Raw genomic sequence first — 55,888 nt, 5'->3', positions numbered from 1 at the left:
GTTCGTCACGCTGGAGCCCGCCGCGGGCCCTGGCACGCTGAAGATGCAGGCGGTCCCCGATGGCGGCCGGGTACACCTCGACCTGGACGTCGCCGACGTGCCCGGTGCGCGGGAGACCGCCACCAGGCTCGGCGCCGAGCTGGTGCTCGACCACCCGGACTACGCCGTCTTCCGCTCCCCCGCCGGGCTCACCTTCTGCCTGACCCCCGACGGCCGCGCCGAACCCGGCGAACGGCCGCCGGTGCACGGCCCCGACGGCGTCACCACCCGGCTGGACCAGGTCTGCCTCGACATCGGGGCGAGCGATATCGAGCGCGAGACCGAGTTCTGGCGCCGCCTCACCGGGCTGCCCTACCGGGTCGGCCGCCGCCCGGAGTTCGCGCTGCTGCGCGGCAGGCCCGGCCTCGGCTACGACCTGCTGCTGCAGCGGCTGGACGAGGACAGGCAGGCGAGCGCGCACCTCGACTTCGCCGCCTCCGACCCGGCGGCCGCCGCCGCACACCACGCCGAGCTCGGCGCCACGATCGTCGAGCGCTTCGAGCACTGGATCGTGATGGCCGACCCGGACGGCCACCCCTACTGCCTCACCGCCCGCGACCCGCACGGAGTCTGAGCGGCGGCGGTGGCAGAGTAGCGGCGTGCCCGACGACCTCGCCCTCCGCACCGACACCCCCGGCTCGGCGCTGACCGCGCTCTGCCCCGGCCTGCGCACCGCGCTGCAGCGGGCGCGGTACGACGCCGACACGCTGCTCGCGGTGCTCGGCCCCGCGGCGCACGCCGCGCTCGGCCGCTCCGAGCCGGTCCCGGTGCGCCGCGCCGCCCGCGGCGCGGGCGACCTCGGCACGCTGATCGCGCTCTTCCTGCTGCACGACGACGTGCGGGCCGAGGCCGCCGCCGCCGCGCTCGCGCCGGTCGAGCTCGCGGACGCCGTCGCCGCCGGGCTGCTGCAGCGCGACGGCGACGCGGTGCGCGCCGCGCTCGACCTGCGCCCGCTGGACGCGGGCGCCGGAACCCGCTGGATCATCTCCGACCTGGACGACTCCATGCGCCGCCGCACCCTGACCGAGGAGCACGTGCTCGGCGTCGGGCACGCCTCGCTCTCGCTGCTGCGCGCCACCCCGACCGACCCGACCGGCACCGTGCTCGACCTCGGCACCGGCTGCGGCGTGCAGGCTGTGCACGCCGCGTCGTCCGCGCGCACCGTCACCGCCACCGACGTGAACCCGCGCGCGCTCGCGCTGGCCGCGGCCACCTGCGCGCTGAACGGCCTCGAGGTCGAGCTGCTCGAGGGCTCCTGGTTCGAGCCGGTGGCCGGGCGGCGGTTCGACCGGATCGTGGCCAACCCGCCGTTCGTGGTCGGGCCCGCCCGGGTCGAGCACACCTACCGGGACTCCGGGCTGGCCCTGGACGGCGCCAGCGAGCTGGTGATCTCCACCGCGCCGGAGCTGCTCGCCCCCGGCGGCACCGCCGCGCTGCTGGCCGCCTGGGTGCACCGCGACGGCGAGGACTGGCGGGCCAGGGTCGCCTCCTGGCTGCCCGCGCACGGCATCGACGCCTGGGTGGTGCAGCGCGACGTCGCCGACCCGGCGCTCTACGTCGGCACCTGGCTGCGCGATGCCGGGCTCGACCCGCGCGAGCCGGAGGCGCAGCGCCGCGCGGAGACCTGGCTCGACGCCTTCGAGGCCGATGGCGTCACCGGGGTCGGCTTCGGCTTCGTCTACCTGCGCGCCGTCGACGGGCCGACCGAGCTGCTGGCCGAGGACCTGACGCACGGCTTCGACGACCCGCTCGGCCCGGAGGCCACCGCCTGGTTCGAGCGCTCGGCCTGGCTGCGCGCGGTCGCCGCGGACCCGGAGGTCGCCTGGAACGCGCGCTTCCTCGTCCCCGACGCCACCGCACTGGAGCGGGTCGCGCTGGCCGGGCCGGAGGGGTGGGAACCGCTGGTCGCGCGGGTGCACCGGGGGGACGGTCCGCGCTGGCAGCACGAGGTGGACGAAGCCGGGATCGCGCTGCTCGCGGGAATGCGCCCGGACGGTCTGGCGTTGTCCGATCTGACGGAACTGCTCGCCCTCGCGCACGGCCCCGGTGAGACGACCCCCGAGTTCGCGAACGCGGTACTGACCCTGGTGACGGGGCTGGTCCGGCACGGTCTGGTGGTGCCGGTGTAGCCACGCACACGCGTTCTCGACGGGGCGCCCTTCTCAGGAACTTCTCAGCCGATGGTGATCGAAAGCGCAGGCCAGAGCCTGTTTACCCGGGCGGTCTCCGGGAACTTTCTCACTGTCGGTTCCGTTGACCGGAGTGAGACACCACCGACAGGAGGCAAGTCATGACAAGCCCCGCCACGACTCGTGTGCGCCCCAGCGATGCCGATATCGATGCCCAGAGCCCGGCCGCCGACCTGGTCCGTGTGTACCTGAACGGAATCGGCCGGACGGCGCTGCTCACCGCGGCCGACGAGGTGGAGCTGGCGAAGCGCATCGAGGCGGGTCTGTACGCGCAGCACCTGCTGGAGACCGGCAAGCGGCTCTCCGCCACGCGCAAGCGTGATCTGGCGGTCGTCGTCCGGGAGGGCCAGGCGGCCCGCTCGCACCTGTTGGAAGCCAACCTGCGCCTCGTGGTCTCGCTCGCCAAGCGCTACACCGGCCGCGGCATGCCGCTGCTAGACCTCATCCAGGAGGGCAACCTCGGGCTGATCCGCGCGATGGAGAAGTTCGACTACGCCAAGGGCTTCAAATTCTCCACCTACGCCACCTGGTGGATCCGGCAGGCGATCACCCGCGGCATGGCCGACCAGAGCCGCACCATCCGGCTCCCCGTGCACCTCGTGGAGCAGGTGAACAAGCTGGCCAGGATCAAGCGCGAGCTGCACCAGCAGCTGGGCCGCGAGGCCACCGACGCCGAGCTGGCCACCGAGTCCGGCATCCCGGTGGAGAAGATCGCCGACCTGCTCGACCACAGCCGGGACCCGGTGAGCCTGGACATGCCGGTCGGCAACGACGAGGAGGCCCCGCTCGGCGACTTCATCGAGGACTCCGAGGCCACCTCGGCCGAGTCCGCGGTGATCGCCGGGCTGCTGCACCGCGACGTGCGCAGCGTGCTCGCCACCCTGGACGAGCGCGAGCAGCAGGTCATCCGGCTGCGCTTCGGCCTCGACGACGGCCAGCCGCGCACCCTGGACCAGATCGGCAAGCTCTTCGGGCTCTCCCGCGAGCGGGTGCGCCAGATCGAGCGCGAGGTCATGACCAAGCTGCGCAAGGGCGAGCGGGCCGACCGGCTCCGCGCTTACGCCAGCTGATCCCGCTCCGAACAATCGAAGAAGCCTGGGCCGATCCCTCCGATCGGCCCAGTGTGCCCTCCGGGTGGTGCCGCTACTGCTGGTCGACCTGCACGTCGTAGTTCACCGTGTCGCCCTCGACGCTGGTGACGGTGACGGTGAGGCCGAGGGTGTCGCCGCCCGCGGTGAGCGTGCAGCGCATGGTGGTGCCGACGCTGCCGTTCAGGTCGCCGGGGCAGTCGATGGCATCGGGGGTCTGCCCGACCTCCTCGGCGAGCGTCTGCTGCACCGAGTTCTCCAGGTCGGCCTCGGCGATCTTCGGATCGCCGCCGATCGAGACCGAACAGGCCGAGAGCGCGCAGCCCAGCGCGAACAGGCCCGCGGTGCGGGCGAGCCGGGCCGCTCGGCCGCGGAGGCGCGCGGCGGTACGAACAGACGGGTCGGTCTTGATGCTGTGCATTGAGGTTCCCTCTCCGGTCAGACGCAGTGATCGCGACAAGATCGCCGCACCCGGGCTCGGTGTTATCCCCCCGACCCGTGCGCACCAGATTGTCCGACAAGATCGCCCGGCGCGGAGCGTTTTCCGATGTCGATCGCCCGATCGACACCCCGATGCCGGATGTTCGCTCCGGCCGCCGTCCGGTCAGGCCAACCGGCGCGGGCCGATGTCGAACCGGCTCGGCTCCGGCCCGAAGCGCGCCCTGGCGTACAGGATCGACGCCTCCCCCGGCGCGGCCAGCACCGGGTCGAAGGAGAGCTCGCGCAGCTCGGGCAGGTCGTCGAAGAGCGCCGAGATGCGCTGCGCCAGCTCGACCAGCGCCGCCTTGTCCACCCGCGGACTGGCTGGCGTGCCGGAGAGCAGCGGCGCCGCGCGCGGGGCATCGATCAGCGCGGCCGCCTCGTCCTCGGTGAGCGGAAGCGCGCGGTAGGCCCGGTCACCGAGCATCTCGATGATCAGCCCGGAGAGCCCGAACTCCAGCACCGAGCCGAACGACGGGTCGTCGGTGACCCGCAGCACGCAGCCGACCCCCTTGGTCGCCATCTTCTGCACGTGCAGCACCGGGTCGCCGCAGAGCGCGACCAGGTCCGCGTAGGCCTGCCGCACCGCCTCCGGACGCCACAGATCCAGCCGGACCCCGCTGAGATCGGCCCGCCGCCGCCACAGCTCGCCGGTCGCCTTGGCCGCCACCGGGTAGCCGAGCTCCGCCGCCGCCGCGACCGCCTCGTCCGCGCTGTGCACCTCGCGGAACTCCACCACCTCGATGCCGTAGCAGCCGAGCAGCCGCACCGCCTCCATATCGGTGAGCCAGCGCCCCTCCGGGTCGGCCGCCTGCCAGCCGCGCACCAGCTCCGCGGCGCGTTCGGCGGCGATGCCGGGCGGGCGCACCACCGCCGAGGCCGGGCGGGTGCGCCAGTCCGCGTAGCGGCGCACCCTGGCCAGCGCCAGCGCCGCGCGCTCCGGGTCGGGGTAGGACGGGATGGAGCCGCGCGCCGGGATGGCGTGCTCGCCGCGCGCGGCCAGCAGGTTCGGCAGCCCCTCCTCGGCCATGAAGGTGGTGAGCAGCGGCTTGCTCACCTCCGGCACCGCCGCGGCGGCGGCCCGGATGGCATCGGCGAACCCGGCCATGGGCAGCGGCACCGGCGGCGCGAAGACCACGATCACGGCATCCACCTCCGCGCTGCGCAGCGCCGCCACCACCGCGTCGAAGTACTCGCCGGGGGTGGCCTGCGGGCCGAGGTCCACCGGTTCCTGCTGGTCGTCGTGGTCCACCCAGCGCTCGGTGGGGCGCGGCAGCCGCGGCCGGGTGCGCTCGCGCTCGGCGGGCCGCTGCACCAGCAGCCCCTCGCCCCTGGCCGCGTCCACCGCCAGCCAGTTCAGCGCCGCGCTGTTGCCGACCACGGCGACCCGCGGCCCGGCGGGCAGCGGCTGGTAGGCCAGCAGCGCGGCGCAGTCGAACAGCTCCGAGATGGAGTCCACCTGCACGATTCCGGCCTGCCCGAAGAGATCGCGGACAATGGAGCGGTCCATGTCGCCCTCGGGGGTGGCGCGCGCCGCGAGCCTGCCGCTGCTGACCGCGACGATCGGCTTGTGCCTGGCCACCCGGCGCGCGATCCGGTTGAACTTGCGCGGGTTGCCGAAGCTCTCCAGGTACAGCAGCACCACGTCGGTGCCCGGGTCGGTGTCCCAGTACTGCAGCAGGTCGTTGCCGGAGAGGTCGGCGCGGTTGCCCGCGGAGACGAAGGTGGAGAGCCCGAGGTTGCGGGCCGCGGCCTGGCCGAGGATGGCGACGCCGAGCGGCCCGGACTGGCAGAAGAACCCGATCCGGCCGCGGTGCGGCAGCAGCGGCGCCAGCGTGGCGTTCAACGCCACCGCCGGGTCGGTGTTGGCGATGCCGAGCGCGCTCGGCCCGACCACCCGCATGCCGTGGCCGCGGGCCGCGGCCACCAGCTGCCGCTCCGCGGCGACGCCGTCCTCCCCGGTCTCGCCGAAGCCCGCCGTCAGCACCAGCAACCCCTTCACCCGCTTGGCCAGGCAGTCGTCGAGCACCGAGTCGATGGCGGCGGCGGGCACCGCGACCACCGCGAGGTCGACCTCGTCCGGGATGTCGCGCACCGTCGGGTAGGCGTGCACGCCGCGCACCGAGCGCCGGTTCGGGTTCACCGGGTACACCGGCCCCTGGAAGACCCCGGCCAGCAGGTTGGCCAGGACCACGCCGCCGACCCGGCCGGTGCCCGGCGTCGCGCCGATGACCGCGACGGAGCGCGGGGCGAGCAGGTTGCCGACGCTGCGCGCCTCGGAGGCGCGCTCGCGCGCGTCGCGCACCGAGAGCAGCGCCTCGGTGGGGTCGATGGCGAACTCCAGGTGCAGCACGGAGCCGTCGCGCGAGCGCTCCACCTGGTAGCCGGCCTCCCGGAAGACCGTCACCATCACCGTGTTCTCGGCCAGCACCTCGGCGACGAAGGTGGCGATGTCGTTCTCCGCGGCCGCACCGGCGAGGTGCTCGAGCAGCACCGAGCCGAGGCCGCGGCCCTGGTGCTCGTCGGCGACGACGAAGGCCACCTCCGCGGCCCGCGCGCCCGCGCGGTCGAGCAGCTCGTACCGGCCGACCGCGATGATCGCCTCGCCGAGCTCGCAGACCAGCCCCACCCGGTCGCGGTGATCGACGTGCGTCGAGCGGTACAGGTCCTTCGGCGAGATCCGCGGGTAGGGGCCGAAGTAGCGCAGGTAGCGGCTGCGCTCGGAGAGCCTGCCGTGGAACTCCTGCAGCCGGTCCGCGTCGTCCGGGGTGATCGGCCGCACCCGGACCACGCCGCCGTCCGAGGCGAGCACGTCGGCGAACCAGTGCTGCGGCGGCGGGGGCGGCACCGCGGGGGTGCCTGGTTCCTCGGCGAACGGCTCAGTCACGGGGATCCTCCGGGTCGAGGCCGAGCAGCCCGAAGGTGGCGCGGCGGGTGGCGAGCACGGCGGTGTCGACGGCGCGGCGGGCCCGATCGACCTGCGCGTCGCCGGTGTCGACGGCGCCCCCTGGGCCGTCCCACGGCTGGTAGCGGGTGTCGCCGCCCTCCCCCATGACCGTCGGCGGCTCCACCCGGGGCGCGATTACCCGTGCCCGCTCCCGCCACGCCTCCGGCACCGGCGTCTCCGGCGGCAGCGGCCGATCCAGCGCGGTGGCGAGCAGCTGGGTCCAGGCCCGCGGCACCACCCGGATCAGCCCGTACCCGCCGCCGCCGACCGCGAGCCAGCGGCCATCGGCGTACCGGTCGGCGAGCTCGCGCATGGCGCGAAAGGCCGCGACCTGCCCGTCCACGGTCAGCTCCAGGTCGGCCAGCGGGTCCTCGCGGTGGGTGTCCACTCCGCACTGGCTGATCAGGATCTGCGGCCGGAAGGCGGCCAGCGCGCCGGGCACCACCGCGTGGAAGCCGCGCAGCCAGGCGGCGTCCCTGGTCCCGGGCAGCAGCGCCAGGTTCAGCGCGGTGCCCTCGGCGGGCCCGGCCCCGACCTCGTCCGGCCAGCCGGTGCTCGGCCAGAGCGTCGCCGGGTGCTGGTGCACGGAGACGGTCAGCACCCGCGGGTCGCCGTAGAAGGCGCGCTGCACCCCGTCCCCGTGGTGCACGTCGACGTCGACGTAGGCGATCCGGTCGAAGCCGTGGTCGAGCAGCCAGGAGATGGCGACCGCGGCGTCGTTGTAAATGCAGAAGCCCGCGGCCGAATTCGCCATCGCGTGGTGCATGCCGCCGCCGATGCTCACCGCCCGCCGGGTGCGCCCCTCGGCGATCTCCCGCGCCGCCGCGAGCGTGCCGCCGACGATCACCGACGCGGCGTCGTGCATTCCGGGGAACACCGGATTGTCGTCCGAGCCGAGCCCGAACAGCGGCGCCGTCGGGCGATTCGGCCGCGGGGCGGATTCCGGTACGGCGTGGCGCACCGCGTCGATGTATTCGGGGGTGTGCACGCGCAGCAGGTCCGGCATTCCGGCGGGCTCCGCGCGCACCGTCTCGACACCGGAGAGCACCCCGAGTTCCCGGGCCAGCGCCATGGTGAGATCGAGCCGCGCCGGTTTCATCGGATGCTCCGGCGTCCAGGTGTAATCCAGGAAACGATCACTCCAGACGACCGTCGCGGAGGGCTCCGCCGATTCAGTGGCCATGCTCGCAACGCTAGCGGGAAGCACGGAACCCCGCGAAGCGTTGACATGCAGTAGAAATACACGGGAGTGCGTTTCCAGTGGCGTGGCCGTTCCCGGGTAGAATTCGTGTTGACGAAGGGGTGACTGGTGAAGGATCTGGTCGATACGACGGAGATGTATCTCCGTACGATTTACGACCTGGAAGAAGAGGGCGTCGTACCCCTGCGCGCGCGGATCGCGGAGCGGCTGGAGCAGAGCGGTCCCACCGTCAGCCAGACGGTCGCCCGGATGGAGCGCGACGGCCTGCTGCTGGTCGCCGGTGACCGCCACCTCGAGCTGACCGAGAAGGGCCGCGGCATGGCGGTCGCGGTGATGCGCAAGCACCGCCTCGCCGAGCGGCTGCTGGTCGACATCATCGGGCTGGACTGGCAGAACGTGCACGCCGAGGCCTGCCGCTGGGAGCACGTCATGAGCGAGGACGTGGAGCGCAGGTTGGTCGAGGTGCTCAACAACCCCACCACCTCGCCCTACGGCAACCCCATCCCCGGCCTGGACGAGCTCGGCGTGATCGGCGTGCACTCCGGCGAGGAGCAGCTGGTCCGGCTCTCCGAGCTGGCGCCGGGGCAGGTGCACGCCGTCGTGGTGCGCAGGCTCGCCGAGCACATCCAGACCGACCCGGACGTCATCGGCAACCTGCGTGAGGCGGGCGTGGTGCCGGATGCGAGGGTGTCCGTGGAGAACCGCCCCGGCTCGGTGCTGATCACGGTGCCCGGCCACCAGGGCTTCGAACTGTCCGACGAGATGGCGCACGCCATCCAGGTGAAACTGGTCTGATACGTGAAACTTCTGGTCACGGGTGGCGCGGGCTACGTCGGCGGCGTCTGCGCGCAGGTGCTGCTGGAGCGCGGGCACGAGGTCGTCGTGGTGGACGACCTGTCCACCGGCAATGCCGAGGGCGTGCCCGCGGGCGCCCGCTTCGTGGAGGGCGACATCGCCACCGCGGGCGTGGAGCTGATCGGCTCGGAGAGCTTCGACGGCGTGCTGCACTTCGCGGCGCAGTCGCTGGTGGGCGAGTCGGTGCAGCAGCCGGAGAAGTACTGGCACGGCAATGTGGTGAAGACGCTGACGCTGCTGGAGGCGCTGCGCCGCAGCGGAACCGGGCGGCTGGTCTTCTCCTCCACGGCCGCGGTGTACGGCGAGCCGGAGCAGGTGCCGATCACCGAGGAGGCACCGACCCGGCCGACCAACCCGTACGGCGCCTCGAAGCTCGCCATCGACCACGCCATCACCTCCTACGCGGTGGCGCACGGCCTCGCCGCCACCAGCCTGCGGTACTTCAACGTCGCGGGCGCCTACGGCGGGCTCGGCGAGAACCGCGTGGTGGAAACCCATCTCATCCCCCTCGTGCTCCAGGTCGCGGCCGGGCACCGGGAGTCGATCGCGGTGTACGGCACCGACTGGCCGACCCCGGACGGCACCGCCGTCCGCGACTACATCCACATCCGTGATCTCGCCGACGCGCACCTGCTGGCGCTCACCAGCTCCGAGCCGGGCACGCACCGGATCTACAACCTCGGCAGCGGCACCGGTTTCTCGGTGCGCGAGGTGATCGCGGCGGTGCGGCGGGTCACCGGGCTGGAGATCGCCGCGGTGGACGCGCCCCGGCGGGCGGGCGATCCGGCCACCCTGGTGGCGGCGAGCGAGCGCGCCATCCGGGAACTGGGCTGGCGGCCCGAGCACAACGACCTCGACGAGATCGTCTCCGACGCCTGGGAATTCCTGCGCGGCCTCGGGGCGCGGGCGCACTCGGCACCGGCCTCCGCCACCTCCTGACGCACGCCGCCGGTCACGGCCGCGGCCCCAGGTTCAGCCCGAGATCGGTGGCGGACTCGTACCCGCACGCCACCAGCCTGCGCAGCCGCGCGGGCCGGATCCCTGCGCGCAGCGACGCCTCCAGCAGCACCGCCATGGAGTGCTCGGGCAGCGCGTCCAGCGCGATGTCGAAGGCGATGCCCGCGAAGGGGCCGTCGCCGCGCAGGTAGGCGCTGTAGCCGAGCAGCGCGGCCGCTTCGGCGCGGTCGGCGCCGGTGAGGGCGCGGGTGAGCAACAGCCAGAGCCGCTCGGCCGCGGCGGCGTGCGGCCCCGCGGCGAGCGCGAACATGACGTCGCGCACCGCGCGGTCGCGCAGCGCGACCGCGATCCCGGCCAGCTCGCGGGGCAGTGGCTCCGCGCCGGATTCCAGCGCGGAGATCTGCCACAGCACGAATTCCGCGGTGCGCCTGCTGTGGTCGAGCGGGACCCCGCGGCGCACCGCCGCGGCGTAGTCGGCGCGGCCCGCCGCGGCGACGGCGGGGAGTTCGCGCTCGACCGCGGCGGCCAGCTCCGGCGCCGCGGCGACCAGGTCGGTGAGTTCGGTGCGGGAGCCGCGCAGCGGCTGCCCGGCCAGCACGTGGCCGAAAGCCACCGGGGAGTCGGCCGGGTCGGGGAGCAGCCCCGCGGCCGCGGGATCGAGCAGGTCCCGCCAGGGGGCGCCCGCGGTGAAGCCGGGGAGCGTGTAGGCGGCGCCGAGCCCGAGACCGGCGGCGGCGAGGTGCCCGGCCAGCCCGGATATCAGCGCGTGGTCGCGGTCTCCGCGGCCGGGCTCGTCGACGACGACGGCGATGATCTGCTGCACCCGCCCCGGGCCGTCGATGCCCGCGACGCACTCGGCGACGGCGTCGGCGGGCGAGCGCGGCGCCGCGCTCGCCCTCCAGGTCGAAGCGGACCACCGCGTCCACCCGCGCCGCGCCCTGCGGCACCGGCTGCCCGGGCGGCACCCGCAGCACCAGGATCACCAGCGAGCGCTCCGGCGTGAATCCGACCATGGCGGGCACGGAGGCCAGCAGCGCGCCGGGCTCACCCAGGTGGACGGTCGGCGGCTCGGAGCGGGGCGGCGGCGGATCGTCGGCGCAGCGCAGCGGCGGGCGGGCGAGCCGGGTGCGGCGCCGCCCCGGTTGCGGCGGTGCCCCGCCGCCGGGATCGGGCGGGCCGGGGAGCGAGTGCGCTGGAGTGGACATGGCGCCACTCTGCCCGCGGCCCCGCCGCCGAGCCCGGCCCCGAGCTGGGGCGGAAGAAACCCTGGGGACAACCGCGCCGCTGGGGACAACTCAGCCTGCGCGCACCCGCTCGACCGCGGTGGCGAAGAGCTCGTCCACCGGGCCCGGCTCCGGCTCGGAGCCGCCGAAGACCATCCCGGTCACGGTGATGCGCACATCCCCCACCTGCCCGATCACGGTGCGCATGGTCTGGGTGAGCGCGGCGCCGCCGCGGTCCGGCGACACCGTGCGGAGCAGCGCGAGCGCGTCGTCCGGGGCGGGCGCGGCGTCGGGGGCCTCATCGAGCAGGTCGGTCACCACGGTCGCGGCGGCGCCCGCCCGGAGCACCCGGACGTTCGCGCACTCGGCGAGCCGGGTGCGCAGCCGGGCCAGCGGCTGGTCGGTGCGGCTCAGCTCCACCGTGAGGCTGGACCTGGACTCCTCGTCGGTGCCGACCGCGACCGCAGGGCCCGCGAGCTCGGGGGGCGGGGCGCAGCGTGCCGGTTCGACGGTCGCGCCCGGGCCGACGCCGTCCAGGTCGGCCGCGGCCTGCGCGGCGGCCTCCGCGGGCAGCACCACCGCCGGGTACCCGGCGGGGAAGGCGTCCGGCGCGGGCACCAGCGCGGCGAGCTCCGCGCCGACCGGGGCGCCGATCGTGGTCTGCTCGGCCGAGCCGGGCGCGCCCGGCAGCACCGCGCCGCAGCCCGCCAGCGCCAGCACCGCGGCCGATAGCCAGCAGGCGGGCAGGAGGCGGCGCGGTGGCGGCGAGACGGGGGTCACGCCCCCACTCTGCAACACCGGGACGGCGTGTCGGGTCAGGCCACGCCGCAAATCGCAGGTGAGGAAGCGGTGTCCCCGGGTACCCCGGCAGCAGCGCGGGAATGTCCCGGCACCATTCGGGCGTTGCCGAGAGCGGGTGCGCGACGACCGGGAAAGGCCCGGTACGCGGCACGAGTTCCATGAGCGACAATGGAACAGGGTTCGCAGCACGGCAGGCGGGCGTGTGAGCCGGAGAGTTCCCCCGCCCCGGATGCGGCGGATCGCGCAGGAAGGAGTACGCGATGGACAACGAGTCGCGGATGTACGAACTGGAGTTCCCCGCTCCGCAGTTGTCGGCGCCCGACGGCTCGGGGCCGGTACTGGTGCACGGGCTGGAGGGCTTCACCGACGCGGGCCACGCGGTGCGGCTGGCCACCACGCACCTGCGGGAGAGCCTGGAGAGCGAGCTGGTCGCCTCCTTCGACGTGGACGAGCTGCTGGACTACCGGTCCCGCCGCCCGCTGATGACCTTCAAGACCGACCACTTCGCCGACTACGCCGAGCCGGAGTTGAACCTGTGGGCGCTGCGCGACACCGCGGGCACCCCGTTCCTGCTGCTGGCCGGGATGGAGCCGGACCTGCGCTGGGAGAAGTTCACCACCGCGGTGCGGCTGCTGGCCGAGCAGCTCGGCGTGCGCCGCACCGTCGGGCTGAGCGCCATCCCGATGGCGATCCCGCACACCCGCCCGCTCGGCGTCACCGCGCACTCCTCGGACCGCTCGCTGATCGGCGACCACCAGCGCTGGCCCGGTGAACTCCAGGTTCCTGGCAGCGCCTCCTCGCTGCTGGAGTACCGGATGGGGCAGCACGGCTACGAGTCGGTCGGGTTCAGCGTGCACGTGCCGCACTACCTGGCGCAGACCGCCTACCCCGAGGCCGCGCAGACGCTGCTGGAGAACGTCGCCGACAATGCCGGGCTCGACTTCCCGCTCGCCGCGCTCGGCGAGGCGGGCGCGCGGGTCCGCGAGCAGGTGAACGAGCACATCGCGGGCAACCCCGAGGTGGAGACGGTGGTGCAGGCACTGGAGCGGCAGTACGACAGCTTCGTGACCGCGCAGGAGCGGCAGTCCAGTCTGCTGGTCGGCGACGGCGAGCTGCCGAGCGGTGACGAGCTGGGCGCCGAGTTCGAGCGCTTCCTCGCCGAACAGACCGGCACCGACGACCAGGACGAGCCGGGCACCCGCTGAGCCGAGCGGCCGGGCCCGACGGCCCGGTGCGTAGGGTGGTCGGAGTGGATCTGACCGAGCTGCTCGACATTCCGGGCACCGACGCCGACGCGCTCTACGAGTCGTTCGGCGCCTGGGCCGCCGAGCGCGGCACGGCGCTCTATCCGGCGCAGGACGAGGCGCTGCTGGAGCTGGCCTCCGGCTCGAACGTCATCCTGGCCACCCCCACCGGCTCGGGCAAGTCGCTGGTCGCGGTCGGCGCGCACCTCTTCGCGCTGACCCGCGGGGTGCGCAGCTACTACACCGCACCGATCAAGGCGCTGGTGAGCGAGAAGTTCTTCGCGCTCTGCGAGCTGTTCGGCGCGGACCGGGTCGGGATGGTGACCGGCGACGCCGCGGTGAACGCCGACGCCCCGATCATCTGCGCCACCGCCGAGATCCTGGCCAACCTGGCACTGCGCGAAGGCGCGGCGGCCGAGGTCGGGCAGGTGGTGATGGACGAGTTCCACTTCTACGCCGACCCCGATCGCGGCTGGGCCTGGCAGGTGCCGCTGCTGGAGCTGCCCGGCGCGCAGTTCCTGCTGATGTCGGCGACGCTCGGCGAGGTCGACTTCTTCGCCGACGACCTGCGCCGCCGCACCGGCAATGCCACCGCCGTGGTCAGCGGGACCGAACGCCCGGTGCCGCTGACCTTCTCCTACGCCCGCACGCCGATCACCGAGACGCTGGAGGAGCTGGTCACCACGCACCAGGCCCCGGTCTACGTCGTGCACTTCACCCAGGCCGCCGCGCTGGAGCGGGCGCAGGCGCTGACCAGCGTCAACTTCGCCACCCGCGCGGAGAAGGACGCCATCGCCGCCGCCATCGGCAACTTCCGCTTCGCCGCGGGCTTCGGCCGCACCCTGTCCCGGCTGATCCGGCACGGCATCGGCGTGCACCACGCGGGCATGCTGCCCAAGTACCGCAGGCTCGTGGAGCGGCTGGCCCAGGACGGGTTGCTCAAGGTGGTCTGCGGCACCGACACGCTGGGCGTCGGGATCAACGTGCCGATCCGCACGGTGCTGCTCACCGGACTCACCAAATACGACGGCACCCGCACCCGGCGGCTCAAGGCCAGGGAGTTCCACCAGATCGCGGGGCGGGCCGGGCGGGCGGGCTTCGACACCATGGGCACCGTCGTGGTGCAGGCCCCCGAGCACGAGGTGGAGAACACCCGGCTGCTGGCCAAGGCGGGCGACGACCCCAAGAAGCAGCGCAAGGTGCAGCGGCGCAAGCCGCCGGAGGGCTTCGTCTCCTGGAGCGAGGAGACCTTCCTGCGCCTGGTCGACGCGCAACCCGAGCCCATGGTCTCGCGCTTCCGGGTGACGAACTCGCTGCTGCTCAACGTGATCGCGCGGCCGGGCAACTGCTTCGCCGCCATGCGGCACCTGCTGGAGGACAACCACGAGCCGCGCCCCGCGCAGCGCAGGCACATCCTGCGCGCCATCCGGCTCTACCGCGCGCTGCGCGACGCCGGGGTGGTGCAGCAGTTGGACGAGCCGGACCGGTACGGCCGGATGGCCAGGCTCACCGTCGACCTGCAGCGCGATTTCGCGCTGGACCAGCCGCTCTCGCCGTTCGCGCTGGCCGCCCTCGAGCTGCTGGACCGCGCGGCGCCGAGCTATACCCTCGACGTGGTCTCGCTGATCGAGTCGACGCTGGAGGACCCCAGGCAGCTGCTGATGGCGCAGCAGCACAAGGCCAGGGGCGCGGCGGTGGCCGAGATGAAGGCCGACGGCATCGAGTACGAGGAGCGGATGGAGCTGCTGGAGGAGGTCACCTGGCCCAAGCCGCTGGCCGAGCTGATCGAGCCCGCCTTCGAGACCTACCGCGCCGGGCACCCGTGGGTCTCCGAGTTCGCGCCCGCGCCGAAGTCGGTGGTGCGGGACATGATCGAGCGCGCCATGACCTTCGCCGAGCTGATCTCGCACTACGAGCTGGCCCGCTCCGAGGGCGTCGTGCTGCGCTACCTGGCCGACGCCTACCGGGCGCTGCGCCGCACGGTGCCGGAGGCAGCCCGCACCGAGGAGCTGGACGACCTCACCGAGTGGCTGGGCGAGTTGGTGCGGCAGGTGGATTCGAGCCTGCTGGACGAGTGGGAGCAGCTCACCGCGCCCGGCGCCGAGGCCGACCAGCAGCAGCTGGCCTACGGCGCGGAGGCGGTGCGGCCGATCACCGCGAACGAGCGCGCCTTCCGAGTGCTGGTGCGCAACGCGCTGTTCCGCCGGGTCGAGCTGGCCGCGCTGCGGCGCTGGGCCGCGCTCGCCGAACTCGACGCGGAGCCGGACTGGGAGGCCGAGCTGGAGCCGTACTTCGCGGAGTACGGCGAGATCGGCACCGGCCCCGACGCCCGCGGCCCGCAGCTCTTCCGGGTCGAGCAGCGCCCCGAGTTCTGGCACGTGCGACAGACCCTGGCCGACCCGAACGGCGACCACGGCTGGGCGATCGAGGCGGTCGTCGACCTCGCCGAGTCGGACGCCGCGGGCGAGGTGGTCTTCGACGAGGTCACGGTGGCCGCGGGGTGATCGACGGCTCGACCTCGCCGTACCTGGTCATCCACCCGGACCGGGCCGCGGCGGCCTACCGCGCGCTCGGCGCGGCGCTGCCGGGAGCGCGAATCCGCTACGCGGTCAAGGCGACCCCGATTCCCGCTGTGCTGCTGGCGCTCGCCGCCGCGGGCGCGGAGTTCGACGTGGCGAGCCCGGGCGAGATCGAGCTCTGCCTCGGGCTCGGGATCGCCCCGGAGCTGCTCTGCTACGGCAACACGGTGAAGAAGGCGGCGCAGATCGCGGGCGCGCACGCGCGCGGGGTGCGCCGGTACGCCTTCGACACCGCCGACGACCTGCACCGGATCGCGGAGCAGGCACCCGGCGCCGAGGTGGAGTGTCGGTTCCTGCCCGCGACGCCGCCCTCGCGCACCCCGTTCGGCAGCAAGTTCGGCTGTGCCCCCGGCGATGTCGTGCCGCTGCTGACCGCGGCCCGCGACCTGGGGTTGGTGCCCGCCGGGCCGTACTTCCACGTCGGGTCGCAGCAGACCGACCCCGCCGCCTGGCGGATCGGGCTGGAGCAGGCGGGCCGGATGGCCGCCGAGCTCGCGGCCGCGGGCATCGCCGTGGCTTGCGTGAACATCGGTGGCGGGCTGCCGATCCCGTACGCCGACCCGGCGCCGGACCTCACCGAGCTGGGCGCGGTGATCACCGCGGCGGCGCGCGAACACCTGCCGCCCGGCACCGAACTGGTGGTCGAGCCGGGCCGGGCGCTGACCGGCGCGGCGGGCGAGCTGCACTGCGAGGTGGTCGCGGTGCGGACCGCGCCGGACGGGCGGCGCTGGATCTACCTGGACGTCGGCCGCTACAGCGGGCTGGCCGAGACGGAGAACGAGTACATCGTGTACCGGATCGCCACCGAGCGGGACGGCGACCCGGTCGCCGAGGCGGTGCTGGCCGGGCCGACCTGTGACGGCGACGATGTATTGTATCAATGCACGCGCGTCCTGCTCCCGGTCACACTGCGAGCGGGCGATCGCGTCCGAATCCTCGACACCGGCGCCTACACGGCGAGTTATTCGTCGGTGTCCTTCAACGGTTTTCCGCCCCTGACGGTGTATGTCGCGGGCGCTGAGCGAGAGTGGGTGCAAGCATGACGGCGGAGTTCACCGGATGGCATGTGCTGGCCGAATTCGGTGGCGTGGACGCGGCGCTCTGCGACGATCCGGAGCGCCTCGAGGTCGCGCTGCGCGAGGCGCTGACCGAGGCGGGCGCGACCGTCTGCGACATGGTGCGGCGCAAGTTCGAGCCGCAGGGCGCGACGGTGCTCGCGCTGCTCGCGGAGTCGCACGCCTCGCTGCACACCTACCCGGAGTCGGGCGACATCTTCGTCGACGTCTTCACCTGCGGCAGCCTCGGCACCGGCGCCGAGCACGCGGTGGAGCTGCTGCGCAAGGCGCTCGACCCGGCCGAGGTGCGGATGTCGACGGTGCCGCGCGGGCGCGCCGGGCAGCGGGTCGCGGAGCCGCTCGCGCCCGGGCTGACCCGGATCTGGGACGTCTCCGAGGTCATCGTCGACACGCACACCCCCTACCAGCACATGGTGATCGCGCGGACCGAGCAGGGCATCACGCTGTTCTCCGACAACGACCGGCAGTCCACCGAGACCGCCCAGCTCACCTACCACGAGGCCATGATGGTCCCGGCCTTCGTGCTGGCCGAGAAGCTGGACTCGGCGCTGATCATCGGCTCCGGCGAGGGCGTCGCGAGCCAGATGGCGGTGGCGGCGGGGGTCACGAGGGTGGACCACGTCGACATCGACCGGCTGGAGGTCGAGCTGTGCGCGCGGCACCTCCCCTACGGCTACACGCAGGACGAGCTGGCGGCGGCGGTGCGCGGCGACGGCCCGGTGACCGTGCACTACGCGGACGGCTGGGACTTCCTGGCGCAGGCCGCGGCCTCCGGCACCCGCTACGACGTCATCGTGATCGACCTGCCGGACGAGCGGCCGGAGGAGGCGCAGCACAACCGGCTCTACGAGGCCGAGTTCCTGACCCGCTGCCGGGAGCGGCTGGCGCCGGGCGGGGTGCTCGCCGCGCAGGCGGGCTGCGCGACGCTGTGGCGCAACGAGGTCCTGAAGCGGTCGTGGCAGCGCTTCCACGAGCACTTCGGCACCGTGGTGCACTACGGCAGCGACGAGCACGAGTGGTCGTTCCTGTTCGGCCTGGTCGACGCGATCGACGACCCGGTGCCCGGCATGATCGACCGGCTCGCCACGCTGCCCTACCGGGCGAGCACGGTCGACGCGCGGGCGCTGTGGCGGGGCACCATCGAGCCGCGGTCGCTGCGCGCCTGAGGGGCTCAGCGCGGCCGGTACTCCCGGATCAGCGCGGCGAGCTGCTCGTAGTCGTCGCGCCGCCCGGTGGAGGAGCGGAAGACCAGCCCGATGGTCCGGCCCGGCGCGGGTGCGGCGAAGCGCGCGGTGTCCAGCGTGCCGCGCGCGGTCTCCGCCGCCACCGCGGACTCCGGGATGAGCGTCACGCCGAGGCCGCCCGCGACGCACTGCACCACCGTCGCCAGCGACGCCGCCCTGGTGTCGCCGACCGACCCGGGGTGCGCGTCCGCGGTGCGGCACAACTCCAGGGTCTGGTCGCGCAGGCAGTGCCCCTCGTCGAGGAGCAGCAGCGGCAGCGCGTCGAGCGCGGCGGGCGGCAGGTCGGCGCGGCCGCCCAGCTCGTGCCCGGGCGGGGTGACCAGGACGAACTCCTCGAAGTAGAGCTCGATCTCGCGGACGCCCGGCGCCTCGGTGGGCAGCGCGAGCAGCGCGACGTCGAGCACGCCGGTGCGCAGCCCCTCCAGCAGCCGGGCGGTCTGGTCCTCGACCACCTGCGGCAGCAGCGCGGGCATGTGCTCGCGCAGCCGGGGCAGCAGCGCGGGCAGCAGGTACGGGGCGACGGTGGGGATGATGCCGAGCCGGAGCGTGCCGCCGAGCCCGTCGCCGGTGGCCGAGGCCAGGAACCGGTCGGCCGCCTCCAGCGTCGCGCGGGCCTGCGGCAGCAGCCGCAGCCCGGCCGAGGTCACCAGCACCCGGCGGGTGCTGCGCTCGATCAGCTGTAACCCGAGGCCGTGTTCCAGCGCGGCCAGTGCCTGCGACAACGTGGGTTGGCTCACACCGAGGCGAGCGGCCGCGGTGCCGAAGTGCCGGTACTCCGCGACCGCGACGAACGCACGCAGCTGTGACAGGGTGGGCTGATAAGTCTGATCAGACACACCTATCAGTGTAGTGCGACCCATCACCTTTACCTTTAACTGACAGCCCGGCAAGATCGCCGGTGAGCTTTTTCCGTGCACCGAAAACCCATGAGGAGACCAAGAATGGCCCTGCTGACCATCGGCGACCAGTTCCCGGCGTACAACCTCACCGCCGTCATCGGCGGTGACCTGTCGAAGGTCGACGCTCAGCAGCCCGACGACTACTTCACCCAGGTGACCAGCGACGACCACGCGGGCAAGTGGCGGATCGTCTTCTTCTGGCCCAAGGACTTCACCTTCGTGTGCCCCACCGAGATCGCGGCCTTCGGCAGGCTGAACGAGGAGTTCGCCGACCGCGACGCGCAGGTGCTCGGCGCCTCGGTGGACAACGAGTTCGTGCACTTCCAGTGGCGGGCCCAGCACGAGGATCTCAAGACCCTCCCCTTCCCGATCCTCTCCGACCTCAAGCGCGAGCTGGCCACCGCGACCGGCGTGCTGAACGCCGACGGCGTCGCCGACCGGGCGACCTTCATCGTCGACCCGAACAACGAGGTCCAGTTCGTCTCGGTGACCGCGGGTTCGGTCGGCCGGAACGTGGACGAGGTACTGCGCGTGCTGGACGCGCTGCAGTCCGACGAGCTGTGCGCCTGCAACTGGAAGAAGGGCGACCCGACGATCGACGCGGGCGAGCTGCTCACCGCGAGCGTCTGAGGCGCCCCCCACCCCCGAACCACGAAAGAGGAACTCACGCATGAGCATTGAGAACCTGAAGAGCGCCCTGCCCGAGTACGCCAAGGACCTCAAGCTCAATCTGTCGTCCATCAGCCGCAGCACCGTGCTCTCCGAGCAGCAGCTGTGGGGCACGCTGCTGGCGGCGGCCGCCGCGACCAGGTCCGCCACCACCCTGCGCGAGATCGCGGAGGAGGCCGCCGACACGCTGTCGGCCGAGGCGTACAACGCCGCGCTCGGCGCCGCCTCGATCATGGGGATGAACAACGTCTTCTACCGCGGGAGGGCGTTCCTCGGCGGCAAGTACGACGACCTGCGGGCGGGGCTGCGCATGCAGATCATCGGCAACCCCGGGGTCGCGAAGGCCGACTTCGAGCTGTGGTCGTTCGCGGTCTCCTCCATCAACGGCTGCCAGCACTGCCTGGAGGCGCACGAGCACACCCTGCGCGAGGAGGGCGTCTCCCGCGAGGTGATCTTCGAGTCGCTGCGCGCGGCCGCCATCGTGGCCGGTGTCGGCCAAGCCGTGCAGTCGACCGAGGCGCTCGCCACCGCCGCGGTCTGACCGCTCTCGGAAGGGCCCCGTCCACGGCGTGGACGGGGCCCTTCTCGGGTCTCCGGCCGCGGGTAGGCTGCGGCCATGGGCATCCGAGTGGAAGTGGTCCGCGTGTTCACCGACGCGAGCGGCCGGTTCGGCAACCCGCTCGGGATCGCCCGCGCGGCGGAGGTCGCCGAGCCGGAGCGGCAGGAGCTGGCCCGGCGCGCCGGGTACAGCGAGACGGTGGTGGTGGACGAGCCGGTCGACGGCATCGCCCCGCTGCGGATCTACACCCCCGCCGTCGAGCTGCCCTTCGCCGGGCACCCCTCGGTCGGCACCGCCTGGTGGTTCCTGCGCCGCGGCACCCCGGTGACGGCGCTGCGGGTGCCCGCGGGCACCGTCGCGGTGCAGAGCGCCGACGGCCTCACCTGGATCACCGCCAGGGCCGACTGGACGCCGGACTTCGTCTTCCACCGCTACGCGACCATCGAGGAGCTCGCCGCGCTCGACCCGGCGGACTTCCCCGGCGGGCCGCACTACGCGTGGGCGTGGGGCGACGAGCAGCGCGGCAGCATCCGCAGCCGGATGTTCGGCCCGACCATGGGCATCGTCGAGGACGAGGCCACCGGGGCGGCGGCGGTGGCGATCACCGCGCAGCTGCGCCGCGGGCTGCACATCACCCAGGGCGCGGGATCGCACCTGTTCACCGAGTGGGACTCGGACGGTTGGGTCCGGCTCGGCGGCCGGGTCACCGAGGACACCGTCGTCGAGCTCTGATCACGGCCGCGGGCGCGGGTGTCTGAGCTCGCCGATCCCGGCGACGGCGGCCGCGAGCAGCACGAACACCACCGCCAGCAGCACCAGCCCGAGCGTCAGCGAGACGTAACCCTGCTGCCGCGGGTCCAGGAACGGGTACGGGTACCAGTCCACCGCGGGCCCGCGCAGCAACGTGTAGGCGGCGTACCCCGCCGGGTAGACCAGCCAGGCGCCGATCAGCCCCGGGGTGATCCCGAGCCTGCGCGGCACCAGGACCCAGTCGGCCAGCAGCACCAGCGGCAGGATGCGGTGCAGCACGTCGTTGATCCAGCGGTCGGTGAGCATGACGTCGATGCTCGCCAGCAGCACCGCGTACACCACCCCGGTGATCACCAGGTAGAGCGTGGCGGCGCCGCGCAGCAGCTGCCAGCGCCTGCCCTCCGGGTCGAGCACCCCGCCCACCAGCAGCACCAGCACGCCGAGCACGTTGGACTGGATGGTGAAGTAGCTGAAGTAGTTCCCGATCGAGAACTCCGGCACATCCAGGTTGCGCAGCGGGATCCAGAGCAGCGCCAGCACCCCGAGCGCACCGAAGACACACCGCGCCGCGCGGATCCAGCCCGCCGTGCCCGCCGCTGTCATCCGCCGATGATCGCACGCCCCCGGGCCGCGCGGCGAGGTTCGGCGAATCCCCGGCTATCGGGCGTCGGGCTGTGCCGCTGATCACCGCCGGGAAAACGCGGGCGCGGGAACAGCGCCGTCTTCGCTAGGCTGGTGGACGCAATGAGCAGTTCCACCGCCACCGGACGCCGCGAGCTCCGCACCCGCCTGGCGAACCTCTCGCTCCGCGACGAATACCGGCTGCGCCGCAGGCTGGATCGGGCCAAGGGCCCCGAGACGGCCGCGCTGGAAGCCGAGATCACCGCCGCCGAACAGCGTATCGAGGCGCGCCGCGCCGCCGTGCCCGCGATCAGGTACCCCGAGCAGCTGCCGGTCACCGCCAGGCGCGCGGACATCGCCGCCGCCATCGCCGCCAACCAGGTGGTCATCGTGGCGGGCGAGACCGGCTCCGGCAAGACCACCCAGATCCCCAAGATCTGCCTGGAGCTGGGGCGCGGCATCCGCGGCACCATCGGGCACACCCAGCCGCGCAGGCTCGCCGCCCGCACCGTGGCCGAGCGGATCGCCGAGGAACTCGGCACCGAGCTCGGCGACGTCGTCGGCTACACGGTGCGCTTCACCGACCAGGCCTCGGACCGCACGCTGGTCAAGCTGATGACCGACGGCATCCTGCTCGCCGAGATCCAGCGCGACCGGATGCTGCGCCGCTACGACACGATCATCATCGACGAGGCGCACGAGCGCAGCCTCAATATCGACTTCCTGCTCGGCTACCTGGCGCAGCTGCTGCCGCGCAGGCCCGATCTCAAGATCATCATCACCTCGGCGACCATCGACCCCGAGTTGTTCGCCCGGCACTTCGCCGCGCCCGACGGCACGCCCGCGCCGATCGTCGAGGTGTCCGGGCGGTCGTTCCCGGTGGAGATCCGGTACCGGCCGCTCGCACTGGAGCTGCCCGCCCGGGACGACGAGGACGACGAGGAGTCCACCGTCGTCGACCGCGACCCGGTGGACGCCATCGGCGACGCGGTGCGCGAGCTCTTCGCCGAGGGCGACGGCGACGTGCTGGTCTTCCTCTCCGGCGAGCGCGAGATCCGGGACACCGCCGACGCGCTGCGCGAGCTGAAGCTCCCGCGCACCGAGATCCTGCCGCTGTACGCCCGGCTCTCCGCCGCCGAGCAGCACCGGGTCTTCGCCCCGCACCCGGGGCGCCGCGTCGTGCTCGCCACCAATGTCGCCGAGACCTCGCTGACCGTGCCCGGCATCCGGTACGTCGTCGATCCGGGCACCGCCCGGATCTCCCGGTACTCCGTGCGCACCAAGGTGCAGCGGCTGCCGATCGAGCCGGTCTCGCAGGCGTCCGCGCGGCAGCGCTCCGGGCGCTGCGGGCGCGTCGCCGACGGCATCGCCATCCGGCTCTACAGCGAGGACGACTTCGAGTCCAGGCCCGCCTTCACCGAGCCGGAGATCCTGCGCACCAACCTGGCCGCGGTCATCCTGCAGATGACGGCGCTCGGCCTCGGTGACATCGAGAGCTTCCCGTTCGTGCAGGCGCCGGACCGGCGCGCCATCCGCGACGGCATCGCGCTGCTGCAGGAGCTCGGCGCGCTCGGCGCCGCGGGCGCGGACACCGAGGCGGCGGTGCGGACCGAGGCGCAGCGGCTCGCGCTGACCGTCGTCGGGCGGGAGATGGCCCAGCTGCCGGTCGACCCGCGCATGGCGCGCATGCTGGTCGAGGCGCAGCGCACCGGCTGCCTGGCCGAGGTGCTGATCATCGTGGCCGCGCTCTCCATCCAGGACGTGCGGGAGCGGCCCGCGGAGCAGCAGCAGGCGGCGGACGCCAAGCACGCGCGCTTCGTCGTCGACGGCTCCGACTTCCTCGCCTACCTGAAGCTCTGGGACCACCTCGGCGAGCAGCGGAAGTCGCTCAGCGGCAATCAGTTCCGCCGCATGTGCCGCGAGGATTTCCTGCACTACCTGCGCATCCGGGAATGGCAGGACCTGCACGGGCAGTTGCGCACCATCACCAGGGGGCTGGGCTGGGACGGCGGTCAGCCGGAGTCCAGGCGCGAGCGCGGATCCGCGGACGGGCGCGGCAGCGGGCGCGCGGACGCGCGAGCCGCCCGCGCCGGCGCGGGTTCGGCGGGCGCGGTGCGGGCGGCGCAGGCCGACGACTCCAGCCAGGGCCCCACGCCGACCGACGACACACGCGAACGCGCGGGTCAGGGGGAGGGCTCGACAGCTACCGGCGAGCGCGGGGCACGGGGCACGGGGGGTGCCGCGGGCTCGCGGAGATCCGGCCGCCGTGGCGGCCGACCGACGCCGGCGACGGAACCGGCACCGGCGCAGGACGGCGACGTCACCTACGACGCCCCGTCGATCCACCAGGCCCTACTGGCGGGCATGCTCAGCCACCTCGGCGTCCGCGAGGCCGAATCCCGCGAGTTCCTCGGCGCCCGCAATGCCAAGTTCATGATCTTCCCCGGCTCGGCACTGGCCAAGAAGCCCCCGCGCTGGGTGATGGCCGCCGAACTGGTCGAGACCTCCCGGCTGTGGGGCCGGATGGCGGCGAAGGTCGAGCCGGAGTGGGCCGAGCGCCTCGCGGGCGACCTGGTGAAGCGGACCTACTCCGAACCGCACTGGTCGGCGAAGCGCGGCGCCGCCCAGGCCTACGAGCGGGTCACCCTGTACGGCCTTCCGCTGGTCCCCCGCCGCGCCGTCGACTTCGGCCGGATCGACCCCGAGGTCTCCCGCGAGCTCTTCATCCGGCACGCCCTGGTCCAGGGCGAGTGGCAGACCAACCACGAGTTCTTCCGCCGCAACCGCGCCCTGCTGGAGGACGTCGCCGACCTCGAGCACCGGGCCCGCCGCCGCGACATCCTCGTCGACGACGAGGTGCTCTTCCAGTTCTACGACGAGCGGCTGCCCGCCGACATCGTCTCGGTGCGGCACTTCGACACCTGGTGGCGCGGAGCGCGCAAGGCCGAGCCCGCGCTGCTCGACTTCGACACCGCCACCGTGGTGAACCAGGGCGTCGCCGCGCTCGACCCCACCGACTTCCCGGACACCTGGCGGCAGGGCGAGCTCACCTTCGCGCTGACCTACCAGTTCGAACCGGGCACCGAGGAGGACGGGCTGACCGTCCGCATCCCGGTGGAGCAGCTGGCGCACGTGCGCCCGGTCGGCTTCGACTGGCTGGTGCCCGGCATGCGGGTCGAGCTCGCCACCGCGCTGATCAAGACGCTGCCGAAGTCGCTGCGGCGCAGCGTGGTCCCGGCGCCGGACTACGCGGCCGCCGCGCTCGCCGCGCTCACCCCGCGCGCCGAGCCGCTGGTCACCGGGTTGGCCAGGGAGTTGTCCCGGCTCGGTTCGGTGACCGTCGCGCCGCGCGACCTCGACACCGCCGCGCTGCCGCCGCACCTGCGCGCCACCTTCGCCGCGCTGGACCGGGCGGGTCGGGTGCTGGACCGGGACAAGAGCCTGACCGCGCTGAAATCCCGGCTGGCCGAGGATGTCTCGCGCTCGGTGGCGAAGGCCACCGCGGGCGCCGAACGGGCACCCGCGGCGGTGTGGACCTCGGAATCGCTCGGCACCCTCCCGCCGACGGTGCGCCGCGAGGTGGCGGGCCAGACCGTCACCGGCTACCCCGCCCTGGTCCCGGAGCCCGCCGGGGTCGCGGTGCGGGTGCTGAGCTCACCCGCCGAGCAGGCCGCCGCCATGCGCGCCGGCACCCGCGCGTTACTCCTGGCCGCGCTGCCGGGCAGCACCAAGGCGGTCACCTCCGGGCTCGCCCCCGCGGACCGGCTGGCGCTCGGCCGCAACCCGTACGGCTCGCTGGATGCCCTGGTCGAGGACTGCCGCGCCGCGGCCGCCGACGAGCTGCTCGCCGCCGAGGGCGGCCCGGTGCGCGACCCGAAGGAGTTCGAGGCGCTGGTCGCGAAGGTGCGGCCGCGTTTCACCGGCACCGTCGCGGCGATCGTCCGGCTGGTCGCGCCGGTGCTCGCCGCCGCCACCGAGGTCGAGGGCGCGCTCGCCGAGACCGCCGAGCGCGACATCGCCGACGACGTCCGGCGGCAACTCGACGACCTGGTCTTTCCCGGCTTCATCGCCGAGCACGGCCCGCAGCGGCTCCGCGAACTCCCCCGCTACCTGCGCGCCGCCACCGCCCGGCTGCACGCCCTGCCCGCCTCCGCGGTCCGCGACCGCCAGGGCATGGACCAGCTCGACCGCGTCCTCGCGGCCTACGACCGCCTGCTCACCACCCTCCCCGAGCCGCGCCGCACCGGCCGCGCCGTCACCGACATCTGGTGGATGATCGAGGAGCTCCGGGTCAGCCTCTTCGCCCAGAAACTCGGCACCCCCTACCCGATCTCCGCCAAGCGGATCGAGAAGGCGATCGCCGCCGTCCGCGGTTAGCGGCGGCCCGCGTCCCCCGTTCGACCGACAGCTCCCCGCTGTGAGCTGGGCCGGTGCCGCGCACACCGGAACCGGACGTAACGGCGGGCCAGGACTTCCCCGATGTGCGGGTGGTCCGCGGCAACTCCGCCGCGAACGAAACGAGGGGAGTTCGCGTGCGCGTGACGATGGCGGGATTCGGGGCCGTGCTGGTGGCTGGGCTGGTGTGCGGTTGCGGCTCCACCGAGTCCGCGGCGGAGCGGACCGAGACAGTGACCGTCGTGGTGACCACGCCGGTGCCCGCACCGCCGACGACGAGCAGCGCTGCACCGGCCGCACCGGCGCCGCCGAGCGCGGCACCTGCTCCCGCACCGACCAGCGCGGCGCCCGCACCGGTACCGCCCCCGGCGCCCGCCGCCGCGCCTATGCCCGCCGTGACCTGCATGAACCTTCAGGATGCGCAGGACACCATCCAGGCTGCGGGCGTGTTCTTCTCCCGCAGCGTCGACGCCACCGGCAAGGGGCGCGCCCAGGTCATGGACCGCAACTGGGTGGTGGTCGGGCAGACCCCCGCCGCGGGTGTGCCGATCGGCGAGGGTGAGGCGATGCTCTCGGTCGTGAAGATCGGCGAGCCCGGCGACTGTTCCTGAGCCGGTTCAGTCGGCGGCGGCGACGGCGCGGGCGGCGCGCATCTGGGTGATCTCGCGCTCGAAGTCGGCGGCGGAGGTGAAGGAGCGGTAGACGGAGGCGAAGCGGAGGTAGGCGACCTCGTCGAGATCGCGCAGCGGGCCGAGGATGGCGAGGCCGACCTCGTGGCTCGGCACCTCGGGAGATCCCTTGGCGCGCACCGCGTCCTCGACCTGCTGGGCGAGCAGGTTCAGGGCGTCGTCGTCGACTTCGCGGCCCTGGCAGGCGCGGCGGACGCCGCGGATGACCTTCTCGCGGCTGAACGGCTCGGTGACGCCGCTGCGCTTGACGACCGAGAGGATGGCGGTCTCGACCGTCGTGAAGCGCCTGCCGCACTGCGGGCAGGAGCGGCGGCGGCGGATCGCCGAGCCCTCCTCCGCCTCACGGGAGTCGACGACCCGGGAGTCGGGGTGCCTGCAGTAGGGGCAATGCATCCGGGAGTCCTTCGTCGAGGCGGGTGCTCGCGGCCGGGCCGGGATGAGAGCGCGCGAACGCGACCCGGCGAGCACGTGTGCCGGGCGCGTCCGCCGCGACACGGGGTGAACCGGCGCCACCCGGCGCGTTCACCGCTATCACTGGCAGGATACCCGGCCCGGCGCGCCGCGGGTGGGCTCCACCCCTGCTCGGCGCCGGATACCGCACCGCTCACCCCCCGATCCGCCACTGGCCGGACAGGTCGGCGAGCAACTCCGGCAGCCGGGCGACCAGCCTGCCGCGCTCGAGTTTGGCCGGGAACGGCTCGGCCAGCACGCCGGCGGCGCGCGGTGCGTCCCGCTTCAGGTCGATGTGCCGCAGGACCAGGTCCTCGGTGATGTAGCGCCAGCGGTCGGCGCGGTCGGCCCAGTTGAAGGCGGGCAGCGGGGTGCGCAGCACCAGCTCGGCGCCGTCCACCCCGGCCCGCACGGTCGCCGGGGCGAAGGTGCCCGGCGCGCGGACCCCGGGCACCGCGGGCTTGGCGGCGATGGTGCTGACGTAGGTGAGCACCCGGCCGATGCCGTCCCTGGCCGCGGCGGTGGCGTTCCACTGGTCGGCCACGATGGTGTTCTGCTCGCGGTCGGTCATCCGGTAGAGCGCGTCGATGTGGCCTGCGGGCTCCCCGCCCGCGATCCCGGCCCAGGCGGCGCGCAGGTTGCCGTCGATCGCCCCGGCCGCGGCCAGTTCGTCGATGCCTGCCATGCCGCGCGCCAGGAATGCCTCGTGCTGCGGCACCAGGTCGACGAAGATGTGCTTCTGCATGACCAGCAGCCGGGTCTGGTACCAGGCGATGTCGGCGGGCGTGAGCCGCGGCCCGGTGGCCGCGAGCAGCCGGATGTCCTCGGGGGTGCGCGCGACCAGCTCCGGCGGGGTCTGCCGGAGCAGGTCGGCGACGGCGGTGCCGAGCCCGTGCAGGCCGGGCAGGTCGATGATCCGGCCCGCGTCGTCCATGTCGAAGAACCCGGAGGCGAAGGAGCCGCCCGCGAGCCCCGCCAGCTCGGCCCACCAGAACTCCGGGTGCGCGGCGGCCAGCCGCAGGTAGTTCACGTAGACGAGGCCGAAGGTGTGCGCGTTGGCCGCGGGGCCGCGCTGTGGATCCCAGCCCGCGAGGTCGATCCGCGCGTTCTCCGCGGCGACCACGAGCCAGTACTGGCGCAGCAGGGCAGTGTAGCGGCGGGCGGGCACCCCGGCGGCGCGGGCCTGATCCAGCGCGGCGCCGAGCACCGCCGGGTCGGACGGCAGCCCCGGGTGGATGCCGCCCGCGCGCTCCCCGTCCACGGCCGCGACCGGCAGGTCGAGGTAGCCGGCGTAGAGCGGTGCGGCCCGGACGGGGGCGAGCGTGCCGGGCAGCACGAGCAGACAGGCGAGCAGCAGAGCACGGCAGAGGAGTCCGAGCGCGGGAAACTCGGTGCGGGAGCGCGTCATTGCGGTTCCCCTCTCGGTCGCGGCGACAGGGCGAGGGAGGTGCGTGCCGCGACGATAGCAACCGGTTCCAGTTCGCGAGCAAGGTTCCGGCGAATCCCGTTACGCGCGGGGGCCGCTCCCCTCCGGCACCGTGACCACCGCTGCGGCGCCGGACATCCCGGGCTCGGGGGCCTGCGCCGACCGCCACTGCGCGAGCAGCAACAGCCCGACCACGATCAGCGCGGTGACCAGCGCCGTGACGGCGAGCGTCGCCAGCCCGGCCCTGGCCCGTTCCACCCGCCGCAGCGGGTGCGCGCCGCGCGGCCGCTGCGGGCGCGGCCGGTCGTCGGCGAGCGCGCCGCGGCGCGGCCGCCCGTCGGCGGGGCGGCGCTCGTCGATCCGGCGCGGCCGCCGCAGGGCGGACGCCGGGGCGCCCCGGTAGACCACCCGCACCCGGCTCCCCGCGGCGCAGCCCCGCTCGGGCCGCCCGGAATCTCCCGTGCTCCTGTCGAATTCGAGCGCTGTGCTCATCGGACATTCCTCCGTGTACCGGCACCGCCGGTCGAGTGCTGACTGTGGCTCGTCAGGGCCGTCGGGGCGACGGCGAGGTTGCGCTGCTGCAACTGCCGGAACCGGCTCCGACGTGCGGATCGACCGCCGCCGCTCGAACCGGTTCGCTCACATGTTCGAAAGAACGTATGTTCGATTTCTACCACGCGGGACAGGCGCGCGCCAGACGCGACACGGACTCGCGTCGAACAGATGTTTGATACTCGGGGCGCGGCAGTCTAGGTTTGGAGCAACACCCGGGCGCGAGGCCCGGAGACGGACGCCCCGGGCGGCATCCGGGCGGGGCGCGGACAGGAAGGCGGGTTGCGGTGGGCCACAGGGACGACGCGGGTGACGAGGGCGGTCCCGGTACCGATGCGGTCGGCACCGACACCATCGGCGCCGAGCAGGCCGAGTCGGGAGCGGATCTCACCGCCCGGCAGCGCAGGGTGCTCGACGTCATCCGCTCGTCGGTCAGCGAGCGCGGGTATCCGCCCAGCATCCGGGAGATCGGCGACGCGGTCGGGCTCACCTCCACCTCGTCGGTGGCGCACCAGCTGCGGGCACTGGAGCGCAAGGGCTACCTGCGCCGCGATCCGAACCGGCCGCGCGCGGTCGACGTGCGCGGGCTGGACGAGGCGGTGCGCGCGGTGACGAGCCTGCCCGCCCGCGGCACGGCCGACACCGACGAGGTGCCGGAGAGCGCGACGCCGACCCCCGCCTTCGTCCCGGTGCTGGGCCGGATCGCCGCCGGTGGCCCGATCCTGGCCGAGCAGGCGGTGGAGGACGTCTTCCCGCTGCCCAAGGAGCTGGTCGGCGAGGGCTCGCTCTTCCTGCTCAAGGTGGTCGGGCAGTCCATGGTGGACGCCGCCATCTGTGACGGCGACTGGGTGGTGGTGCGGCAGCAGAACGTCGCCGAGAACGGCGACATCGTGGCCGCCATGCTGGACGGCGAGGCCACGGTGAAGACGTTCAAGCGCACCGGCCCCGATGTCTGGCTGATGCCGCACAACCCGCACTTCGAGCCGATCGCGGGCAACGACGCGCAGATCCTCGGCAAGGTCGTCACCGTCATCCGCAAGATCTGAGCCGTGCGGGCCAGATCCGTCGGTCCGGCGTCGCGCACCGCGGCGGTGCCGGACCGGGTCTGGTACGCGGCCTACGGCTCGAACATGCACGCCGACCGGCTCCGCTGCTACCTCGCGGGCGGTGCCCCGGCGGGCTCGACGCACCGGTACCCGGGCTGTCGGGACCCGCGGCCCCCGGAGCGCTCGGTACCGGTGTGGCTGCCGGGCACGCTCTACTTCGCCACCGAATCGCTGATCTGGACCGGCGGCCGGGCCTTCTACGACCCGGACGGCGCCGGAGCCGTCGCGGCCAGGGCGCACCTGGTTACCGCGGAGCAATTCGAGGACCTGGTGGCGCAGGAGATGTACCGCCCGCCCGGCACCGCGCTCGACCTGGCCGCGGTGCTCGCCGCGGGCCGCCACGCCGTCGGCCCCGGCCGCTACGAGACGCTGGTCTGCGCGGGCGCCCTCGACGGGCTGCCGGTCCTCACCTGCACCGCGCCCGCCGAGTACCGCGCGCTGCCTGGCAATCCGCCCGCCGCGGCCTACCTCCGGCATCTCGGCGCCGGGCTGGCCGAGGCGCACGGATGGCCGCCCGAGCGGGCCGCCCGCTACCTGGCGGCCGCGCCGGGCGCGCACGGCCACCTGACCCCGGCGGCGGTCGCCGCGGTGCTGCGCCGAGCATGATCCCGCGCGGCCCGGGTAGTTCGGCCGCATGACACGCCCCCTCGCCCTGGTGACCGGAGCTTCGCGCGGAATCGGACTGGAGATCGCGCGGCAGTTCGCAGGCCACGGATACGACCTGGTGCTCGCCGCCGAGGACGCCGCCATCGAGGACGCGGCCGCCGAACTCCGGCGCGGCGACCTCGAGGTGCGCGCCGTCCAGGTGGACCTGCGCACCGCCGACGGCGTCCAGCGGCTCTACTCCGCCGCCACCGAGGACGAACGCCCGCTCGACGCCGTGGCGCTGAACGCGGGCATCGGCCTCGGCGGCGACTTCGTCGACACCGACCTCGATACCGAGCTCGACATCATCGCGCTGAACGTCCGCTCCACCGTGCACCTGGCCAAGCTGGTGCTCGGCGACATGGTGCGCCGGGACAGCGGGAAGCTGCTCTTCACCTCGTCGGTGGCGTCCATGATGCCCGGCGCGCGGCAGGCGGTGTACAACGCCTCCAAGTCGTTCGTGCAGTCCTTCGCCGAGGCGCTGCGCAGCGAGGTGCACGACACCGGGGTCACGGTGACCGCGCTGCTGCCCGGCCCCACCGACACCGACTTCTTCCGGCGCGCGGGGTTGCTCGACACCCCGATCGGCCGCGGCCCCAAGGAGGACCCGGCGCTGGTCGCGAAGCAGGGGGTCGAGGCGCTGCTGCGCGACGACCAGAAGGTGATCGGCGGTTCCCTCGGCACCAGGGCCATGGCGACGCTGGAGCACGTGCTCCCGGACGCCGTGAAGGCCACCGCGAGCCGGGTGATGTCGGCCGCGCTGCCGGGCAGGCACTGACCGACGTGCCCGCGCTGAATCGCGTCGTCGGGACGCGGCTGCTCTACTTCTTCATCCTCGGCGACGTGCTCGGCGCCGGGGTGTACGTGCTGATCGGCCAGATCGCGGGGCGCTCCGGCGGCGCCGTCTGGCTGCCGCTGCTGGTGGCGCTCGGGCTGGCCTGCCTGACCGCGGGCGCCTACGCCGAGCTGGCCACCAAGTACCCGCGCGCGGGCGGCTCGGCGCACTACACGACGCTGGCCTTCGGCCCGGCCGCGGGCTCGCTGGTCGGGTTCTGCATGCTGGCGGCGGGTGTGGTCTCGGTCGCGGCGCTGGCCCGCGGCTTCGCCTCCGACTACCTGGCCGAGCTGGTGACGCTGCCGGTCGCCGCGGTGGTCGTGGTCTTCCTGCTCGCGCTCGCCGCGCTGAACATCCGCGGCGTGCGGGAGTCGCTGGGCGCCAACGTGGTCGCCACGCTGATCGAGGTCGGCGGGTTGCTGCTGGTGATCGGGCTGGGCGCCTGGATCCTGCTGCGCGGCGACGCCGACCCGGAGCGGCTCACCGCCGTCGGCACCGCGGAACACGGCGCGGCCGGGGCGATCCTGGCGGGCGCGGTACTGGCCTACTACTCCTTCGTCGGCTTCGAGACCTCGGTGAACCTGGCCGAGGAGGTGGCCGATCCGCGCCGCAGCTACCCGCGCGCGCTCTTCGGCGCGCTGCTCACCGCGGGCGCGGTCTATGTGCTGCTCGGGCTGCTCACCTCGGCGGCGGTGCCGACCGAGGTGCTGGCCGGGTCGTCGGGGCCGCTGCTGGAGGTGGTGCGGATCGCGGGCGGGGTGCCGGAGTCGCTGTTCGCGGTGATCGCGCTCGTCGCGGTGGCGAACGGCGCGCTGCTCACCGGGGTCATGGGGTCGCGGCTGGCCTACGGCATGGCGAAGGACGAGCTGCTGCCCGCCGCGCTGGCCCTGGTATTGCCGACGCGCCGGACCCCGTGGGTGGCGGTGCTGGTGACCACCGCCGCGTCGGTGCTGCTCGCCCTCACCGGCGAGATCGACGCGCTGGCCGAGACGCTCGTGCTGCTGCTGCTCGTGGTCTTCGGCGCGGTGAACGCCGCGGCGATCGCGCTGCGCCGGGAGACCGGCTCCGGCGAGCACTTCCGGGTGCCGGTCGCGGTGCCGGTGCTCGGCCTCGCCTCCTGCCTGGTGCTGGCCACGCAGGTGGCGGGCGAGGTGTGGCTGCGCGGGCTGATCCTGATCGGCATCGGGGCGGCGCTCGCCGCGGTCAACGAGGTGCGGCGGCGGCGCGGCGGGCTCGCCGCGGAGGCTCCTCAGGCGTCGAAGAGCAGGTAGAGCCCGCTGACCGTGAAGCCGACCATGACCAGCATGAGCGCCAGCTGGCCGGTGGCCCGGTGCGCCCTCGGCAGTACCCGCAGGCTGCGGTCGTGTGCGGCGGCGACGCCGAGCACGTGCCCGGTGACCACCGCGAGCACCTTGATCGTGCCGAGCACGCCCGGGTGGCTGGAGAGCAGGTAGGCGACGTCGCGGTCGGCGAGGCCGAGCAGGTTCCAGCCGCGGTCGAAGGGGTCGGCGAAGAGGATCGCGGTGGCCTGGCCCTTCTCCACCAGGAAGGTCAGGTAGTGCGCCACGATGTAGCCCGCGATGATCGGGGTCAGGCTGTGCGCCATGGCACCGGGCAGCAGGCGCCGCTCTGCCGGGGTCACGCCGCCGGTGGCCCGCGCGGCGCACCAGAAGAGCACCGCGACGACGAGCACGAAGCCGAGCAGCCCCGCGGTCTTCAGCAGCGTCGGCGCCCCGGAGTCGACGAGTTGCCGCCGCCACACCGGGAACTGGGAGAAGCTGTCGAAGGCGGTGGAGCCGAGCAGCACCGCCGCCACCGCCACCGAGCCGGGGAGCACCGGGGTCCCGGCCAGGTTCGCCAGCGGGGTGCGCAGCACCAGCTCGCCGGAGTCGCGCCTGCCGAGCGGGCTGAGCCTGCCGACCAGCGCGCTGTACACCTCGAGCGGGTCGGCGTGCTCGGCCCACGCGGTGCCGAAGACGACCAGCCCGGCCAGGGTGAGCAGCAGGTAGAGCCCGAGCCAGGTGGCCACCGCTCCGACCGCGCCCGGGTCCGGCGCGGCCAACTCCAGCCAGACGAAGGAGAAGAGCCCGAGCACCGCGGGCCAGATCCCGAGCCGCTCCGGGTAGGTCGCGACGCCGCGCTCCGGCGGCCGCCGCAGCACCGCGCAGAGCGCCCGGTGCAGCGCCCGCGCCGGGGAGAGCACCTTCCACACCGGGCCCGCCACCAGCGAGAGCACCGCGACCGCGACCCACAGGTACACGTAGAGCACGCCGGGCACCGGGTTGCGCGCCGGATCGGTGGAGCCCCACAGCGCGATGGCGGCGACGACCACCGTCGCCGCCACGCTCAGCACCCCGAGAACCGCGCGCGTTGCCCGGGAATCGAGGAACGCGCGCAGCGGCGCGGGCAGCGGCCTGCCCGGCGATTCCGGGTCGAGCCGCGGCTCGCGCCAGGCGAAGAGCAGCGCCGCGAAGGAGAAGGTGAGCGCCCAGGCGGCGCCGATCAGCGCGTAGGTGAACGGGATCGGCAGATCGGTCGCGCCGCCCAGGCCGTGGGCGAGCGGCGTCATCGGACCAGGATGGTCGCCACCGTGCGGCCCGCGTCGTGCAACTCCACCTCGACCCGGCCGGGAACCCCGACCGTGAACGAGAAGCGCTGCCCGGCGGCGGGTTCCACCTCGAAGGTGTGGTCGGGGTTCGAGTGCACGTGCAGCTCGTCGGCGGTGTCGCTGTCCACCACCAGCTCGATGGGCTGGCCGACGGCGGCCTCGACCCTGGTGTCGTCCGGCGTCACCGTGCCGCCCGCCAGCCGCACCGCGATCACCACGGGCTGCTGCCCGGCCTGCGCGGTGGCCGAGACCGGCGCGGAGCTCTGCTGGGCAACACCGTGATCGGCGTGCTCCCCCTCGTCGGCGCTCGCGCAACCCGCGGTGAGCAGCCCGGCCAGCAGCACGAGGGCACAGCCCCGGCGCAGGTTCGTCACGTGTCGTTCTCCTCGGTCGATTCGGGGTCGTCGCCCGCCCTGCGGTCGCGGACCGCGATGAACACCACGACCCCGACGACGGCGAAGGCGGGCAGGAAGGCCGGGATGGCCAGCAGGATCGAGTGATCCGCGAGCACGTCCACGCCGGCGTACGCGGCGGCGGTCATGCCGATGCCACCGGCTCCGTGCGTTCGCGGCGGGTGCTGTACGGGTAGCGGTCGTTGATCCTGGCCGCGCCCCAGGAGAGCGCCGCGATCAGGACCAGGCTGCACACCAGCACCACCAGCGAGGCCGCGCCGAACAGCCAGGACGGGTAGTCGAAGCTGCGCTCCCGCTGCAGCACCGTGATCTCCGGGACGAAGGGCCGGGTGAAGGTGTTCAGCGCGGGCACCTCCTGCGCGTCGATGCCGGGATCGGCGGGCATGAACACCGGCAGCGCGGTGTGCATGCGGCCGTCCTGCACCCGGAGCACCGTCTTCCAGCTCCCGGAGACCGGCACCGGCGCGGTGGAGACGTAATGCCCCGCCTCGACCCGCCGCAGGTGGTCGACGACCAGGCCGCGGCCGGGGCTCTCGCTGCCGACGCCGCCCTGCCAGCCCAGGATCTCGATCCACTCGGGGTCGTCGCCGACCAGGTCGGCCGGGTTCAGCCGGACGTCGGCGGTGACCATGCGCTCGCCGTTCCGCGGCGGCGCCTCGGTGAGCGTGACGGTGGCGGTGGCGTTCTCCGGCACCGTGTGCGAGAGGCCGTTGGCCACGGCGGCGCCGACGATCAGCACGGCGGCCACCACCAGCGTGCGGCGCACCGCCGGCCGCGGCAGCGGCTCTCCGCGCAGCACGGTGCCGAGCATCCCGCCGATCACGCCACCCGCGATGCCGACCGGCACCGACATGACCAGCAGCTCCGGCCAGATCGATGCGGGCCACGGATTCACGAACATGGCGTTCACCCACAGCGATTCCAGCCACAGCCCGACGGTGGCGGAGACCAGCCCGACCAGCGCGCCCCACAGCACCGGCCTGCGCACCAGCGGCAGCAGCGCCAGCACCTCGACCACCAGCGCGATGCCGAGGTACAGCGGGAAGACATTGCGCGGGGCGTCGATGATCGGCCCGCCGACCAGCAGCGCGACGACGGTGCGGACGACCACCGCGAAGCCGACCACGACGAGCGTGCTGAACCGGCCGAGCACGAGCCGAGCGGCGACCAGGCTGACGGTGGCGGCGGCGACGATCAGCATGGGCTGGAAGACCATCCGGAACTGTTGCACGCCGAAGTCGAACTCCACCTGGAAGACCGAGAGCCCGATCAGCAGCCCGCCGAAGGCGAAGGCGCGCAGCAGCCACATCCGCCTGCTGTCCGGCTCGTCCGGGCGCGGGCGGTTGTGCCTGCCCTCGAACTCCAGTAGCAGCACGCCGACGAGTGAGAGCCCGGCGCCACCGATGAGCATCAGGTGGGTCGGGCCCCAGAGCGTCACATCCTGGCCGAAAATGCGATGCCAGACGTCGTCCAGCGGGAAACCGATGAGCGCGTAGAGCCCGGCGCCCGCCAGCAGGATGCCGCCGACCGGGGCGTACCAGGTGCGGGTGATCCGCACCGCCGCCTTGCCAGGCTTCTCGTCCAGCGGCAGCACGATCGCCGCCATGCCCGCCATGAACAGGAAGAACAGCCCGACCAGGATGAAGTAGTGCGCGGGGTTGGCCAGCGGCCCCTCGTCCCTGCCGTTGCCGACGTGCAGGCTGACGTCCCAGATGAAGCCGAGCAGCGCGGTCAGGATGGTGGCCAGGAACAGCGTCAGCGGCAACGCCACCCACCCGGGCTGGTTGAAGTAGCCGCCGAGCTTGTCGGCGACCGCCTGCAACCAGGTGATGCGGCGGGTCCGGTGCAGGTAGCCGATCCACAGCAGGACCAGGGCGAGGACGCCGGCGGCGCCGGTCATGTACAGCACCTGGTCGAGCGCCGCACCCCCACCTTCCCCACCGGTCTGGGCGAACACTGACAGATCGGGCGCGGTGCTCGGCACGGCAGACCTCCAGTCGTTGAGACCTGTACTAAGTGTGACGAAAAGTAGCACGAACCGGACCACACAGGTGTGGCCCGGACGAGCGAGTCATACCCAGCGGGTCGCGGGTCATTCGCGCCCTCCGCACCCGAGGTCGCCCCGTTCCGGGCGAACACTCAGCGTGCGAGCACCGGCTCCCCGGCGGGCGGCCGGACACCCTGGACGCCGAAGTCGAAGACGAGCAGCGCCGGCACCTGCTGCCCACCCCAGGCCGGCAGCGCCCAGCCGGCGAGAACGGTCAGCCAGACCCCGGTGGTCACCGCGCGCAGATTGCCGCGATCGGCTTGCTTCCCCACCAGCGGGCCGCCGCGCGGACCGCGCTCACCGCCCTGCTCGGGCAGTGACCCTCAGCTCTTTCGCGGCCCCCGCACCGCGAGCCCGAAGAGCCCGGCCAGCACCGCGAACCCGGCGATCACGAGCCAGGCGCGGTGGAAGGCGTCGAGCGCCCGCTCCGGCCCCTCGGGGGCGCCGAGCAGCGCGACCAGCACCGCGACGCCGATCGCGAGCCCGACCTGCCTGGCGGTGCTGAGCACCGCGGAGCCGGTGGCGAAGCGCTCCGGCGGCAGCCCGCCGGTGCCGACCGCGAACGACGTCGGCAGCACCAGCCCCACCCCGATGCCGGTGACGAGCATGCCGCCGAGCAGCCCGCCGAGGTAGTCCGGCTGCAGCGTCACCGCCTGCGACCACCAGAGCGTGCCCGCGCCGAACACCGCGCCGCCCGCCACGAGCACCGGGCCCGCGCCGACCGCGGCGATCAACCGCCCGGCCAGGATCGCCACGACCGGCACCAGCAGCGGCCCCGGCGCGATGGCGAGCCCGGTGCGCAGCGCGGACCAGCCCCACACGGTCTGCGCCCACAGCACCACCGAGAGCAGCATGCCGCCGAAGGCGATGTTGAAGAACACGGCATTGCCGGCCATGAGCGCGAAGTTCGGGGCGCGCAGCAGCGCCGGGGCCACGATCGGGCTGTGGTGCCGCGCGGAGGAGACCGCGAAGCCGACCCCGCCGAGGATCGCGAGCGCGAAGGCGCCGAGCACACCCGGCGAGCCCCAGCCCCACTCCGGGCCCTGGACCAGGCCGAGTACCAGCCCGGCCACCGCCGCCGCGGCGAGCAGCGCGCCGCGCAAGTCGGGCAGGCGGCCGCCGTCGCCGGGCACGTCAGGCAGCACGCGCAGCCCGGCCGCCAGCGCCACCAACCCGATCGGGACGTTCACCAGGAACACCCAGCGCCAGTCGGCCTGCACCAGCAGGCCGCCGAGCACCGGGCCGAGCGCGGCGCCGAGCCCGCCGAAGGCCACCCAGAGCCGCACCGCCGCCTGCCGCCGCTCCGGCGGGCTCGCCGCCAGCACCAGCCCGAGCGAGGCCGGGGTGAGCACCGCGGCCCCGACGGCCTGCAGGACGCGGAAGGCGACCAGCGACTCGACGTTCCACGCGGTCGCGCAGAGCGCCGAGCCGAGCACGAAGAGCCCGAGCCCGAGCAGGAAGGTGCCGCGGATGCCGCTCCGGTCCCCCAGCCGCCCGGCGGGCACCAGCAGCGCGGCGAAGACGATGGCGTAGGCGTTCAGCACCCAGGAGAGCTCCGCGATCGGCACGCCGCCGAAGTCGGCGGCGATGTCGGAGAGCGCGACATTGACGATGAACAGGTCGAGGCTGGAGAGCAGCACGCCCGCGTTCACCACCACGAGGACGGCGCGCAGGTCGGCGGCGGCGCGCGGCGCCGCGGTCACGGAGGCCACGGCGCGCCTCACCCCAGCACCCGGCGGGTCTGCCGCGCGGTGCCGAGCAGGCGGCCGTCCCGGTCCCTGAGCTCGGTGTCGTCCACCGACCAGCCGCCGCCGGTGGAGGCGTTCACGGTCCGGACCAGGACAGGTTGCGGCGGCGCGGTGTCGGCGTGCAGGTGCAGCGAGAAGGCGACGGTCGGCGCTTCGACCGGGGCGCGCAGCACCGGGAAGACGGCGGGCGGCAGCGCGTCGGCGAGGATCGCCAGCGCCGCGGCATCGATCGGCAGCGCCGCGGCATCGATCGGCGACCCGGCGCCGCTCGGCGCGTCGAGGTCGGCCGTCGCGACGGCAGCGCTCCCGTCGGTCGGGGCACCGCCCGCCCCGACCCGCGGGCGGAGCGTTACCCAGGCGCAGAGCTCGCGGTGCTCGACGCCCGTCAGCGGCAGCACGTCGGTCGCCGGGCGGATCTCGAAGTGCGCGCCGGCGGGGACGATCTCGGGCGGCAGCCGGAACTCCGCGCACTCCTCCGGGGCAGGCACCGCCTGCCCCGGAGCACCGGCGTGCGCGGGCACCGCGCTCGGCATCGCGCGCCCCAGCGTCACCGCGGCCGCCGCGACCGCGACCCCGCCCTGCTCGGCCCGGACGTCCACCACGGCGGTATTGCGCCCGACCGCGGTCACCGCGGCCACGAACTCCAGCGAACCGAGCGCCGGGCGGCCGAGGAACCGCAGGTCGACCGCGCGCACCGGCAGCGGCTCAGCGGCGGCGCGCACGGCCACCTCGACCAGCAGCGCCGCCACCACGCCGCCGTGCGGGCCGCTCCACCCCCGCCAGGTCTCGTCCACCCTGGCGGTGTGGCGGCCGTCCCCGGTCGCGGTCAGATCGAAGACCCCGGCAATCCCGGCGTCAGTGAGTTGCGTCATGCAACGCACCTTAGGGCGCGTGAGTTCTTTCACGCAACCGACTACCATGAACCCATGCGCAGAACGAGCTTCGCCGAGATGAACTGCTCCCTGGCCCAGTGCCTGGAGGTGGTCGGCGAGTGGTGGACGTTGCTGATCGTGCGCGACGCCCTGCTCGGCGTGACCCGCTTCGACGACTTCAGGAGCAGGCTCGGAATCGCCCGCAACGTGCTCGCCCAGCGGCTGGAGCACCTGGTCGAGCACGGCATCCTGACCCGCGAGCCGTACCAGGAGAACCCGGTCAGGTACGACTACCGGCTCACCGCCAAGGGCCGCTCGCTCTGGCTGGTGATCACCGCCATGCGGCAGTGGGGCGACGAGTGGGCCGCCGCCGACGGCCCACCGATCCAGTTGCAGCACACGACCTGCGGCCACCGCATGACGGTCGAGCCGGTCTGCTCGGAGTGCGGCGAGCCGGTGCACCGCGGCGAGCTGCGCGCGCTGCTCGGCCCCGGCGCCAGGGACGCGTCGCTGCTGCCCACCCCGCGGTAGCGGCCGGGTTGCCCGGACCCGGACGTACCAGACATCACCGCCGCGGCCGGGACGGCCCGGAATTCCGTGATCGCGTCATCGAAGTCATGCGGCGGGCGTTTCTCCCGGGGTGACCGGTCCGCCACAGTGTGCGTGAGTTCCACGCCCTGGAGGACGCATGTGTTCTGCCATTCTCGATCTCGGCGCCGCGCCGGACGATCCCGACACCTACATCCGGGAATTGATGCGCTGGCATTTCGACCCCGCTACCGGTAGCCCGTACTGGCTGCGCCGGGCGCGCACCCTCGATTTCGACCCGCGGACCGATATCCGCACCTTCGACGACCTCGCCCGCTTCCCGAACGTCGTCGACGAATTCCGGGACATCGCGGTGTCGGAGCTGATTCCGCGCGGCCTCACCGGCGCCGATCGCGAGATCGCCGGGGTCTTCGAGAGCGGCGGCACCACCGGGCTGCCGAAGCGGTTCGTCATGTTCGAGCCCTGGATGGAATTCGCGCTCGGCTGGGACGAATTCCACTACGCCGACCTCGGCACCGTGAACACGCTGGCCATCGCGCCGAGCGGCCCGCACATGTTCGGCGAGTTCGCGACCAGGCGGGCGCGCAGGCACGACGGCGTGAAATTCACCATCGACCTGGATCCGCGCTGGATCAAACAGCTGCTGGCCAGGGGCGCCACCGAGGAGGCGGAGCGCTACGCCGAGCACCTGATCGATCAGGTCGGGCACCTGCTCACCACGCAGTCGGTCGGCATCCTGATCACCACCCCGCCGCTGCTGGAGCGGGTGGCCCGGCGGCCCGAGCTGGTCGCGGCGATCCGAGACCAGGTCCGGTTCATCTGCTGGAGCGGGGCGCACATGGACGCCGACACCCGCGATATCTTCCGGACCGAGATCTTCCCGGACATCCCGCTCAAGGGGCTGTACGGCAGCACCACCATTCTCGGCATGTCCAGGGAGCGCGGCGAGGACCACCCGGACGGGCTGCCGGTATTCGACGCCCCGAGCCCGTATATCGCCTTCCGGGTGGTGGATCCGGCCACCGGCCGCGATGTGGAATTCGGCGAGCGCGGGCAGGTGGTGATGAACCACCTCACCAAGTACGCCCTGCTGCCGAACAATCTGGAGCGCGATACGGCAGTGAAACTCCCGCCGCTGCCCGGCGCGCTCGGTTGCGCCGTCGCGGATGTGGGGCCGGTCAGGACCTTCGGCGATCGCGCCGTGATCGAAGGGGTGTACTGATGGAGGTCCGGATCGACGCGCTCGGCCCGGCCGGGGCCTACCGCTCCCGCGAGCGCCTCCCGCTGACCGCGCTCTCCGGCGCGGCGGTCGGCGAGATCAGCCAGGTGCCACCGCTCTACGTGCGCCGCACGCTGACCACCATGCGCGCCGCCACCGTGCTCCCGGTGCCGGAGCGGCTGGCCGCGCTGGAGCGGGCCGCCGAGCTCTTCCTGCACGGCACGGTGGCCGGGCTGGACCCGCACGAGTACGCCCGACTGGTCTCCACCGTCTCCGGGGTGCCGCTCGCGGTGGTGCGGCAGTCGGTGCAGTGGGTGGCCGACGTGCTGCGTGCCCAGCGCGAGACCCGCACGCTGGCCATGCCGCTGGGCGCGGTGGACGAGTGGAGTGCCGAGCGCACGCTGGCCGGGTCGGCGGTCTGGACCCGGCGCGGCGACCTGTTCGCGGTGCACGCCGCGGGCAACACCCCGGCGGTGCACGGCCTCTGGCCGGAGGCGCTCGCGCTCGGCTACAAGGTGGCGGTGCGGCCGTCGACCCGCGAACCCTTCACCCCGTTCCGGCTGATCACGGCGCTGCGCGCTGCCGGCTTCCCGCCGGACACGGTGACGCTGCTGCCGACCGACTACGCGGCGGCGGACGTGATCATCGCGGAGTCCGACTACGCCATCGTCTACGGCGGGCAGGACGTGGTGGACAAGTACGGCCGCGACCCGCGGGTACTCACCCAGGGGCCGGGGCGCTCCAAGATCCTGATCACCGCGGAGCTGGACTGGCGGCCGCGGATCGAGCTGCTGGCGGCCTCGGTGAGCCACCTCGGCGGCACCGCGTGCACCTGCGCGACCGCCGTGCTGGTCGAGGGCGATCCGGAGCCGGTCGCGGCGGCGCTGGCCGAGGCGCTGGCCGCCATCCCGAGCCTGCCCGCGGACCACCCGGACGCCATCCTCACCGTGCAGCCCGTCGAGTCCGCCCGCGCGATCGACCGGTACCTGCACGAGGTCGCCGGGGACGCCGTGCCGCTGCTCGGCGGCGACACCATCGTGGACGAGCTCCCCTCCGGCGGCGCCGTGCTGCGCCCGGCGGTGCACCTGGTGCCGGACGGCACCGACCCGCGGCTCGGCGTCGAGCTCGGTTTCCCGTGCGTGTGGGTCGGGCGGTGGCGGCCGGAGGACGGCATCGGGCCGCTGCGGAACTCCCTGGTGCTCACCGCCGTGACCACCCGCCGCGACCTGATCGACCGGCTGCTCGACGAGCCGACCGTCACCAACCTGTACCTGGGCGACAACCCGACCACCTGGCTCCGCCCCGGCGTCCCGCACGACGGCTACCTGGCGGAACACCTGATGCGGAGCAAGGGCATGATCCGCACTCCGCTGTGACCGCGCGGTCGTGACCGGCCACCCCGGTGCGCGGCCGCGCGCACCGGTGCCGCAGGATCGAAAACATGGCTATCGACCTCCCCACCGTGGCGCAGATCCGCGAGATCCCGGCCACGCTCACCGCGGACGTGACCGAGCGCGAGATCGACGCCAACGGGCACATGAACGTCGTCTACTACCTGCGGCACAACATCGTGGCCGCGGACGCGCTGCTGCGCACCATCGGGCTGGACGACAACTACCGCGCCGAGCGCAGGCTCGGGCTCTTCACCACCGAGCACCACCTGCGCTACCACAGCGAGCTGCGGCTGGGCGATTCGCTGGCGGTGCACTCCCGGGTGCTGGAGCGCAGCGCCAAGGCGGTGCACATGATGGCCTTCCTGGTGGACGAGCGCAGGGACCGGCTCGCCAACACCCTGGAGATCCTGCTGGTGCACGTGGACCTGGAGCAGCGCCGCTCGGCCCCCATCCCGGACGACCTGGCCGCCGCGCTGGACGACCTGATCGCCGCCTCCGGCAAGCTGGAGTGGGAGGCCCCGGTCACCGGGGTGATGGGGATCCGTCAGCCCTCCTGAGCCACCGCCTCCGGTTCCTTCGCGGCGGGTTTCGGCAGCAGCGCGTACGCGAGGCAGACCACCGCGAAGAACAGGTAGCCGAGCGCGACCTGCGGTGCGGCCGCCCACGCCACCTCGGGGGCGTGGATCAGCCCGATCCAGCTGAGCAGCGCGCCCACCGCGGCCGCGATCGCGGCGGCGTGGAACCGCTTGTCCAGCACGAAGGTCACCAGCGCGCCGAGGACCAGCCCGGCCAGCACCGCGCCCTCGCCGAGCACCTGCAGCCCGTGGTAGACGACGCCCGCCTGGCCCAGCGCCTCCTCCCCCACCTTCTGGGCGCTGGTCCCGGCGGCGCTCAGCGCGTTGTCGATCAGCCCGACCGCCCACTCGGCCAGGTTCGGCAGCAGCGCCGCGACCACCGCGACGGCGTGCAGCCGCGGCACCGCCTGGAAGGCCTGGGCGCCGATGAGCAGCCCGATGTAGAGCAGGATCGGCACGATCGCCGGGATCGGCAGGATCGTGGCGAGCACCCCGAAGAGCCCGAGCAGGCACATCAACCCGATGGCGGCGCCCGCGGCGAGCGAGTAGCCGGTGCGGCCGCCCGCGTCCTTCCAGCCGGGGTGGCCGATGTAGACGGCGGGCGGGAACGGCGAGCCGAACCCCGCGCCGAGCACCGCGCCGAAGCCGTCGGCGAGCAGCACGCTGCGCAGGTTGTAGTTGTCGCCCGCGGCGGCGGCGCTCTCCACGTTACTCATGGCCTCGGTGAAGTTGTAGACGCCGAGCGGGATGGCGGTGGCGAGCAGCGGGGCCAGGTTGCCGAGGCCGTCGACGAGCAGGTCGAGCCGCAGGTCGGGGAGGCCGAGCGCGATATCGCCGACGGCCGCGGCGACGTCCGGCGCGGACATGTACCCGCCGATCCAGCCGATGGCGGTGCCGACCAGCAGCGCGACCAGCCCGACCGGGACATTGCCCGGCAGCTTCACGTCGGTGAAGAAGCCGATCAGGATGATGGCGAGCACCGGGAGCCCGATCCAGGCCGCCTCCCACATCTGCGCGGCGGGGCGCATGGCGATGAAGGTGATCGAGATGCCCGCCAGGGTGCCGAGCATGGCCGCGCGCGGGGTGATCTTCCGGATGAACGGCCCGACGAAGGCGCCGATCATCACGATCACGCCGATCATGAAGGCCCACGCCAACCCCGCCGACCAGGCCCGCACGGCGTCGCCGGTCTGCAGGTAGATCGGCAGCATGACGACGAAGACCACGATGAACATGTGCGGCACGCTCGGCCCGTACGGCAGCGCGGTCACGGTGTCGCGCTGCTCGCGCCGGGCCAGCCTGCGGGCCAGCACCATGTAGTAGAGGTTGCCGAGCACCAGCGCGACGCCGAGCGCGGGCAGCACGGTGCCGAGCACGTCGCCGCTCGGGATGTTCACCACCGCGATGGCGAGCGTGGTGAGCGTGAGGACGTTGACCAGGATGTTGAAGGCCAGCCCGAAGAAGGCGTTGGTGTCGCCCCTGGTCCACCACGGGAGCTTCAGCGGCGGTGCGGGTTCGGCCTGCTCGGCCGGTTTCGTGTCGATCGTCATCGGGGAGTCCTGTTCACCGGGCGGGGCTTGCGGCGGGGGCCAGCGCGTCCAGCACGGCGGCCGATTCGGCGACCCAGCCGAAGATGCCGCCCTGGGCGGCGATCATGGCCAGCCCGACCCGCTGGAATTCGGGGAAGTACGAGCCGACGCAGTCGGCGACGACCAGGCACTCGTAGCCGCGGTCGTTCGCCTCGCGCACGGTGGTGTGCACGCAGACCTCGGTGGTCACGCCGGTGACCAGCAGCGAGGAGATGCCGCGGCGCTCCAGCTCGGCGGCGAGGCCGGTGGCGTAGAAGGCGCCCTTGCCGGGTTTGTCGATCACAGCCTCGCCGTCGAGCGGCGCCAGCTCGTCCACGATGTCGTGGCCGTACTCGCCGCGGATCAGGATGCGGCCGAAGGCGCCCGGGTCGCCGATGCGCTGGGACGGGGTGCCGCGGCGGAGTTTCGCGGGCGGGCAGTCGGAGAGGTCGGGCAGGTGCCCCTCCCTGGTGTGGATCACCGGGATCCCCGCGGCCCGCGCCGCGGCGATGAGCCGGGCCAGCGGCGGGATCACGCCGCGCAATTGCTGCACGTCGTTGCCGAGGCTCGCGCCGAAGCCGCCGGGTAGCAGGAAGTCCCGCTGCATGTCGATCACCAGCAGCGCGGTGGCGCCCGGGTCGAAGGTGAACTGATCCGGCTGCGCCGGCACGTGACGGGGTGTCATGGCGGTGTCCTTCCGCGCCGAGCATCGGCACCCGTCGATTGTGAAAAGGGTGTGTAACTCGGGCGGTGCCCGTATGTATCCGCTGTGTTAGATGATAGGAAAACTGGAACAGGTTTCACTTTCGAAGGAGGACGGCGTGGATATCGCGACCCTGGGCGACATGGTGATGACCGGGTTCCGGAAGCTGGGCTTCATCCGGTACACCGGGATCGATGGCGTGGAGTTCGCCGAGGGGCGCAATGCCGTCGCCATGACGCCGGGCCCCGAGCACCTCAACCACCTCGGCGACGTGCACGCGGCGGTGCTGTTCGGGCTGGCGGAGACGGCCGCCATGGGCGCGGCGGTCTCCGGGATCGCGGCGCACATGGGCGCGTCCTTCGTGGTCGCCAGGGACGGCCGGATCGAGTACCTGGCCAGGGCGAAGGGCGCGGCCGGGCGGTACCTGGCGACCGCCGAGCTGCCCGGCGACACCCTGGAGACGCTGCGCGCCGAGGTCGCGGCCCGCAGGCCGGTGGAGTTCAGCGTCCCGGTGCGGATCACCGGTGGCGACGAAACCCTCGTCGCCACGGCGAGTTTCACCGCCGTCATCCGACCCAGGCGAGACTGACACGGCGAATACTGGAAGATACTGGACTTCACTGGAAGTTCTGATTACAGTCCCGCAGTGTGCCGGACAATGCCGAGCAACTCGAGGATCGCATCGCCGAACTGCGTGCCGCGGTTCGGGGCGCGGTCGCGGCGGGTGATCGTGCCACGGCCCGGCAACTGCGCGCGGAGCTGCGCCGCGCGGAGCACGACTGGGACGATGCCGTGCTCGGGCTGCAGCCGGGCGCGGAGCCGGTCCGCGAGGTCGTCCCCGCGGTCCCGGTGCGCGAGCACGTGCACCGGGCGCTCACCCTGCTCGGCGCGCCCGCCGCGCCGAAACTGGTGCTCGCGGTGCACGATGCCTTCTTCTCCGGCGACCTGGTGGCCGCCCGGCTGACCAGCCTGCGCCGGGACGAGGAGCGCTCCTTCCGGGCCGCGCCGCTGGCCCGGCCGTACTACATCTGCTCGGCGCTGGGCGCCGACCTGCTCGCCCCCGCGCGCGGCCTGCTCGCGGTGAGCACCTGGCCCACCGAGCGGCGCGTGGTCGGGCCGCTCAGCCCGCGCGTCGACCTGCTGACCGCGACCATCCGGCTCGCCGAGCACCTCGCCGCGCTGCCCGACCCCGGCCCGGACGCCAGGCGCGTGGTCTGGAAGCTGGCCGTCTCGGTCCCCGGGGTACGCGGCACCCCGGACACCATCGACCTCGAGCGGGTCGTCGAGTCCGCGGGCCGGGAACTGGCCGTGCACCGCGCCGACGACGCCGCCCACCGGTTGCGCGCCGCCGAGCGGGCGAGCGCGCAACTCGACGACACGGCACAGCTGTTCGGCGTCCGCCTTGCTGTGACCGGCACGCGACGAAAGGAGGCCGGGTGACCACTCCGCTCCCGGCACGCTTGGACCGGCTCCGCGGCACGGCGACCGCGTGCAGGCACAATGCCCGCACCATCGCGGCGCTCACCGCGAACCCCGGCTGCGCGCGGCGCGCCCTGCTCGACGCCGCCGCGGTGGACAAGACCGTGATCGCCAGGGAACTCGGGTTCCCGCCCCGCTTCGGCCAGTCCCAGTTCGCCATCACCAGGGGCAATGCCTTCGAGGCGATGGTGAAGGCGAACGGCTGCGCCGAGCTGCTCGCGCTGCTCCGCACCGAGCTGGACCTCAGCGTCCCCGAGGTCGAGTACTACGACCTCGCCTCGGTCGGCGACAACACCGCGAACGCGGTGCGCTACCGGCGCACGAAGCAGCTCTTCGACCACGCCGTCGTCACCGGCGAGGGCACGCTCTTCGACCACCCGCTGCTCCGCCTCGACATCGCCGGGGCCACCGCGTACCTGGAGCCCGACGTGGTCGCGCTGCGGCTCGGCGGGCAGTTCCACGTGGTGGAGATCAAGTCCTTCCCGGTGGTGGACGGCCAGGCCGACCCGGCGCAGGTGGCCGCGGCGGCCAGGCAGTCCGCGGTGTACGTGATCGCGCTGCGCGAGCTCATCGCCGACCTCGGCGAGGACCCGGACGCGCTGGTCTCGCACAACGGCATCCTGGTGTGCACCAACGACTTCAGCAACCGCCCTACCGCCGCCCTGGTCGACCTGCGCAAGCAGATCGCGGTGGTCGGCCGCCAGCTCTCCCGGCTGACCTCGATCGAGCAGCTGCTGGACGAGCTGCCCGACGGCGTCAGCTTCGAGCCGGGGCCGGAGCTGGCCCGCACCGTCGCCGGGATCGACGCCCGCTACACCCCGGAGTGCATGGCGAGCTGCGAGCTCGCCTTCGCCTGCCGCGCCGAGGCCAGGCGGGAGGGGACGGTCGACGTGCTCGGCCGCGGCGTCTGCGACGACCTCGGCGGGCTGGAGGACATGACCACCGTGCTCGGTTTCGCCGACGGCTCGGTCGAGCCCCCTGCCGAATTCGACGACATCGCCCGGCTGCTCCGGCAGGCGCGGCGGATGCGGCTGGAGATCGCCGGGTGAGCGTGCTGACCGCGCTGGCCAGGCTGGAGGCGGTGCGCGCCGGGCGCGCGCAGCCGATCGCCGGGGTCTGCCACGTACACCTGGCCCGGCGGCCGCTGGTGCTGGTGCCGCTGAAACTGGCGGGCGAGGCGGCGGCCCCGCTGGCGCTGCTGGCGGGCACCGCGGCCGACGAGCCGCGGCTGCTCGTGGTGCCGCAGCCGCGCGACCGGGTGCTGCGGCTGCGCTTCGTCGCGCAGCTCGCCGAGATCGTGCTGCCCTACGTCACCGAGCACACCGTCGAGGTCGAGGAGAAGACCACCAGGGCGGGCGAGACCTACACCCGCTGCCTGGACGCCCCGCAGCTCTGGACCCCGAACACCGGCGGTATCGACTTCCTGCGGCTGCTCGGGCGCTCGGTCCGTTTCCACAGCACCGAGGGCGAGAACCCGGTGCCGCCCGAAGTGCCGCTGCTCGGCCGCTGGCTCACCTGGTTCTGCGACCGCGCCGAGCACCCCGGCTCGGCGGTGCTGCTGCCGATGACCTCGGTGCTCGCCGCGCACTGGGCCAGCGGCCAGTCCGCGCTGGAGGACGCCAACCTGGCCGCGCTGCTCGGCTGGATCGCGCCGCCGCCCGGCCGCACCGGCGCCGAGGCCGCCGCCCGCGCCGAGGACCCCCTCGCGGTGCCGCCCGCGGGCCCGGCCACCGACCCCGGCTTCGACAACGAGGAGCTGGCCCCGCTGATCACCGGCTACGACGAGGCGCCGGAGGGCCCGGCCAAGGTCACCGCGGAGCAGCGGCTGCGCCGCGCCCTGCTGCGCCAGCTGGAGCCGACCTGGCAGCTGCTCTGGCAGGGGCTGAACCTGCTGCGCGCGCTGCCGCAGGGCGCGCACGTGCCCGGTCGCTGGAACGACGACGTCGGCGCCTTCAGCTACTTCCTCGGCACCGTCCCGGAGGGGGTGCCGCAGCCGCGCCGCGACTCCGCGGTCTCCGCGGTGCGCAGGCTCCTCGACCGGGAGCGCGCGCTGGAGCGGTACGAGGCCGAGCGCGCCTTCGACGACCCCCGGCTCATGCTGGAGCACCGGCTGGCGGGCGCCGCCTTCCACGGCACCGTGGTCGAGGCGGACCCCACGCGGGTCACCGTGCCGGAGGGCAAGAGCAAGAAGGTGCTGCGGCCGAGCCTGCGGGTGCGGACCAGCGACCCCTTCGTCGCGGTGCCCGGCGAGAAGCTGTGCAATATCGGCTACCCCAAGCAGTCCGGCGAGGTGCTCGAGGTCGACGGCGACACCGTGCTGCTCGAGCTCTCCGGCGGGATGGGCCGCAAGCTGCTCCCGGAGCCGGGCACGGTGCCCGGGATCGGGGCCGCGGTCGGCTTCGCCCGCTTCTCCCCCGCGGGCTCGTCCCGCCCCACCTCGCTGCCGAGCCGGGAGGAGACGCCGTGGACGCACGGCGGCCCGCCGCCGGAGTGGCTGCCCACCGCGGACACCTTCGAGGAGCTGTGACCGAGAACCTCTCCGCCGCCGCGGAATCCGCCGTCACCGGCATCCTCGCCGACCTCGCGGGCGGCACGAACCGGGCCGTCGTCGTGGACTCGCCGCCCGGCGCGGGCAAGTCCACCCTGGTCGTGCGCGCGGCCAGGCAGCTGGCCGAGTCCGGGCGCCCGCACATGATCGTGGCGCAGACCAACGAGCAGGTCGACGACCTCATCGAGCGGCTCGCCACCGCCGACCCGGAGCTGGCCATCGGGCGGGTGTCGAGCCAGAGCTACACCGAGTCGGCGCGCGTCCAGCACCCGAACGTGGTCTCCCGGCAGAAGATCGCCGACCTGGAGGATCGCACCGTGCTGATCGGCACCGCGGCCAAGTGGGCCACCATCGACGACGGCCGCTGGGAGCACGCCATCATCGACGAGGCGTACCAGATGCGCTCGGACATGCTGCTGCGCATCGCGAACCGCTTCGAGCGCGGGCTCTTCGTCGGCGACCCCGGCCAGCTCGACCCCTTCGCCACCGTCGACACCGGGCGCTGGGCCGGGCTCGGCTGGGACCCGACCACCAGCGCGGTCGCCGTCATGCTCACCAACAACCCGGAGATCCGGCCGCACACGCTGCCGGTCTCCTGGCGGCTCTCCGCCGCCGCCGCGCCGGTGGTGTCGGCGGCCTTCTACCCGTTCACCCCGTTCCGGGCCGGGACCGGCAGCGGCGACCGGCACCTGGAGTTCGCGGCGCGCGGGCTGCGCACCCCGGTCGACCTGGTGCTCGACGAGGCCGCCGAACACGGCTGGGGCTGGTACGAGCTGCCCCGGCGGCACACGCTGCGCACCGACAGCGAGGCGGTGCGCGCGGTCGCCGACATCACCCGGCGGGTGCTGGAGCGGGCCGCCACCGCGCACTCCGAGCAGGGGGTGCGGCCGGTCACCGCGGAGCGGGTGGCGATCGGGACCGCGCACCGCGACCAGGCCGAGGCGGTGCGCAACGCGCTGCGCGGCGGGGTCGCCGAAGGCGTCACCGTCGACACCGCGAACCGGTTGCAGGGACGGGAGTACGACATCACCGTGGTGCTGCACCCGCTCTCCGGCAGGCGCGACGCGGGCGCCTTCCACCTGGAGGCCGGGCGGCTCTGCGTGCTCGCCTCCCGGCACCGGCACGCCTGCGTCATGGTGGGGCGGGCCGGGATTCCCGAGCTGCTCGACTCGCACCCGTCCGCCGAGCCGGTGCACCTCGGGGTGCCGGTCAAGTTCCCGGACGGGTGGGAGGCGAATCACGCGGTGCTGAGCCACCTCTCGAAGCACCGGGTTCCGGCGAACGGGTAGCGCCGGCACGCGCGGGGGCAGCACACCGAGCGGGCGCTCTTCGCGCGGGACGGCGCAGGCGCGACCGATCGGCCCGGCGAGACCGCTCTCAGGCCTCGGCGGGGGCCGCGAAGGTGGCGGCGAGTGCCCGCGGAACTCCTCCCGGCTCGCCCGCGTACGCGAGGTACCCGTCCGGGCGGACCAGGTAGGCGGCGGTCTCGGCGGCGTAGGTGCGCGCGAAATCGCCCGCGCTGTCCCGGATCACCGGCAGCACCGTCTCGACCGGGGTCTCCGGGCCCGCCAGCAGGTACACGTCGAGCTGTCCGTGCGCCACCCGCCTGGCATCGTCCACCACCCGCTCGAGCGCGGTGAACCAATCCGGCCCCGGCTCCTCTCCGGTGTAGACCAGGAGCGTGTGATCGGCTCCGGCGAGCAGCGAGAACAACCGGATCGGGAACTGCACGAGTTCGCGGGTGAGCCCGGCCGCGTCCGGCGCGCGCCGCCCGGCCGCCACGCCCCCGAGCGTCGAGAGCAGCACGATCGGGCTGTCCCGGTAATCGAGCAGCAGCTGCGCCTCCCTGCGCAGCATCTGCTCCGGGTCGGCGGCTTCGATCCCTTCGCGGGCGTGCCGCACCGTGCGGCCCACCACCTCCTCGCCCACCGGCCTGCGCTCGGCGTCGTAGCTCGCCAGCAGCTCGGGCCCGGCTGCCCCGGCGACGGCGAGCGCCAGCTTCCAGCCCAGGTTGTGCGCGTCCTGGATGCCGGTGTTCATCCCCTGGGCCCCGGTCGGCGGGTGGATGTGCGCGGCGTCGCCCGCCACGAAGACCCGGCCGGTGCCGTAGCTGTCCACGATCCGGTGGCTGATCCGGAACACCGAGGACCAGCGCAGGTTCCGCGCGGCAGCGGGTTCGGGGGCGAGCCGGTCCAGCACCGCCTGGATGTGGTGCAGCTCGGGCGCCCGGTCGCCCTCCATGCCGTGCGCCACGCCCTCCGTGGCCGGGACGGCGAGCTCCTCCGGCGCCAGCATGGAGACCCGGTACCGGCGGTGCCCCGGCAGCGGGATGCAGACCAGCACGTCCGCCCTGCGGGTGGACCGCACGCCGTACCCGGACGGAACGGTCCAGTCCAGCTCCACGTCGCCGAGCATGTACTGCTCGGCGAAGGCCGCGCCCTCGAAGCTCAGCCCGAGCCCCTTGCGGACCGCGCTGTGCGCACCGTCCGCCCCGACCAGGTACCCGACGCGCACCGTCTCCTCGCCGCCCGGCCCGCGCAGCACCGCGGTGACGCCGCTGCCGTCCTGTTCGAACGAGGCCAGCGCGGTCCGGTACTCCACCCGCACCCCGCACCGCAGCAACCGCTCGCCGAGGATTCGCTCGGTCTCGTACTGCGGCAGCGCCGCGAAGCCGTACGGAATGTCCGGCGGCGGCTCCAGATCGAGCCGCGCCACCTCCGCCCCGTCGGCATACACCAGCTGCCCCCGCATCCGCACCGCCGCGTCCAGCACCTCGCGCAGCACCCCCATCCCCTCGAACACCTCCAGCGTGCGCGGCTGCACCCCCACCGCCTTCGCGAACCGCGGCCGCTCACTCAACTGCTCCACCACCCGGCACCGCACCCCGCGCCGCGCCGACTCCACCGCCGCCGCCAACCCCACCGGCCCCGCACCGACGACGAGCACCTCCGCATCCGCCATCCGCCGAGTCTAGGTTTCCACACCCACCCAGCAGCACACTTTCAGCAAACTGGCATCAATTAGGGTGGCGCCGTGCCGGCCTGGCTGAACCGCGTCAACCGCGCCCACCCGTGGAGCCACAACGACCACTACCTCGGCTGGGTGGTGCGCCGAGTCCGCGCCTCGGGCGCCCGCGATGTCCTCGACATCGGCTGCGGCACCGGCAATCTCGTCGCCCGGCTGCGCGGGCACTGCACCGTGACCGGGCTGGAGCGCGATCCCGCGACCGCGGCCGTCGCCACCGAACGCTTCCGCGGCGACCCCGCCGTGCGCATCCTGCCCGTCGACTTCGCCGACCGCGACCCGGATGCCCGCTGGGACGCCATCACCCTGGTCGCCGTACTGCACCACCTCCCGCTCGACGCCACCCTGCGCGCCCTGCGCGGCACCCTCGCTCCCGGCGGGAGGCTCGTCGTGGTCGGCTGCCACCGCGACGCCACCGCCGCCGACGCGCTCACCCGGCTGCCCGCGGTCCTGCTCAACCCGGTCATCGGCCTGCTGAGGCACCCCGCCCGCGCCACCGAGCCGCCCCCGCACATGCGGGCCCCGGTGGCCGAGCCGACGCAGACACTGGCCGAGATCCGGGCCGTGGCCGCCAGGGAGTTGCCGGGCGCGCGGATTCGGCGCAGGCTCTTCTGGCGCTACACCCTGGTCTACGACCACCGCGTTTGAGGACGCGGTCGAGGGCTAAGCCTGCGGACACGGGCGGCACACGCCGGAACCCGATACGGAGGTCTCCCCCATGCCAGGAAAGAGGAAGGCGCAGGCGCTGCTCGCGCCCGCCGCCGGAGTGACCGCCCTGGTGGCGTGCACCGTCGCACTGCTGCCGCTGACGGTGCAGGCCGCCGAGCCGCCCTGCGGGCTGAACGGCGCCGACTACCAGGGCGTCACCTACCGGGTGGCCTCCGCGGCCGAGCCGACCGGCGAACTCGTCCTCGACCCGGAGACCGCCGCGCTGCGCACCGAAACCGGCGCCCTCCAGGGCAGCTGGACCACCGTCGCCGCGGGCGACGCGGGCTTCGGCCTGCGGCTGCGGCTCGACACCGACCAGCACGGCAACCCCGCCGCCTCGGCGCTGGACCTGCGGGTCACCGGCTGCCGCGCGGACGGCCGGGTGACCGCGCTCGCGGGCGACCACACGCTGCCGGACGGCACGGTCCGGCCGGTCAGCGCCGAGGCCGCCGAAAGCCGGTCGTGAATCGCGGACCGCACCGGGTACCCCTGGGCTGATCGCGCCGGTACCGAACCGGCGAACGAGCGAAAGAGGCGAACGGCGTGCTGGAGAAGTTCCTGGACAGGGGTGTCGTCGCGGTGCTGGACCGGGCGGCGGAGGTGCAGGCGCCGCTGGTGGCCCGCTACGCCGAGTTCGTGCGGGACAGGCACCCGGACGAGACGCCGGACGAGCTGGTCCGCAGGCTGGAGAAGCACTACCTGGTCACCGTCACCGCCAGCGGCGTCGCGGCCGGGCTGAGCGCGGCGGTGCCCGGGGTGGGCACGCTGATCGGGCTGGCCGCGGCGGGCGCCGACACGGTGCTCTTCCTGGAGGCGTCGACGGTGTTCGTGGTCGGCGCCAAGGAGGTGTCGGAGCGCTCCACCGGCACCGTGCGCGGCCCGCTGGTCTCGGCGGTCATCCTGGGCGGCGCAGGCGCCAAGGCGCTGAACGCCGCGGGCCGCTCGGCCAAGCAGTGGGACACCGCGCTGGCCAATCGGCTGCCGGTGATCTCGAAGATGTCCGACGGCCCGGTCAAGAAGTTCGTGGTGCAGTTCCTGGTGAAGCGCGGCGCGCTGGCCTTCGGCAAGGCGATCCCGGCCGGGATCGGCGCGGTGATCGGCGGCGCGGGCAACAACATGCTGGCCCGCGAGGTCATCCGCAACCTGCACACCGCGCAGCGGAACCCGGAGCTAGTGCTCGACCGTGCGCGCGAGAATGCCGAGGGTCGCGCGTAGCGCCGACTCCGGGATCACCGGGAAGAGGTCGTGCCTGCGGTACCGCTCGGCGATCTTGCTCCAGTCGTAGTACGAGGTGACCAGCGTGCCGATCTCGCTCGGCTCGAGGAAGTAGCCGTAGCGGTGCTCGATCGGCGGCTGGATCTGCCCGGAGATGGTCCACTCCAGGTGCGCGTCCGGCTCGAACTCGGTGATGATCACCGTGACGTCGTACTTGCCCATCGGGTAGTCGTTGAGCGATTCCCGGTCCATGTGCACCACGAACCGGTCGCCCACCGCGCGCACGGCCTCGCCCTCCGCGGACTGCAGCATCCCGGAGCTGTCGATGGCCACGTGCCCGGCCGGCGAGCAGAGCAGGGCGAAGATCTGCGCGGGCGGCGCCGCGATCTGCCGCCGCACCTCGAATCGTTCCTCGGTCATACCGTCAGCTTGACACGGGCGGCTCGGCGACCGGGTCCGGTACCGGCCGATCGCGCCACATCCGGTACCCCCGGTGCGCCGCGTAGGCGCCGAGCCCGGCGGTGACGCACCAGACCCCGATCGCGGTGTAGGCGAGCGGCGCCGAGAACTCGCCGATCGAGGCGCCGAGCGCGGTGTAGACGAAGGCGCGCGGCGCCGAGCCGATGAACGACCCGGCCACCATCTGCCAGAGCGGGACGCCGAAGGCGCCGAACACGTACGAGGCCATGGCGTCGGAGATGCCGGGCACGAAGCGCTGCCCCACCACCGCCCACAGCCCGCCGCGGGCGATCTGCGCGTCGATCCGGTCCGACCGCTCGGCGCCGATCAGCCCGCGCGCGCTCGACCGCCCCGCCCGCCTGCCGAGCAGGCCGGCGATCGCGGCGGTGCCGACCGCGGAGCAGAGCGTGACGACGGTGCCGAGCAGCGGCCCGAACAGCAACCCGCTCATGGCGGCGAGCAGCGTCCCCGGCACGAAGACCGCGGCGAGCAGCGCCGACACCGGCACGAAGACCAGCGGCGCGAGCGGCCCCGCGGCCCGGATCAGCTCGCGCACCTCCTCGATGTCGATCACCCGCCGCACCGCGACCAGGTAGAAGAGCACCGCGAGGACGAGCACGACCACGCCGAGCCTGGCGGCGGCGCGACGACGGCTCGGGGCCGGAAGGTGCTCGGTCATGATGGTGCCAATCCTGCCGCATCCCGGTGCCGCCGACGACCCGGGCGGTCCGCACGCAGACGCGGCCCGCCCCGGTCGCGCCGGTAACCGCCCCGCGCGGGTCCCCCGGTGCCCGCCGCGCGCCGGTTACCGTGGGCAGATGCTCGATCACCTCGCCCTGCAGTGCGTCGACCCGGATCGAGCGGCCGCGTTCTACACCCGGGTCTTCGCCGCGCTCGGGGTCCGCGAGGCCATGCGCGTCGACCGCCCGGAGGGCGCCGTCATCGGGCTCGGCGGCGCGGACGGCTTCCCGCACCTCTGGCTCGGCCCGCGCGTGGACGCGGGCCACCGCCCGGTGCACCTCGCGCTCACCGCGGGCTCCCGCGACGCCGTGCACCGCGTGCACGAAGCGGCCGTGGCCGACGGCGCCGAGATCCTGCACGAACCCCGGCTCTGGCCGGAGTACCACCCCGGCTACTACGCGGTCTTCCTCCGCGACCCCGACGGCAACAATGTCGAGGCGGTGCACCACCACTTCGGTGGCTGAACGCGACAGCGCCCCCGTCCCGGGCGGGACGGGGG

Annotated in this window: 53 protein-coding genes (1 of these 53 cut by a window edge); 31 read left to right on the top strand and 22 right to left on the bottom strand. The window is 73.7% G+C overall.

Annotated features, from left to right (window positions below):
• The 3 genes from ACFUUZ_RS19100 to ACFUUZ_RS19090 all read left to right on the top strand — a co-directional run.
• A protein-coding gene (locus tag ACFUUZ_RS19100; protein ID WP_378697913.1) for a VOC family protein crosses the window boundary here: on the top strand, positions 1-613 show its 3' portion. The gene continues 119 nt to the left of window position 1, outside the view; 613 of the gene's 732 nt are visible here — the last part of the coding sequence; its start codon lies beyond the left edge, outside the window; it ends in the stop codon at positions 611-613.
• Positions 614-638: 25 nt separating this feature from the next.
• Positions 639-2,168, top strand: coding sequence for a methyltransferase (locus ACFUUZ_RS19095; RefSeq protein ID WP_378697911.1), 1,530 nt, complete (start codon positions 639-641; stop codon positions 2,166-2,168).
• A gap of 161 nt (positions 2,169-2,329) precedes the next feature.
• The gene (locus ACFUUZ_RS19090; protein ID WP_378697909.1) at positions 2,330-3,298 is read left to right on the top strand and encodes a sigma-70 family RNA polymerase sigma factor; all 969 of its coding nucleotides are present in this window, start codon (positions 2,330-2,332) and stop codon (positions 3,296-3,298) included.
• A gap of 73 nt (positions 3,299-3,371) precedes the next feature.
• On the opposite strand, the gene ACFUUZ_RS19085 is transcribed toward ACFUUZ_RS19090, so the two are convergent.
• The 3 genes from ACFUUZ_RS19085 to ACFUUZ_RS19075 all read right to left on the bottom strand — a co-directional run bounded on the left by ACFUUZ_RS19085 (position 3,372) and on the right by ACFUUZ_RS19075 (position 7,926).
• On the bottom strand, positions 3,372-3,737 hold the full coding sequence (locus tag ACFUUZ_RS19085; protein ID WP_378697907.1) for a DUF4333 domain-containing protein: 366 nt from the start codon (positions 3,735-3,737) through the stop codon (positions 3,372-3,374).
• Between the two features lie 183 nt (positions 3,738-3,920).
• Positions 3,921-6,683 (bottom strand): GNAT family N-acetyltransferase, encoded by a 2,763-nt coding sequence (locus tag ACFUUZ_RS19080; RefSeq protein WP_378697905.1) that lies wholly within the window; start codon positions 6,681-6,683, stop codon positions 3,921-3,923.
• The gene (locus ACFUUZ_RS19075; RefSeq protein WP_378697902.1) at positions 6,676-7,926 is read right to left on the bottom strand and encodes an acetoin utilization protein AcuC; all 1,251 of its coding nucleotides are present in this window, start codon (positions 7,924-7,926) and stop codon (positions 6,676-6,678) included. The genes ACFUUZ_RS19080 and ACFUUZ_RS19075 overlap by 8 nt, the downstream gene beginning before the upstream one ends.
• A gap of 126 nt (positions 7,927-8,052) precedes the next feature.
• Between ACFUUZ_RS19075 and ACFUUZ_RS19070 the strand changes: the two genes are divergently transcribed.
• Together ACFUUZ_RS19070 and galE are read left to right on the top strand one after the other, a co-directional pair.
• Positions 8,053-8,739, top strand: coding sequence for a metal-dependent transcriptional regulator (locus ACFUUZ_RS19070; RefSeq protein WP_378697900.1), 687 nt, complete (start codon positions 8,053-8,055; stop codon positions 8,737-8,739).
• A gap of 3 nt (positions 8,740-8,742) precedes the next feature.
• A complete protein-coding gene (gene galE, locus ACFUUZ_RS19065; protein ID WP_378697898.1) occupies positions 8,743-9,738 on the top strand; it encodes a UDP-glucose 4-epimerase GalE in 996 nt (331 codons plus the stop codon).
• Positions 9,739-9,751: 13 nt separating this feature from the next.
• Here galE and ACFUUZ_RS19060 read toward each other — a convergent pair whose 3' ends face one another.
• Complete coding sequence (locus ACFUUZ_RS19060) at positions 9,752-10,579, bottom strand: DUF4192 domain-containing protein (protein ID WP_378697896.1); 828 nt, start codon at positions 10,577-10,579, stop codon at positions 9,752-9,754.
• Between the two features lie 472 nt (positions 10,580-11,051).
• Positions 11,052-11,759 carry a sensor domain-containing protein gene (locus ACFUUZ_RS19055; RefSeq protein ID WP_378697894.1) on the bottom strand — a complete coding sequence of 236 codons (708 nt, stop codon included), beginning with the start codon at positions 11,757-11,759 and terminating at the stop codon, positions 11,052-11,054.
• 281 nt (positions 11,760-12,040) lie between these two features.
• On the opposite strand from ACFUUZ_RS19055, the gene ACFUUZ_RS19050 reads away from it, so the two are divergent.
• The 4 genes from ACFUUZ_RS19050 to speD all read left to right on the top strand — a co-directional run bounded on the left by ACFUUZ_RS19050 (position 12,041) and on the right by speD (position 17,845).
• Complete coding sequence (locus ACFUUZ_RS19050; RefSeq protein ID WP_378697892.1) at positions 12,041-12,985, top strand: proteasome assembly chaperone family protein; 945 nt, start codon at positions 12,041-12,043, stop codon at positions 12,983-12,985.
• Positions 12,986-13,053: 68 nt separating this feature from the next.
• The gene (locus ACFUUZ_RS19045; protein WP_378697949.1) at positions 13,054-15,528 is read left to right on the top strand and encodes a DEAD/DEAH box helicase; all 2,475 of its coding nucleotides are present in this window, start codon (positions 13,054-13,056) and stop codon (positions 15,526-15,528) included.
• Positions 15,525-16,646 (top strand): type III PLP-dependent enzyme, encoded by a 1,122-nt coding sequence (locus tag ACFUUZ_RS19040; RefSeq protein ID WP_378697890.1) that lies wholly within the window; start codon positions 15,525-15,527, stop codon positions 16,644-16,646. Before ACFUUZ_RS19045 ends, ACFUUZ_RS19040 begins: the two co-directional genes overlap by 4 nt.
• Positions 16,643-17,845: an adenosylmethionine decarboxylase gene (speD, locus tag ACFUUZ_RS19035; protein ID WP_378697888.1), complete on the top strand. Its 1,203-nt coding sequence runs from the start codon at positions 16,643-16,645 to the stop codon at positions 17,843-17,845. The genes ACFUUZ_RS19040 and speD overlap by 4 nt, the downstream gene beginning before the upstream one ends.
• A 5-nt stretch (positions 17,846-17,850) precedes the next feature.
• Here the strand turns inward: speD and ACFUUZ_RS19030 are convergent, their stop codons facing one another.
• The gene (locus ACFUUZ_RS19030; RefSeq protein WP_378697886.1) at positions 17,851-18,759 is read right to left on the bottom strand and encodes a LysR substrate-binding domain-containing protein; all 909 of its coding nucleotides are present in this window, start codon (positions 18,757-18,759) and stop codon (positions 17,851-17,853) included.
• Between the two features lie 105 nt (positions 18,760-18,864).
• On the opposite strand from ACFUUZ_RS19030, the gene ACFUUZ_RS19025 reads away from it, so the two are divergent.
• The 3 genes from ACFUUZ_RS19025 to ACFUUZ_RS19015 all read left to right on the top strand — a co-directional run bounded on the left by ACFUUZ_RS19025 (position 18,865) and on the right by ACFUUZ_RS19015 (position 20,782).
• Entirely contained in the window at positions 18,865-19,452 is a 588-nt protein-coding gene (locus tag ACFUUZ_RS19025; protein WP_378697884.1) for a peroxiredoxin, read from the top strand.
• Positions 19,453-19,492: 40 nt separating this feature from the next.
• Positions 19,493-20,032: a carboxymuconolactone decarboxylase family protein gene (locus ACFUUZ_RS19020; protein ID WP_378697882.1), complete on the top strand. Its 540-nt coding sequence runs from the start codon at positions 19,493-19,495 to the stop codon at positions 20,030-20,032.
• 75 nt (positions 20,033-20,107) lie between these two features.
• A complete protein-coding gene (locus tag ACFUUZ_RS19015; RefSeq protein ID WP_378697880.1) occupies positions 20,108-20,782 on the top strand; it encodes a PhzF family phenazine biosynthesis protein in 675 nt (224 codons plus the stop codon).
• Here ACFUUZ_RS19015 and ACFUUZ_RS19010 read toward each other — a convergent pair whose 3' ends face one another.
• Positions 20,783-21,403 carry a Pr6Pr family membrane protein gene (locus ACFUUZ_RS19010; protein WP_378697878.1) on the bottom strand — a complete coding sequence of 207 codons (621 nt, stop codon included), beginning with the start codon at positions 21,401-21,403 and terminating at the stop codon, positions 20,783-20,785.
• A 141-nt stretch (positions 21,404-21,544) separates the two neighbouring features.
• Here ACFUUZ_RS19010 and hrpA point away from each other — a divergent pair, with 141 nt between their 5' ends.
• Both hrpA and ACFUUZ_RS19000 read left to right on the top strand, forming a co-directional pair.
• Positions 21,545-25,798, top strand: coding sequence for an ATP-dependent RNA helicase HrpA (gene hrpA / locus ACFUUZ_RS19005; protein WP_378697876.1), 4,254 nt, complete (start codon positions 21,545-21,547; stop codon positions 25,796-25,798).
• A 422-nt stretch (positions 25,799-26,220) separates the two neighbouring features.
• Positions 26,221-26,427, top strand: a complete 207-nt coding sequence (locus ACFUUZ_RS19000) for a calcium-binding protein (RefSeq protein WP_378697874.1) — start codon at positions 26,221-26,223, stop codon at positions 26,425-26,427.
• Between the two features lie 6 nt (positions 26,428-26,433).
• On the opposite strand, the gene nrdR is transcribed toward ACFUUZ_RS19000, so the two are convergent.
• The 3 genes from nrdR to ACFUUZ_RS18985 all read right to left on the bottom strand — a co-directional run bounded on the left by nrdR (position 26,434) and on the right by ACFUUZ_RS18985 (position 28,873).
• Entirely contained in the window at positions 26,434-26,898 is a 465-nt protein-coding gene (gene nrdR, locus ACFUUZ_RS18995; RefSeq protein WP_378697872.1) for a transcriptional regulator NrdR, read from the bottom strand.
• A 211-nt stretch (positions 26,899-27,109) separates the two neighbouring features.
• Complete coding sequence (locus tag ACFUUZ_RS18990) at positions 27,110-28,363, bottom strand: hypothetical protein (protein WP_378697870.1); 1,254 nt, start codon at positions 28,361-28,363, stop codon at positions 27,110-27,112.
• A gap of 99 nt (positions 28,364-28,462) precedes the next feature.
• A complete protein-coding gene (locus ACFUUZ_RS18985) occupies positions 28,463-28,873 on the bottom strand; it encodes a hypothetical protein (RefSeq protein WP_378697868.1) in 411 nt (136 codons plus the stop codon).
• 413 nt (positions 28,874-29,286) lie between these two features.
• On the opposite strand from ACFUUZ_RS18985, the gene lexA reads away from it, so the two are divergent.
• From lexA to ACFUUZ_RS18965, 4 genes are all read left to right on the top strand, one after another.
• On the top strand, positions 29,287-29,979 hold the full coding sequence (lexA, locus tag ACFUUZ_RS18980) for a transcriptional repressor LexA (RefSeq protein ID WP_378697947.1): 693 nt from the start codon (positions 29,287-29,289) through the stop codon (positions 29,977-29,979).
• 84 nt (positions 29,980-30,063) lie between these two features.
• Positions 30,064-30,645, top strand: a complete 582-nt coding sequence (locus ACFUUZ_RS18975; protein WP_378697945.1) for a histone deacetylase — start codon at positions 30,064-30,066, stop codon at positions 30,643-30,645.
• Positions 30,646-30,673: 28 nt separating this feature from the next.
• Positions 30,674-31,462, top strand: a complete 789-nt coding sequence (locus tag ACFUUZ_RS18970) for an SDR family NAD(P)-dependent oxidoreductase (protein WP_378697866.1) — start codon at positions 30,674-30,676, stop codon at positions 31,460-31,462.
• A gap of 5 nt (positions 31,463-31,467) precedes the next feature.
• Complete coding sequence (locus ACFUUZ_RS18965; RefSeq protein ID WP_378697864.1) at positions 31,468-32,790, top strand: APC family permease; 1,323 nt, start codon at positions 31,468-31,470, stop codon at positions 32,788-32,790.
• On the opposite strand, the gene ACFUUZ_RS18960 is transcribed toward ACFUUZ_RS18965, so the two are convergent.
• The 7 genes from ACFUUZ_RS18960 to ACFUUZ_RS18930 form a co-directional block, all read right to left on the bottom strand.
• Positions 32,769-34,088 carry a hypothetical protein gene (locus tag ACFUUZ_RS18960; protein WP_378697862.1) on the bottom strand — a complete coding sequence of 440 codons (1,320 nt, stop codon included), beginning with the start codon at positions 34,086-34,088 and terminating at the stop codon, positions 32,769-32,771. The two genes, ACFUUZ_RS18965 and ACFUUZ_RS18960, sit on opposite strands and share 22 nt — an antisense overlap.
• The gene (locus tag ACFUUZ_RS18955; protein ID WP_378697860.1) at positions 34,085-34,501 is read right to left on the bottom strand and encodes a hypothetical protein; all 417 of its coding nucleotides are present in this window, start codon (positions 34,499-34,501) and stop codon (positions 34,085-34,087) included. Before ACFUUZ_RS18955 ends, ACFUUZ_RS18960 begins: the two co-directional genes overlap by 4 nt.
• Positions 34,498-34,668 (bottom strand): hypothetical protein, encoded by a 171-nt coding sequence (locus ACFUUZ_RS18950; RefSeq protein ID WP_378697858.1) that lies wholly within the window; start codon positions 34,666-34,668, stop codon positions 34,498-34,500. Before ACFUUZ_RS18950 ends, ACFUUZ_RS18955 begins: the two co-directional genes overlap by 4 nt.
• The gene (locus ACFUUZ_RS18945) at positions 34,665-36,440 is read right to left on the bottom strand and encodes a hypothetical protein (protein WP_378697856.1); all 1,776 of its coding nucleotides are present in this window, start codon (positions 36,438-36,440) and stop codon (positions 34,665-34,667) included. Before ACFUUZ_RS18945 ends, ACFUUZ_RS18950 begins: the two co-directional genes overlap by 4 nt.
• 239 nt (positions 36,441-36,679) lie before the next feature.
• Complete coding sequence (locus ACFUUZ_RS18940; RefSeq protein WP_378697854.1) at positions 36,680-36,859, bottom strand: hypothetical protein; 180 nt, start codon at positions 36,857-36,859, stop codon at positions 36,680-36,682.
• A gap of 51 nt (positions 36,860-36,910) precedes the next feature.
• Complete coding sequence (locus tag ACFUUZ_RS18935; protein WP_378697852.1) at positions 36,911-38,299, bottom strand: MFS transporter; 1,389 nt, start codon at positions 38,297-38,299, stop codon at positions 36,911-36,913.
• 8 nt (positions 38,300-38,307) lie between these two features.
• Complete coding sequence (locus tag ACFUUZ_RS18930; RefSeq protein ID WP_378697850.1) at positions 38,308-39,207, bottom strand: thioesterase family protein; 900 nt, start codon at positions 39,205-39,207, stop codon at positions 38,308-38,310.
• Between the two features lie 54 nt (positions 39,208-39,261).
• Here ACFUUZ_RS18930 and ACFUUZ_RS18925 point away from each other — a divergent pair, with 54 nt between their 5' ends.
• From ACFUUZ_RS18925 to ACFUUZ_RS18910, 4 genes are all read left to right on the top strand, one after another.
• Entirely contained in the window at positions 39,262-39,738 is a 477-nt protein-coding gene (locus ACFUUZ_RS18925; RefSeq protein ID WP_378697847.1) for a winged helix-turn-helix transcriptional regulator, read from the top strand.
• Positions 39,739-39,895: 157 nt separating this feature from the next.
• On the top strand, positions 39,896-40,978 hold the full coding sequence (locus ACFUUZ_RS18920; RefSeq protein WP_378697844.1) for an AMP-binding protein: 1,083 nt from the start codon (positions 39,896-39,898) through the stop codon (positions 40,976-40,978).
• On the top strand, positions 40,978-42,351 hold the full coding sequence (locus ACFUUZ_RS18915; protein ID WP_378697842.1) for an aldehyde dehydrogenase family protein: 1,374 nt from the start codon (positions 40,978-40,980) through the stop codon (positions 42,349-42,351). The genes ACFUUZ_RS18920 and ACFUUZ_RS18915 overlap by 1 nt, the downstream gene beginning before the upstream one ends.
• Positions 42,352-42,416: 65 nt before the next feature.
• A complete protein-coding gene (locus ACFUUZ_RS18910) occupies positions 42,417-42,926 on the top strand; it encodes a thioesterase family protein (RefSeq protein ID WP_378697840.1) in 510 nt (169 codons plus the stop codon).
• Here the strand turns inward: ACFUUZ_RS18910 and ACFUUZ_RS18905 are convergent.
• Positions 42,914-44,494, bottom strand: coding sequence for a regulator (locus ACFUUZ_RS18905; RefSeq protein WP_378697838.1), 1,581 nt, complete (start codon positions 44,492-44,494; stop codon positions 42,914-42,916). The genes ACFUUZ_RS18910 and ACFUUZ_RS18905 overlap by 13 nt on opposite strands.
• A 13-nt stretch (positions 44,495-44,507) precedes the next feature.
• On the bottom strand, positions 44,508-45,197 hold the full coding sequence (locus ACFUUZ_RS18900) for a cysteine hydrolase family protein (RefSeq protein ID WP_378697836.1): 690 nt from the start codon (positions 45,195-45,197) through the stop codon (positions 44,508-44,510).
• A gap of 136 nt (positions 45,198-45,333) precedes the next feature.
• Here ACFUUZ_RS18900 and ACFUUZ_RS18895 point away from each other — a divergent pair, with 136 nt between their 5' ends.
• From ACFUUZ_RS18895 to ACFUUZ_RS18875, 5 genes are read left to right on the top strand one after another with little or no spacing between them, the layout of a single operon-like run.
• Positions 45,334-45,804, top strand: a complete 471-nt coding sequence (locus ACFUUZ_RS18895; protein ID WP_378697834.1) for a PaaI family thioesterase — start codon at positions 45,334-45,336, stop codon at positions 45,802-45,804.
• Between the two features lie 59 nt (positions 45,805-45,863).
• Entirely contained in the window at positions 45,864-46,655 is a 792-nt protein-coding gene (locus ACFUUZ_RS18890) for a hypothetical protein (RefSeq protein ID WP_378697832.1), read from the top strand.
• Entirely contained in the window at positions 46,652-47,743 is a 1,092-nt protein-coding gene (locus ACFUUZ_RS18885; RefSeq protein ID WP_378697830.1) for a hypothetical protein, read from the top strand. The genes ACFUUZ_RS18890 and ACFUUZ_RS18885 overlap by 4 nt, the downstream gene beginning before the upstream one ends.
• Positions 47,740-49,221 carry a hypothetical protein gene (locus ACFUUZ_RS18880; RefSeq protein ID WP_378697828.1) on the top strand — a complete coding sequence of 494 codons (1,482 nt, stop codon included), beginning with the start codon at positions 47,740-47,742 and terminating at the stop codon, positions 49,219-49,221. Before ACFUUZ_RS18885 ends, ACFUUZ_RS18880 begins: the two co-directional genes overlap by 4 nt.
• Positions 49,218-50,531, top strand: a complete 1,314-nt coding sequence (locus ACFUUZ_RS18875; RefSeq protein ID WP_378697826.1) for an AAA domain-containing protein — start codon at positions 49,218-49,220, stop codon at positions 50,529-50,531. Before ACFUUZ_RS18880 ends, ACFUUZ_RS18875 begins: the two co-directional genes overlap by 4 nt.
• Before the next feature lie 88 nt (positions 50,532-50,619).
• On the opposite strand, the gene ACFUUZ_RS18870 is transcribed toward ACFUUZ_RS18875, so the two are convergent.
• The gene (locus ACFUUZ_RS18870; RefSeq protein ID WP_378697824.1) at positions 50,620-52,203 is read right to left on the bottom strand and encodes an FAD-dependent monooxygenase; all 1,584 of its coding nucleotides are present in this window, start codon (positions 52,201-52,203) and stop codon (positions 50,620-50,622) included.
• A gap of 72 nt (positions 52,204-52,275) precedes the next feature.
• On the opposite strand from ACFUUZ_RS18870, the gene ACFUUZ_RS18865 reads away from it, so the two are divergent.
• The 3 genes from ACFUUZ_RS18865 (at position 52,276) to ACFUUZ_RS18855 (ending at position 54,189) form a co-directional block, all read left to right on the top strand.
• A complete protein-coding gene (locus tag ACFUUZ_RS18865; RefSeq protein ID WP_378697822.1) occupies positions 52,276-52,914 on the top strand; it encodes a class I SAM-dependent methyltransferase in 639 nt (212 codons plus the stop codon).
• A gap of 70 nt (positions 52,915-52,984) precedes the next feature.
• Positions 52,985-53,440 carry a hypothetical protein gene (locus tag ACFUUZ_RS18860; protein WP_378697820.1) on the top strand — a complete coding sequence of 152 codons (456 nt, stop codon included), beginning with the start codon at positions 52,985-52,987 and terminating at the stop codon, positions 53,438-53,440.
• 77 nt (positions 53,441-53,517) lie between these two features.
• A complete protein-coding gene (locus ACFUUZ_RS18855; RefSeq protein ID WP_378697818.1) occupies positions 53,518-54,189 on the top strand; it encodes a hypothetical protein in 672 nt (223 codons plus the stop codon).
• Here the strand turns inward: ACFUUZ_RS18855 and ACFUUZ_RS18850 are convergent.
• A complete protein-coding gene (locus tag ACFUUZ_RS18850) occupies positions 54,145-54,609 on the bottom strand; it encodes a polyketide cyclase (RefSeq protein ID WP_378697816.1) in 465 nt (154 codons plus the stop codon). The genes ACFUUZ_RS18855 and ACFUUZ_RS18850 overlap by 45 nt on opposite strands.
• Positions 54,610-54,613: 4 nt before the next feature.
• Entirely contained in the window at positions 54,614-55,327 is a 714-nt protein-coding gene (locus ACFUUZ_RS18845; protein ID WP_378697814.1) for a TVP38/TMEM64 family protein, read from the bottom strand.
• A 139-nt stretch (positions 55,328-55,466) separates the two neighbouring features.
• Here ACFUUZ_RS18845 and ACFUUZ_RS18840 point away from each other — a divergent pair, with 139 nt between their 5' ends.
• Positions 55,467-55,853, top strand: a complete 387-nt coding sequence (locus ACFUUZ_RS18840; RefSeq protein WP_378697812.1) for a VOC family protein — start codon at positions 55,467-55,469, stop codon at positions 55,851-55,853.
• Positions 55,854-55,888: the final 35 nt, after the last annotated feature.

This window comes from Nocardia sp. NPDC057353, from assembly GCF_042667085.1.
In the GTDB taxonomy this organism is placed as follows: domain Bacteria; phylum Actinomycetota; class Actinomycetes; order Mycobacteriales; family Mycobacteriaceae; genus Nocardia.
The sequence above is the reverse complement of the archived record's forward strand: the minus strand, read 5'-3'. Positions and strand labels throughout refer to the sequence as shown.

What these genes read in the sequence shown, in the direction of transcription:
- ACFUUZ_RS18985 (WP_378697868.1), bottom strand. Translation starts at nt 28,873, where the DNA reads ATGAGCACAGCGCTCGAATTCGACAGGAGCACGGGAGATTCCGGGCGG.
- ACFUUZ_RS18990 (WP_378697870.1), bottom strand. Translation starts at nt 28,363, where the DNA reads ATGACGCGCTCCCGCACCGAGTTTCCCGCGCTCGGACTCCTCTGCCGT.
- ACFUUZ_RS18945 (WP_378697856.1), bottom strand. Translation starts at nt 36,440, where the DNA reads ATGACCGGCGCCGCCGGCGTCCTCGCCCTGGTCCTGCTGTGGATCGGC.
- ACFUUZ_RS18845 (WP_378697814.1), bottom strand. Translation starts at nt 55,327, where the DNA reads ATGACCGAGCACCTTCCGGCCCCGAGCCGTCGTCGCGCCGCCGCCAGG.
- ACFUUZ_RS18925 (WP_378697847.1), top strand. Translation starts at nt 39,262, where the DNA reads ATGCGCAGAACGAGCTTCGCCGAGATGAACTGCTCCCTGGCCCAGTGC.
- ACFUUZ_RS18970 (WP_378697866.1), top strand. Translation starts at nt 30,674, where the DNA reads ATGACACGCCCCCTCGCCCTGGTGACCGGAGCTTCGCGCGGAATCGGA.
- nrdR (WP_378697872.1), bottom strand. Translation starts at nt 26,898, where the DNA reads ATGCATTGCCCCTACTGCAGGCACCCCGACTCCCGGGTCGTCGACTCC.
- ACFUUZ_RS19090 (WP_378697909.1), top strand. Translation starts at nt 2,330, where the DNA reads ATGACAAGCCCCGCCACGACTCGTGTGCGCCCCAGCGATGCCGATATC.
- ACFUUZ_RS18840 (WP_378697812.1), top strand. Translation starts at nt 55,467, where the DNA reads ATGCTCGATCACCTCGCCCTGCAGTGCGTCGACCCGGATCGAGCGGCC.
- ACFUUZ_RS18860 (WP_378697820.1), top strand. Translation starts at nt 52,985, where the DNA reads ATGCCAGGAAAGAGGAAGGCGCAGGCGCTGCTCGCGCCCGCCGCCGGA.
- ACFUUZ_RS19085 (WP_378697907.1), bottom strand. Translation starts at nt 3,737, where the DNA reads ATGCACAGCATCAAGACCGACCCGTCTGTTCGTACCGCCGCGCGCCTC.
- ACFUUZ_RS18960 (WP_378697862.1), bottom strand. Translation starts at nt 34,088, where the DNA reads ATGACGCCGCTCGCCCACGGCCTGGGCGGCGCGACCGATCTGCCGATC.
- ACFUUZ_RS19000 (WP_378697874.1), top strand. Translation starts at nt 26,221, where the DNA reads ATGAACCTTCAGGATGCGCAGGACACCATCCAGGCTGCGGGCGTGTTC.
- ACFUUZ_RS19010 (WP_378697878.1), bottom strand. Translation starts at nt 21,403, where the DNA reads ATGACAGCGGCGGGCACGGCGGGCTGGATCCGCGCGGCGCGGTGTGTC.
- ACFUUZ_RS18900 (WP_378697836.1), bottom strand. Translation starts at nt 45,197, where the DNA reads ATGACACCCCGTCACGTGCCGGCGCAGCCGGATCAGTTCACCTTCGAC.
- ACFUUZ_RS18905 (WP_378697838.1), bottom strand. Translation starts at nt 44,494, where the DNA reads ATGACGATCGACACGAAACCGGCCGAGCAGGCCGAACCCGCACCGCCG.
- ACFUUZ_RS18910 (WP_378697840.1), top strand. Translation starts at nt 42,417, where the DNA reads ATGGCTATCGACCTCCCCACCGTGGCGCAGATCCGCGAGATCCCGGCC.
- ACFUUZ_RS19050 (WP_378697892.1), top strand. Translation starts at nt 12,041, where the DNA reads ATGGACAACGAGTCGCGGATGTACGAACTGGAGTTCCCCGCTCCGCAG.
- speD (WP_378697888.1), top strand. Translation starts at nt 16,643, where the DNA reads ATGACGGCGGAGTTCACCGGATGGCATGTGCTGGCCGAATTCGGTGGC.
- ACFUUZ_RS18920 (WP_378697844.1), top strand. Translation starts at nt 39,896, where the DNA reads ATGTGTTCTGCCATTCTCGATCTCGGCGCCGCGCCGGACGATCCCGAC.
- ACFUUZ_RS19075 (WP_378697902.1), bottom strand. Translation starts at nt 7,926, where the DNA reads ATGGCCACTGAATCGGCGGAGCCCTCCGCGACGGTCGTCTGGAGTGAT.
- ACFUUZ_RS18850 (WP_378697816.1), bottom strand. Translation starts at nt 54,609, where the DNA reads ATGACCGAGGAACGATTCGAGGTGCGGCGGCAGATCGCGGCGCCGCCC.
- ACFUUZ_RS19025 (WP_378697884.1), top strand. Translation starts at nt 18,865, where the DNA reads ATGGCCCTGCTGACCATCGGCGACCAGTTCCCGGCGTACAACCTCACC.
- ACFUUZ_RS18930 (WP_378697850.1), bottom strand. Translation starts at nt 39,207, where the DNA reads ATGACGCAACTCACTGACGCCGGGATTGCCGGGGTCTTCGATCTGACC.
- ACFUUZ_RS19015 (WP_378697880.1), top strand. Translation starts at nt 20,108, where the DNA reads ATGGGCATCCGAGTGGAAGTGGTCCGCGTGTTCACCGACGCGAGCGGC.
- ACFUUZ_RS18975 (WP_378697945.1), top strand. Translation starts at nt 30,064, where the DNA reads ATGCACGCCGACCGGCTCCGCTGCTACCTCGCGGGCGGTGCCCCGGCG.
- hrpA (WP_378697876.1), top strand. Translation starts at nt 21,545, where the DNA reads ATGAGCAGTTCCACCGCCACCGGACGCCGCGAGCTCCGCACCCGCCTG.
- ACFUUZ_RS18915 (WP_378697842.1), top strand. Translation starts at nt 40,978, where the DNA reads ATGGAGGTCCGGATCGACGCGCTCGGCCCGGCCGGGGCCTACCGCTCC.
- ACFUUZ_RS19020 (WP_378697882.1), top strand. Translation starts at nt 19,493, where the DNA reads ATGAGCATTGAGAACCTGAAGAGCGCCCTGCCCGAGTACGCCAAGGAC.
- ACFUUZ_RS18950 (WP_378697858.1), bottom strand. Translation starts at nt 34,668, where the DNA reads ATGACCGCCGCCGCGTACGCCGGCGTGGACGTGCTCGCGGATCACTCG.
- ACFUUZ_RS18870 (WP_378697824.1), bottom strand. Translation starts at nt 52,203, where the DNA reads ATGGCGGATGCGGAGGTGCTCGTCGTCGGTGCGGGGCCGGTGGGGTTG.